Here is a 57,671-nt window from a genome sequence, read left to right on the forward strand (position 1 = left end):
GATGTCGCCGATGCGCTTGCGCAGCGGCTGCGGGTCGATGCCGTGCTCGAGGTTGTACGCGATCTGCTTCTCGCGGCGACGGTCGGTCTCGTCGAGCGCGAGCCGCATGGCCGGGGTGATCTTGTCGGCGTACATGTGCACCTGGCCGGAGACGTTGCGCGCGGCACGGCCGATCGTCTGGATCAGCGACTTGCCCGAGCGCAGGAAGCCCTCCTTGTCGGCGTCGAGGATCGCGACCAGCGAGACCTCGGGCAGGTCGAGGCCCTCCCGCAGCAGGTTGATGCCGACGAGCACGTCGTACTCGCCCAGGCGCAGCTCGCGGAGCAGCTCGACGCGGCGCAGCGTGTCGACCTCGGAGTGCAGGTACCGGACCCGGACGTCCTTCTCCAGGAGGTAGTCGGTGAGGTCCTCCGACATCTTCTTCGTCAGCGTCGTGACCAGGACGCGCTCGTCGCGCTCGACGCGCGTGCGGATCTCGCCCAGCAGGTCGTCGATCTGCCCCTTCGTGGGCTTGACGACGACCTCGGGGTCGACGAGCCCGGTCGGACGGATGATCTGCTCGACCACGCCGTCCGCCATCGACAGCTCGTAGTCCCCGGGCGTCGCTGACAGGTACACGGTCTGCCCGATGCGCTCGACGAACTCCTCCCACCGCAGCGGGCGGTTGTCGATCGCGCTCGGCAGCCGGAACCCGTGGTCGACCAGCGCCCGCTTGCGCGACCGGTCGCCCTCGTACATCGCGCCGATCTGGGGCACGGTCACGTGCGACTCGTCGATGACGAGCAGGAAGTCCTCGGGGAAGTAGTCGATCAGCGTGTGCGGCGCGGACCCCGGCGCGCGTCCGTCGATGTGCCGCGAGTAGTTCTCGATGCCCGAGCACGAGCCGATCTGCCGCATCATCTCGATGTCGTAGGTCGTGCGCATCTGCAGCCGCTGCGCCTCGAGGAGCTTGTTCTGCCGCTCGAGGTCCGCCAGGCGCTCCGCCAGCTCGGCCTCGATCCCGGTGATCGCGCGCTCCATGCGCTCGGGACCGGCCACGTAGTGCGTCGCCGGGAAGACGTGGACCTGCTGCTCGTCCCGCACGATGTCGCCCGTGAGCGGGTGGAGCGTCGCGATCGCCTCGATCTCGTCGCCGAACATCTCGATGCGGATCGCGAGCTCCTCGTAGACCGGGATGATCTCGATCGTGTCGCCGCGCACGCGGAACGTCCCGCGCGTGAACGCCATGTCGTTGCGCGAGTACTGCATCGTCACGAACTGGCGCAGCAGCTGGTCGCGGTCGATCCGGTCGCCGACCGCGAGGGTCACCATGCGGTCGACGTACTCCTGCGGCGTGCCCAGCCCGTAGATGCACGACACCGTCGCGACCACCACGACGTCCCGGCGCGTCAGCAGCGAGCTCGTCGCGGAGTGCCGCAGCCGCTCGACCTCCTCGTTGATCGAGGAGTCCTTCTCGATGTAGGTGTCCGTCTGCGCGATGTACGCCTCGGGCTGGTAGTAGTCGTAGTACGAGACGAAGTACTCGACGGCGTTGTTCGGCAGCAGCTCACGGAACTCCGTGGCGAGCTGCGCGGCGAGGGTCTTGTTGGGCGCCATGACGAGCGTGGGACGCTGCAGCCGCTCGATGAGCCACGCGGTGGTCGCGGACTTGCCGGTGCCGGTCGCGCCGAGCAGCACGACGTCCTTCTCGCCCGCCTGCACGCGCTCGGCGAGCTCGGCGATCGCGGTCGGCTGGTCGCCGCTCGGGGTGTACTCGGACACCACCTCGAACGGCGCGACGGTCCGCTGCAGGTCGGTCACGGGGCGCATGCGACCACCGTACGTCGGGCCACCGACAACGACCCCGCGAGGGCCCGCCCGAGGGGCCCGTCCGTCTCAGGTGCCGCTGAACGACACCGAGGCCGCGGGGTCCGCCTCCTTGAGCAGCTTCGCGTAGCCGTCCATGAACGCGCGGTACGTCGAGAAGCCCGCGACCTTGCGCTTCGAGACCGGCAGGAGCGCGCTCACGCCCGACGAGCGCGTCACGTAGCTCGTGATGAGCGTCCGCACCGTCACGCGGCCCACGGCCCGGTCGACCTCGGCGTCGAAGAACAGCACCGGCTCGGTGCCGTCGCGCGTCATGTCACGGACGGCGAAGGAGACCTTGCTCGACCCGCGCTCCCCCGTCCGCAGCCAGCCGGACGGGTCGTCGACCGCCGCGGCCGCCTTCACCGCCAGATCGAGGACCTGGGTCGCCGACAGCGCCCCCGTCGCGACCGAGACGGACGCCTTCGACTGCAGCGGGCGCGCCTCCCACCCGTTCGTGCCGACCGACTGGAGCGCCATCGTTCCTCCGGCTGCTGTTCCCCTGACGGGCCGCCGCAGCGGCCCCCGGACGCGTCGTCGCGCCCGCTCCGAGTGATCGGCGGTCGAACCGTACTCCTCGCGTGGAGACGCGTTCAATCCACCCGTCCGGGTGACGCCGGTTCGCCGCATCGGCGGACGAACGTCCCGCCGGCACCGCGTCGACGTGTGGCAGACGGGGTCAGGGCGTGTCGGCGGCGCGCTCGGCGTCTTGCTCGGCCGCGACCCGCTCCCACAGCTCGTCGACCTGCCGCCGCAGGTCGACGTCGCCGCCCGTGCCGTCGAGCACGACGTCGGCGACCGCCAGGCGCTCCTCGTCGCGCGCCTGCGCCGCGACACGCGCCTCCGCGTCGGCGCGGGTCATGCCCCGCAGCCGCACGAGCCGCTCGACCCGCAGCACCGCGGGCGCGTGGACGACCACGACGGCGTGGAAGTCGCCGGCCTGGCCCGTCTCGACCAGCAACGGGATGTCGTGCACGACGACGGCGCCCGGGTCGAGCGCGGCGGCGGACGCCTCGCGCTCGGCCGCGAGCCGCCGGACCGCCGGGTGGACGATCGCGTCGAGCCGGGACCGCGCGTCCGGGTCGGAGAACACGACGCGGGCGAGCGCCGGTCGGTCGAGCGTGCCGTCCTCCCGGAGCACCTCCGGGCCGAACGCCTCGACGACGGCGTCGAGACCGGGCGTCCCGGGTTCGACGGCCGCGCGCGCGAGCACGTCGGCGTCGACGACGACCGCCCCGCGCTCGGCGAACCTGCGCGCCGCGACGGACTTGCCGGCCGCGATGCCTCCCGTGAGCCCGATGCGCTGCATCGCCCCATCGTGCCCACCACGGGCGCCGGGCGCGACCCGCCCCGCCGTCGTGCCGCGGGGACGGCGACGGCCGGCCACCCCAGGGGTGGCCGGCCGTCGTGGCGTGCCGGGCGCGGGCGTGGGCCCGCGGTCCGTCAGTTGCCGGTGAGCTTCTCGCGCAGCGCGGCGAGCGCCTCGTCGGACGCAAGGGTGCCGGTGGCCTCCTCCGTCGCGGACGAGTAGGTCGACGGGATCGCCCCGCCGCCACCGCCGGACGTCGACGCACCGGTGTCCGAGTTCTGCGCGTCGAGGTCCGCCTGGGCCGCCGCGGCGACCTGCTTGCGGTGGGCCTCCCAGCGCTCGTGGGCGGCCGCGTACTGGGCCTCCCACGCCTCGCGCTGGGCCTCGAAGCCCTCGAGCCACTCGTTCGTCGTCGGGTCGAAGCCCTCGGGGTACTTGTAGTTGCCCTGCTCGTCGTACTCGGCCGCCATGCCGTACAGCGCGGGGTCGAAGTCCTCCGACTCGGGGTCGAAGCCCTCGTTCGCCTGCTTGAGCGACAGCGAGATGCGGCGACGCTCGAGGTCGATGTCGATGACCTTGACGAAGACGTCGTCGCCGACCTGCACGACCTGCTCGGGGATCTCGACGTGGCGCACGGCCAGCTCCGAGATGTGCACGAGGCCCTCGATGCCGTCCTCGACACGCACGAACGCACCGAACGGGACCAGCTTGGTGACCTTGCCGGGCACGACCTGGCCGATGGCGTGCGTCCGGGCGAACGCCTGCCACGGGTCCTCCTGCGTCGCCTTCAGCGACAGGGAGACCCGCTCGCGGTCGAAGTCGACCTCGAGCACCTCGACCGTGACCTCCTGGCCGACCTCGACGACCTCGGACGGGTGGTCGATGTGCTTCCAGGACAGCTCGGAGACGTGCACGAGCCCGTCCACGCCGCCCAGGTCGACGAACGCGCCGAAGTTGACGATCGAGGACACGACGCCGGGACGGACCTGGCCCTTCTGCAGGGTCTGCAGGAAGGTCGAGCGCACCTCGGACTGCGTCTGCTCGAGCCACGCACGGCGCGACAGGACCACGTTGTTGCGGTTCTTGTCGAGCTCGATGATCTTGGCCTCGATCTCCTTGCCGACGTACGGCTGGAGGTCGCGGACGCGACGCATCTCGACGAGGGAGGCCGGCAGGAAGCCGCGCAGGCCGATGTCGAGGATGAGGCCGCCCTTGACGACCTCGATGACGGTGCCGGTGACGACGCCGTCCTCCTCCTTGATCTTCTCGATCGTGCCCCACGCCCGCTCGTACTGCGCGCGCTTCTTGGACAGGATCAGCCGACCCTCCTTGTCCTCCTTCTGGAGGACCAGGGCCTCGACCTCGTCGCCGACCTTGACGACCTCACCGGGGTCCACGTCGTGCTTGATGGACAGCTCGCGGGAGGGGATGACGCCCTCGGTCTTGTAACCGATGTCGAGCAGGACCTCGTCGCGGTCGACCTTGACGATGGTGCCCTCGACGATGTCGCCATCGTTGAAGTACTTGATGGTGGCGTCGATCGCGGCGAGGAAGTCCTCGGCCGAACCGATGTCGTTCACCGCGACCTGCGGGGCGGCGGGCTTCGCGGGGGTGGAGATGCTCATGTAGGGGTGGGCTCCGATGCGGACAGGATGTAGTGCGGACAGGAGTGGTGTCGTCTCGGCAACAGCGCCGATCGCCCGGGTGTTCCCGGAACCCGCCCCCGACGTCGGCCGAGGGCCGGACCACGAGCAGGGCGAGAACGCGAGAGCGCGCGTATCACCGCCGTCCACCCTATCGGGTGGACGGCGGCACAGGCAAAGAGGCCGTCAGGCGAGCGCCCGCGCGACGGTCAGCAGGTCCTGCGGGACGTGCTTGACCTTCCCGGCGATCTCCTGGATCGGGACCAGCACGACCTCCTCGCCGCGGACCGCCGTCATGACGTTCGTCGTCCCGGCCGTCACCGCGTCGATCGCCGCCACGCCGAAGCGCGACGCGAGGATCCGGTCGGCCGCCGTGGGGATGCCGCCGCGCTGCGTGTGCCCCAGCACCGTCACGCGCGTGTCGAAGCCCGTGCGCTGCTCGATCTCGACCTTGAGCCGCTCGCCGATCGCGCCGGCGACGATCTCGCCGAACTTGCCGACCTGCGTCTCGTAGTGCATTGAGGTGCCCTCGGCCGGCACGGCCCCCTCGGCGACGACGAGGATCGAGAAGCTCGCGTGCGCGCGGTGCCGGTGCTTGAGGAACTTCACGACCTTGTCGATGTCGAACGGGTCCTCGGGCGCCAGCACGAGCTCGGCGCCGCCCGCGATGCCGGACGTCACCGCGATCCAGCCGGCGGTGCGGCCCATGACCTCGACGATCATCACGCGGTTGTGGGACTCGGCCGTGGTGTGGATGCGGTCGATCGCCTCGGTCGCGATGCTGACGGCCGTGTCGAAGCCGATCGACGCGTCGGTGCCCCACACGTCGTTGTCGATGGTCTTCGGGATGCCGACGACCTTGACGCCCGCCTCGGCCACCTTGCTCGCGGCGTGCAGCGTGCCGTCGCCGCCGATGCAGATGAGGGCCTCGATGCGCTCGGCCTCGAGGGTCGCGAGCACCGCGTCGAGCCCGCCGTCGGACGCGTGCGGGTGGAACCGCGCGGTGCCCAGCAGCGTGCCGCCCGTGGGCAGCACGTTGCGGATGTGCTGACGACCCATCGGCATGACGTCGCCGTCGACGACGCCCTTCCAGCCGTTGCGGAAGCCGATGATCGAGTGCCCGTGCTCACCCTCCCCCCGCTTGACGACCGCTCGGATCGCGGCGTTCAGGCCCGGGACGTCGCCGCCTCCGGTCAGCAGACCGACTCGCACGCTGCAGCTCCTCGTTCGCAGGGGTCACCCCCGGGAGGTCGGGGGGATGGGGCGCGCGTCGACGCGGCGCCGGTACCACCCTAGCGAGTGACGCCGGCCACGCCGCGTGCCTTCGGTCCCGGGCGGGCCGCCGACCTGCGCCGACGGCCCGCCCGGCTCGTCAGGCGCTGCGCCCGAGGTCGAGGTCGCGACCGGGGATCGCGTCCAGCAGCGCCCGCGTGTACGCGGTCCGGGGCGCCCCGAAGACGTCGTCGACCGTGCCCTGCTCGACGAGCCGACCGCCCTGCATGACGCACACGTGGTCGGCGATCTGCCGGACCACCGCCAGGTCGTGGCTGATGAACAGGTACGACAGCCCGAGCCGCGCCTGCAGGTCGGCGAGCAGGTGCAGGATCTGCGACTGCACGACGACGTCGAGCGCCGAGACCGCCTCGTCGCACACCACGAGCTCGGGCTCGAGCGCGAGCGCCCGCGCGATCGCGACGCGCTGCCGCTGACCGCCCGAGAGCTCGGCCGGGTAGCGGCGCAGCAGGTCCGCGGGCAGCGCGACCTGGTCCATGAGCTCCCGGACCCGCGCGCGCCGCGCCGCACGGTCGCCGAGGCCGTGCGCGCGCAGCGGCTCCTCGATCGTGCGGTACACCGTGAACAACGGGTCGAGCGACGCGTACGGGTCCTGGAAGATCGGCTGCACGCGCCGCCGGAACGCGACCTCGCCCGCGCGGTCGCGCGACGCGACGTCCACGCCGTCGAACCGGATGGACCCCGACGTCGGCGGCAGCAGGTCGAGCATCATGCGCGCGACCGTGGACTTCCCCGATCCCGACTCCCCCACGACCGCGACCGTCCGCCCGCGCGGGATCACGAAGCTCACGTCGTCGACGGCGGTGAGGTCGGTGCCGCGGCCGAGCAGTCCCCGCCCGCGCAGGCGGAAGACCTTCGTGACGTGGTCGACCTCCACGAGGGGGCGCTCGTCGTCGTCCGCCGGTCCGGCGGCGCCGTCGGGCACGGTCGCGGTCGGTGCGAGCAGGTCCTCGCCCGCCGGCTGCGCGACCGCGACGCCCTGCCGCGCGAGCTCGATGCGCCGGGACGCGAGCGACGGCGCCGCGGCGAGCAGACGGCGCGTGTACTCGTGCCGCGGGTCGGTCAGCAGCGCGCGCGCGGCGCCCTGCTCGACGACCTCGCCGCGGTACATCACGACGACCCGGTCGGCGCGCTCGGCGGCGAGTCCCAGGTCGTGCGTGATGAGCAGCACGGCGACGCCGAGCCGGTCGGTGAGGTCGGTGAGCCCGTCGAGGATCGTGCGCTGCACCGTGACGTCGAGCGCCGACGTGGGCTCGTCGGCGATGAGCAGCTGCGGGCGCGCCGCGAGGCCCATCGCGATGAGCGCGCGCTGGCGCATGCCGCCCGAGAACTCGTGCGGGTACTGCTGCGCGCGCCGCGCCGCGTCGGGCAGCCCGACCTCGGCCAGCAGCTCGACCGTGCGCGCGCGCACGCCGCGCCCGCGGACGACGCCGTTGTCGACGAGCGTCTCGTCGACCTGCGCGCCGACCCGGCGCACGGGGTTGAGGTTGGACATCGGGTCCTGCGGCACCATCGCGAGGCGCGCGCCGCGCAGGCGGTGCATCGCGGCGTCGTCGAACGTGACGAGGTCCTCGCCCTCGAAGAGGATCTGCCCGCCGGTCACCGCGCCGTTGCCGGCGAGCAGCCCGATGACCGCCGCCGCGGTGGTGGACTTGCCGGACCCCGACTCGCCCACCACGGCGACGGTCTCGCCCGCGCGGACGTCGAACGACACGCCCCGCACGGCCGTCGACCGGCCCGCCTCGGTGCGGAACGTGACCTCGAGGTCACGGATGCTGAGCAGCGGCTGCTCGCCGCCGGTGGTGCCGGGTGCGCTCGTCACGCTCACCGCCTCCTCGATCGCGGGTCGAGGGCCTCGCGCAGCGCCTCGCCGAACAACGTGAACCCCAGCGCGGTCACGGAGATGCAGACACCGGGCCACAGCGCGAGACGCGGCGCGATCTCGAGCTCGTTCTGCGCGGCGACGAGCATGCGTCCCCACTCGGCCGTGGTGGGCGAGCCCCCGCCCAGGCCCAGGAACGACAGCGCGGCGGCCTCGATGACCGCCGTCGCGAGCAGCAGCGTCGCCTGCACGATCACGGGCGACACGCTGTTCGGCAGGACGTGGCTCATGGTCACGGTGCGGCGCGACAGCCCCAGCGAGCGCGCGGCGAGCACGTAGTCCTGCCCGCGCTGCGCGAGCATCGAGCCGCGCAGCAGCCGCGCGAAGACCGGCACCTGCACGACGCCGATCGCGACGACCACCGCCGACGGCGTCTGACCCGCCACCGCCGCGATCGACACCGCGAGCAGCAGGCTCGGCACGGCGAGCATGAGGTCGACCAGCCGCATGGCCACCGAGTCGACCCAGCCGCCGAACGCGCCCGCGAGCAGCCCCAGGGCAGCACCGCCCGCGAGGCCGAGCAGCGTCGAGAGCACGCCGATCAGCAGCGACGACCGGGCACCCCAGATCAGCTGGGACAGCACGTCGGCGCCGTACCGGTCGAGCCCCAGCGGGTGCGCGGCCGACGGACCGGGGATGAAGGTCGGGCGCACGTCCGCCCGGCCCGGCAGGGCGCCGGCCGGGTGCTGCGCGAGCACCGGCGCGAGCAGCGCGACCAGAACGAACGCGACGACGATCGCGGCGCCGAGCATCGCCGCGGGATTGCGGACCAGGCGCCGCGCCGCGACCCGCCACAGGGCCTCGCCCGCGCGGCGGTCCTCCGCGAGCGCGTCCCCCGGGTCCACGGGGGGCTGCGGGACCTCGTACACCTCGGGTGCGCTCATCGCGTCCTCATCCTCGGGTCGATCAGGCCGTACGACACGTCCACCGCGAGGTTGACGAGGGCGTAGACCACGGCGATGAGCAGGATGAAGCCCTGCAGCACGGCGTAGTCGAGGTCGAACACCGCGTCGGCGAGGAACTTGCCGACGCCGGGGAACGCGAACACCGTCTCGGTGAGCACCGCACCGGACAGCAGCAGCCCGACCTGCAGCCCGATGGTCGTGGACACCGGCAGCATCGCGTTGTGCAGGATCACGCGCCGGCGCACGTGCGGCCCCGACAGGCCCTTGGCCCGGGCGGTGCGGACGTAGTCGGCGTGCTGGACGTCGATGACGGACGCGCGCGTGATGCGCGCGATGATCGCGAGCGGGATCGACCCGAGCGCGAGCGCGGGCAGCACGAGGTGCACGACGGCGTCCCAGCTCGCGTCCCACTCGCGCGTCATGAGGCCGTCGAGCACGTAGAACCCCGTGGGGTGGGTCGCGATCATCGCGGGGTCCTGCCGGCCCGAGGACGGGAACCAGCCGAGCTGCACCGCGAAGAGCCACTTGAGCAGGAACGCGAGGAAGAACACCGGCACCGTGACGCCCAGCAGGGACAGCACGACGGCGGCGTGGTCGAGCGCGCGGCCCTGGTACCGGGCCGCGAGGTAGCCCAGCGGGATGCCGAGCCCGACGGCGACGACCAGCGCGACGAGCGAGAGCTCGACCGTCGCCGGGAACCGTGCGAGGAACTCGTCGAGCACGGGCCGCCCCGTGCGCGTCGAGACGCCGAAGTTGCCCTGCAGGAGCTGGCCGAGCCACTGCACGTACTGCTGCGGCAGCGGCCGGTCGAAGCCGTAGAGCTGGTTGATCCGCTCGACCGCCTCCGGGGTCGCGCGCTCCCCCAGGAGGGCCGTCGCCGGCCCGCCCGGGAGAGCGCGCACCCACAGGAACAGCAGGACCGACAGCCCGAGCAGGGTCGGGACGAGCAGCGCGAGGCGCCGCAGGATCAGTCGGGTCATCGGGTGGTGCCGCTCCCTCAGTCGCCGAGCGTGACGACGTTGTAGACCTCGTCCTGGACCGGCGAGGCCGGGTAGCCCTTGACGTCGGCCTTGAACGCGAGCGACGGGACCGGGTGCGCGAGCGGGACCCCCGGCAGGAAGTCCATGATCGCGGCGTTGGCCTGCTCGTACGCCGTCGTCTGCTCGTCGATGTCGGCGACGTAGCGCGCGTCGTTGACGGCCTGGAAGAGGGCCGGGTCGTCGAAGCCCCACTCGTTGGACGGGCCCCCGAAGAACACGCCGATGAAGTTGTAGGTGTCGTTGTAGTCGCCGGTCCACCCGAGCAGGTGCAGGCCGTGGTCGGCGCCGCCCTGGATCTTGTCGAGGTACTCGGGGTTCCACGGGTCGGGCACGGCGTTGACCGTGATGCCGACGGCCTCGAGGTCCGCCGAGATCGCGGTGAAGACCTGCTCGGGCGTCGGCATGTACGGCCGCGACACGTTGGTCGGGTAGTTGAAGTCGATCGTGAGATCGGACTTCCCGGCCTCCGCGAGCAGCGCCTTCGCCTTCTCGGGGTCGTACGCGTACTGCGCGACGTCGGGGTTCCAGCCCGCGACCGACGGCGGCACGAAGTTCGTCGCGACCTCCGTGCCCTCGGGCAGCGTCTGCGCGACGAGCGCCTCCTTGTCGATGGCGTACGCGATGGCCTGGCGCACGCGCGGGTCGGCGAGGTCGGGGTTCGCCTGGTTCATGCCGAGGTAGAGGATGTTGAACGGCTCGCGGTTGACGATCTGGAACCCGGCGTCCTCGAGCGCGACGACGTCGGCAGGGCCGACGAGGTCGTAGCCGTCGATGTCGCCGGCCTGCAGGGCCTGCCGCCGCGCGGTCGCGTCGGAGATGATCGGGAAGACGATGCGGCGCACCTGGCCCTGATCGCCCCAGTAGTCGTCGTACGCGGTCAGCACGACCTGCTCGCCCGGGCTCCACGACTCGAACGTGTAGGGGCCGGTGCCCGTCGGGTGGCCGGTCGCGTACGCGGGCAGCACGGGCGCGTCGCCCTCGCCCGTGACGCCGTCGGCGTCGTACTCCTGCAGCGCGGTGGGCGACTGCATCGAGAACGCGGGCAGCGAGAGCGCCGAGACCAGCTCGGGCAGCGGGCTCTTCAGGTGCACGACCGCCGTGCCCGCGTCGGGAGCCTCGCACGACTCGTACTTGCCGGTGCCGTTCAGCGTCGCGACGTCGCTCGTCGCGAAGCCGCCGTTGACCTTCTGCCAGTAGTACGAGAGCGACTCGGACTGCAGCACGCCCGTGAAGCCGTTCCACCGGTCGAAGTTGAAGCACACCGCGTCGGCGTCGAAGTCGGTGCCGTCGTGGAACGTCACGCCCTCCTTGAGCCGGAACGTGTACTCCAGGCCGTCGTCGCTGACCTCCCACGACTCCGCGAGCAGCGGCGCGGGGTCGGCCGTGCCCGGCTCGACGCCGACGAGGCCCTCGAAGATCTGCCGCGCGACGCGGAACGACTCGCCGTCGTTGGCGAGGGCCGGGTCGAGCGACGCGGGGTCGGACGACGCCGCGAAGATGAACGTGTCACGGCCGCCGCCGCTCGCGCCGTCGGTGGTGCCGCCCTGCGCGTCGCGGTCGCTCGCGGCGCACGCGGTCAGGGCGAGCCCTGCCACGACGCCCACGGCGACGATCTGCCACCTGCTCTTCACTGGTGCCACCCTTCGTCAGGACGCAGCGGTGCGCTGCGCCGTGCGGAACCCCCGCGACGGTAGGTGTGCTGTGTCACACCTGTGTTACCGCTGGGTACGCGTTGTGATGCGGACAGACTGGGCGCGTGACCGACGGATCCCAGGACGACGCGCTCGCCGACGCGGGCTATCACGACGTGCCCGCGGAGGCCGGCGGCCGCGCGGCCCGCGGCTGGTGGGACGCGAACGCCGAGGAGTACCTCGACGAGCACGGCGCGTTCCTCGGCCCCGCCGACCTGCTGTGGTGCCCGGAGGGTCTGCGCGAGTCGCAGGCCCGGCTGCTGGGCGACGTGCGCGGGTCGCGCGTGCTCGAGGTCGGCGCGGGCGCCGCCCAGGGCTCGCGCTGGCTGCGCACGGTCGCGGGTGCGGACGCGGTCGCGACCGACGTGTCGGCGGGCATGCTCGCCGCGGCCGCCCGGCTCGACGCCGCGGCCGGCACCCGCACGCCGCTCGTGCAGGCCGACGCGCGTGCGCTGCCGTTCGCCGACGCGTCGTTCGACGTCGTGTTCACGGCGTTCGGCGCCCTCCCGTTCGTGCCCGACGCCGAGCGCGTGCACCGCGAGGTCGCGCGCGTGCTGCGGCCGGGCGGCCGGTGGGTCTTCTCGGTCACCCACCCGCTGCGCTGGGCGTTCCCCGACGACCCGAGCGAGCACGGGCTGACCGCGACGCGCTCGTACTTCGACCGCCGGCCGTACGTCGAGACGGCCGCCGACGGGCGCGTGCTGTACGCCGAGTACCACCGCACGGTCGCCGACCACGTCGCCGACGTCGTGGGCGCCGGGCTCGTGCTCGACGGCCTGGTCGAGCCCGAGTGGCCGGCGGGCCACGAGCGCGTGTGGGGCGGGTGGGGGCCGGTGCGCGGCGCCCGGCTGCCCGGGACGCTGATCGTGCGCGCGCACCGACCCCGCACCTGAGCGGGGCGCTCCCCCGGTCAGTGGGACGTCGCCTTCTCGGCGCCCGCACCCGTGAGGGAGCGGACCTCCATCTCGGCGAACTTCTCGGGGTGCGGCTTCTCCTTCGACAGCAGCGTGCCGACGATCCCGAGCAGGAACGCCAGCGGGATCGACACGATCCCGGGGTTCTCGAGCGGGAACACCGCGAAGTCGACGCCCGTGTCGCGGATCATCGACAGGCTCTCGCCCGTCGCGGGGTCGACCTTGCCCGACACGACCGGCGACAGCGCGATGAGGAGCACGCACGAGACGAGCCCGCCGTACATGCTCCACAGCGCGCCCGCGGTGTTGAACCGCTTCCAGAACAGCGAGTAGATGATCGTCGGCAGGTTGGCCGACGCCGCGACGGCGAACGCGAGCGCGACGAGGAACGCGACGTTCTGCCCGTTGGCGAAGATGCCGCCGACGATCGCGAGCGCGCCGATCGCGACGACCGTGATGCGCGCGACGCGCACCTCGCCGTCGGGCGCGACCTCGCCGCGCTTGATGACCGACGCGTAGATGTCGTGCGCGAACGACGCCGCGGCCGTGATCGTCAGCCCCGCGACGACCGCGAGGATCGTCGCGAACGCGACCGCCGAGATGATCCCGAGCAGGAACACCCCGCCGAGCTCGTAGGCGAGCAGCGGCGCGGCCGAGTTGGCCTTGCCGGGTGCGCCGAGGATCCGCTCGGGCCCGACGATCGCCCCGGCGCCGTAGCCGAGCACGAGCGTGAACAGGTAGAAGATGCCGATCAGCCAGATCGCCCACACTACGGACCGGCGCGCCTCCTTGGCCGACGGCACGGTGTAGAACCGCATGAGCACGTGCGGCAGGCCGGCGGTCCCGAGCACGAGCGCGAGGGCGAGCGACAGGAAGTTCAGCTGCGTGAGCGCCGACGCGCCGTACTGGCGGCCGGGCTCGATGAGGGTCTCGCCGCCCTCGCCCGCGGTGTCGATCGCGCCCTGCAGCAGCGCGGACAGGTCGAACCCGTACCGCGCGAGCACCCAGACGGTCATGACGCCCGCGCCGGCGATCAGCAGGACGGCCTTGATGATCTGCACCCAGGTCGTGCCCTTCATGCCGCCGACCAGGACGTACATGATCATCAGCGCGCCGACCACGGCGATGACCAGCCCCTGCGCGGCGGCGTTGTCGATGCCGAGCAGCAACGCCACGAGGCCCCCGGCCCCGGCCATCTGCGCGAGCAGGTAGAAGAACACGACCGCGAGCGTCGAGATCGCCGCCGCCATCCGCACGGGCCGCTGCCGCAGGCGGAACGACAGCACGTCGGCCATCGTGAAGCGCCCGGTGTTGCGCAGCAGCTCCGCGACGAGCAGCAGCGCCACGAGCCACGCCACGAGGAAGCCGATCGAGTAGAGGAACCCGTCGTACCCGTAGACGGCGATCGCGCCGCAGATGCCGAGGAACGACGCGGCCGACAGGTAGTCGCCCGCGATGGCCGTGCCGTTCTGCGGCCCGGTGAAGGAGCGCCCGGCGGCGTAGTAGTCGGCGGCGCTGCGGTTGTTCCGTGACGCGCGGAAGACGATGACCATCGTCACGAGCACGAACGCGCCGAAGATCGCGATGTTGACGGCCGGCTCGCCGACCTGCTCGGCCGGGGCGGCCGCGGCCAGGACCGGGGCGGTGAGCGCGCTCACGCGACGCTCCCCTCGCCGCGGCGGGTCGCACCGTCGTCCAGCACGGCGCCGGACTCGATGTGCTCGCGCAGCCGCTCGGCGACCGGGTCCTGCTTCTGGTTGGCCCACCGCGCGTACGCCATGGTGATGACGAACGTCGACACGAACTGCCCCAGGCCCAGCAGCAGCCCGACGGTGACGTTCCCCGCGACCCGCGTGCTCATGAGGTCGTGCGCGTAGTTCGCGAGCAGCACGTAGAGGAAGTACCAGACGAGGAACAGCGCCGTCAGCGGGAAGACGAACCGCCGGAAGCGTCGCCGCAGGTCCTGGAACTCCGCCGAGCGCTGCACACGCTGGTAGTCGGTCTCGTGATGACTCTCGGACACGTGCACCTCCGGGGGTCCCGGTCGGCACCGTCGCCGACCGCAGGTCGCCCACTGTGGCCTACATCACCCCCACAATCCAGACTTCGCGGCGCGAAACACCGGGCGTGTCGCGCCGGACGACCACGGAGGTCACGCGATCCGGTGACTCACGGCTCCGGGGCGCGACGACGCGGACGGGCGCGACTAGCCTGCGCGCCCGTCCGGTTCGCGGTCTCCCGACGCCGCGGCGCGCGGCCCGCGGCGGCGCACCGTCGCGGGAGGGGTGCCGCGCCGTCGCGCGCCGGTCAGTGCCCCGCGGCGTGCCAGCTCGCCCCGACACCCACCGAGACGTCGAGCGGCACGTCGAGCGGACCGCCCGGGAGACCGTCGCCCGCGTGGCCCATCTGCTCGCGCACGAGCGCCTCGACCTCGTCCTGCTCGCCGTCGGCGACCTCGAGCACGAGCTCGTCGTGCACCTGCAGCAGCATGCGCGACGTCAGCCCGCGGCGTGTCAGCTCGCGGTCGACGCCGAGCATCGCGACCTTGATGAGGTCGGCCGCGCTGCCCTGGATCGGCGCGTTGAGCGCCATGCGCTCGGCCATCTCGCGGCGCTGCCGGTTGTCGCTCGTGAGGTCCGGCAGGTACCGGCGGCGGCCGAGGATCGTCGCGGTGTAGCCGGTCGCGCGCGCCTGGTCGACGACGCCGGTGAGGTAGTCCCGCACGCCGCCGAACCGCTCGAAGTAGTCCGCCATGAGCGCCGACGCCTCGGACACCTCGATCGACAGCTGCTGCGACAACCCGTACGACGACAGGCCGTACGCGAGGCCGTAGCTCATCGCCTTGATCTTCGACCGCATCGCCGACGTGACCTCGTCGGTCGGCACGCCGAACACGCGCGACCCGACGTAGCTGTGCAGGTCCTCCCCCGAGCGGAAGGCCGCGATGAGGCCCTCGTCGCCCGACAGGTGCGCCATGATGCGCATCTCGATCTGCGAGTAGTCCGCCGTGAGCAGCGTGGCGTACCCCGGGCCCACCACGAACGTGCGGCGGATCTGCCGGCCCGCCTCGGTGCGGATCGGGATGTTCTGCAGGTTGGGGTCCGCCGACGACAGGCGCCCGGTCGCGGCGATCGTCTGCTGGAAGGTCGTGTGGATGCGACCGTCGTCGCCGACGGACCGCAGCAGCCCCTCGACGGTCTGGCGCAGCCGGATCGTGTCGCGGTGCGCGAGCAGGTGCTCGAGGAACGGGTGCCCCGTGCGCGCGAACAGGTCCGTCAACGCGGCCGCGTCGGTCGTGTACCCGGTCTTGATCCGCTTGGTCTTGGGCATGCCCAGCTGGTCGAACAGCACCTCCTGCAGCTGCTTGGGCGATCCCAGGTTCACCTCGCGCCCGATCACCGCGTACGCGTCGGCGGCGGCGGCCTGGACCTGCGCGTCGAACTCGCGCTCGAGCGACGTCAGGTCGTCGCGGTCGATCGCGATGCCCGTGCGCTCCATGCGCGCCAGGACGTCCTGCAGCGGCAGCTCGAGGTCGGTGAGCAGCCCGGCCGCCCCTCGGTCGGCGACCTCGGCGCCGAGCACGTCCACGAGGTCGCGCACCGCGGCCGCCCGCACCGCGGCACGCCGCCCCTCGTCCGCGCCGTCCACCTCGAGGTCGAGCGCACCCTGGCCCGCCGACGAGTCGTCGTCGCCCCCCAGCTCGCGGTGCAGGTAGCCGATCGCGAGGTCCGGCAGGTCGTACGCGCGCCGGTCGGGCTGGCACAGGTACGCCGCGAGCTCGGTGTCGTAGGTGACGCCGTGCAGCGGCAGGCCGCGACCGTCGAGCGCGTGCCACGCCTCCTTGGCCGCGTGCAGCGCCTTGCCGCGCGCGGGGTCCGCGAGCCAGGCCGCGAGCGCCGTCTCGTCCGCGGGGTCGATCGCCGTGAGGTCGTACGCGACGGCCTGCCCGGCGGCGTCCGCGATCGCGACGCCCCACGCGTCGCCGCGCGCGGGCGCGCCGGAACCGCGGACGTCGAGGCCGAGCACGTCGTCGCGACGCGCGTCGAGCCAGGCCGCGAGCCCGCCGACACCGGTCTCGACGAGGTCGAGCGCCGTCGCGGTCGCGACGCGCTCGTCGCGTCCCTCGTCGGGGAGCATCGCGAACAGCCGGTCGCGCAGGGTCCGGAACTCGAGCTCGTCGAGCAGCGCGTGCAGCGCCGCGCGGTCCCACGGCCGGACCGCCAGGTCCTCGGGGCCGACCGGGAGCTCGAGGTCGGTGAGCAGCCGGTTCAGCTCACGGTTGAGCGCGACCTGCTCGACGTGCGCACGCAGCGACTCCCCGGCCTTGCCCGTGATCCGCTCGGCGTTCTCGAGCACTCCCGCCAGGCCGTCGTACTGGCCGATCCACTTGGCGGCCGTCTTGGGCCCGACGCCGGGGACGCCCGGCAGGTTGTCGCTGGTCTCCCCCACGAGCGCGGCGACGTCGGGGTAGCGCTCCGGCGGCACGCCGTACTTGGCCTCCACCGCCTCGGGCGTCATGCGCGCCATCTCGGACACGCCGCGGACCGGGTACAGCACGGTGACCGTCTCGGACACGAGCTGGAACGAGTCGCGGTCGCCCGAGCAGATGGCGACGTGCATGCCCTGCTCGCGCGCCTGCGTCGTGAGCGTCGCGAGGATGTCGTCGGCCTCGAAGCCGGGCTTGTCGAGCACCTGCACGTGCATGGTCGCCAGGAGCTGCTTGATGACGTCGACCTGGCCACGGAACGGCTCGGGCGTCGCGGCGCGGTTGCCCTTGTACGACTCGAGCCGCTCGGTGCGGAACGTCGTGCGGCCCGCGTCGAACGCGACCGCGACGTGCGTCGGGTCCTCGTCGCGCAGCAGGTTCGCGAGCATCGACGTGAATCCGAAGACCGCGTTGGTGGGCTGGCCCGACGACGTCGCGAAGTTCTCCACGGGGAGCGCGTAGAACGCGCGGTACGCCATCGAGTGCCCGTCGATCAGGAGCAGGCGCGGGGTGGTCGTGGTGCTGGTCGCTGGCTGGTCGGCGCTCACGGTGCCAACCTATCTGCCATGTCCGACACGGCCGCGCCCTTCACCATGCCCCCGACCGACGGCACGCTCCTCGCCCGGCTCGGCATCGACGTGCTCGAGGTGCGGCCGGACGGCGCGGTCGGCACCATGCCCGTCGAGGGCAACACGCAGCCGTACGGGCTGCTGCACGGCGGCGCGTCCGCCGCGCTGGCCGAGACGCTCGGGTCGCTCGCGGCGGTCGCGCACGCGGGCCCGGGGCGAGCGGCCGTCGGCGTCGAGCTCAACGCCACGCACCACCGCGCCGCGCGCGGCGGCACCGTGACCGGCAAGGCCCGCGCGCTGCACCTCGGCCGCTCGGTGGCGACCTACGAGGTCGAGGTGGCCGACGAGGACGGCCGACGGCTGTGCACCGCGCGCCTCACCTGCATGCTCATCGACGCACCGGCCTGACGCGGCGCGTCGTCGTCACCGGCCACGCGCTGCCGCGCGCGCCGCCGGCGCTCGATGAGGTCCTCGATGCCCCGCACCGACGACCGCCGCGCCGGCGCGGGGACGTCGAGCGCGAGCCGGCGCAGGAGCGCGGACGTGGCGACGACCCGGTGGCCGCCCGCGGGCGCGAAGCCGAGCCGGGCCAGGAACCGCTGCATGCCACGCGAGCCGGGCAGCGGCGCGGCGTACACGTCGCCGGCGCCCGCGTCCTCGGCGAGCTCGGCCGCCGCCTGCAGCATCGCGTGGCCGAGGCCACGCCGGCGCCACTGGGGCCGCACGTACACCGCGTCGAGGCTGAGCACGACGGCCCGCGACATCAGGCCCGGGCCCATGGTGCGGCACAGCACGAGACCCGCGAGCTCGTCGTCGCACGTCGCGACGAGGACCGTCCCGCCGTCGACCGAGCCGAGGACCGCGAGCTGCTCGCGCAGCTCGTCGCGGTCGTCGGAGCAGAGCTGACGCCCCACGCCGGACTCCGCGCGCGCCTGCAGGCAGAGGTCGACGAGGCCCTCGAGGTCGGACGACGTCGCGGGTCGGACGTGCACACCTGGCCGCACTGCGGGCCTCCCGGGGACGAGGGTGGGTCGCGGCGCCGGTCTCCCCCGGTCGGCGCCAGGTCGATCATGGCCCAGGTCCGGCGTCGTGCCTAGGGGCCCGGCGTGCCCCGTCCCGGTGAACCCCGTCACGTCGGCCGCAGGTCGAGTCGTCGCCGACATTCACGCGAAACAGATGCCACGCAACGCTCGCGCACCGGAAATGAACAGGACACAATTCGTCCCTATCGTCTGCTGACCGGTGGGCGAGGGCCCATCACATCGACGTGCGGCGCCCAGGCGCCCGTGCCCGACCACCAGGACGGAGGTCACCGTGCGAGCAGTCGCGTACCGGGACCGATCCGTCGCCCTGCGACGTGGAGGCGCGGCCGTCGTGCTCGCCCTCCTCACGGCCCTGACGACGCTCGGCGTCGCCGGGTCGGCACAGGCGGCGACCACACCGTGCAGCCCCGACGACGCCACCGCGTGCCTCAACGTCACCGTCACGGTGCCGGGGACGGGGCCCGTCGCGGGGGCCGCCCTGACCGTCGCGGGCGAGGCGGGGACGCTCGAGGCCACGACGGACGCGGCCGGCAAGGCGGCGTTCGCGCTCACGGCGGCGGGCGACTACACCGTGACGGTCGACGAGGGCACGCTGCCGGCCGGCACCGTGCTCAAGGACCCGGCCGCGAACCCCGCGACGGTCACGGTCGCGCTGGGTCGCTCCGCCGGGCGCATCGTGCAGGTCGTGCCGCCCGGCGAGGCCCGCGGCGGCGCGACCGAGAGCCCGACGGGCGGCGCGACCACGTCGCCGTCGCCGGGTGCGAGCGCCGACGCCGACGCCGGTGCGGAGGCCGAGGCGAGCGCCGAGGCGTCCGCCGGCCCGGGCACCAACCGGTACGCCCAGCTGCTCCTCGCGGGCACGGTCTTCGGCGTGCTGCTGGCGCTCGCGTCGCTCGGCGCCAACCTCATCTACGGCACGACCGGGCTGTCGAACTTCGCGCACGGCGAGCTCGTGACCCTCGGCGGCATGACCGCGTTCATGGCGGTCCAGTGGTGGCACCTGCCGCTGTGGCTCGCGATCGTCGTCGCGACCGTGGCGGGCGCGGCGGCCGGGTGGCTGCTGAACACGCTGCTGTTCGCGCCGCTGCGACGCCGCGGCGTCGGGATCACGCAGCAGATGATCGTCACGATCGGCCTGTCGCTCGCGCTGCTGTCGGCGTTCCTGTTCGCGTTCGGCGCGCAGCCCGCGCCGATCGTCTCCGGGATCTCGCAGCGCATGCAGCTGGGGCCCGTGCAGATCTCCGCGCAGTCGCTGGTCTCGGTGGCCGTCGCACTCGTCGTGCTCGCGGCGGTCGCGTTCACGCTCGCCCGCACGCGGCTGGGACGCGCGACGCGCGCCGTCTCGGACAACCCCGCGCTGGCCGCGGCGACCGGCATCAAGGTCGAGTCCGTCATCAGCCGGGTGTGGGTCGCGTCCGCGGCGCTCGCGTCGCTCGGCGGCGTGCTGCTCGCGCTCTACCTCAACACCACCCGCTTCAACTTCGGCTCGACGCTGCTGCTGCTGATGTTCGCCGCGATCACACTCGGCGGCCTCGGCTCGCCGCTCGGCGCGGTCCTCGGGGCGCTCGTCATCGGGCTGGTCGTCGAGCTCTCGACCCTCGTGCTGCCCAACGACATGCGGTACGCGAGCGCGCTGGTCATCCTCATCCTCGTCCTGCTGCTGCGGCCGCAGGGCATCCTCGGGCGCGCCGAGCGCATCGGCTAGCGGGAGGTCGTCGCTCATGGACTTCGGACAGCTCTTCACCAACGTCCTCAACGAGATGCTGGGCCCGACCGCGATCGCGTACGCGCTCGCCGCGATCGGCCTGAACATCCACTTCGGGCTCACCGGCCTGATCAACATGGGCCAGGCCGGCTTCATGCTGCTGGGCGCGTACGGGTTCGCCGTCGCGACCGTGCAGGGCGCGCCGCTGTGGCTCGCGTTCGTCGTCGCGATCGCGCTGTCGGTGGTGTTCGCGCTGCTGCTCGGCCTCCCGACCCTCAAGCTGCGGGGCGACTACCTCGCGATCGTCACGATCGCCGCCGCCGAGATCGTCCGCATGATCGGGCGGTCGACCGCGCTGACCGACGTCACGGGCGGCTCCGAGGGGCTCACGGGCAACGCGTTCAAGCACACGTTCCAGGACGCGTCGCCGTTCCCCGACGAGCGGTGGACCCTCGGGCCACTCACGCTCGCGACCAACACGTCCAACTCGTGGTGGCTGCGCATCGTGGGCTGGACCCTCGTGCTGCTCGCGTGCCTGCTGGTGTGGCGCCTGATCCGCAGCCCGTGGGGACGGGTCCTCAAGGGCATCCGCGAGGACGAGGACGCCGTGCGGGCGCTCGGCAAGAACGTCTACGGCTACAAGCTGCAGGCGCTCGTGCTCGGCGGCGTGTTCGGTGCGCTGGGCGGCATCGTGTTCGTCCTCGCGAGCTCCGTGCAGGCCGACTCCCTGGGCCGGCCCGTCACGTTCAACACCTGGACGATCCTGCTGCTGGGGGGCGCCGCGACGGTCCTGGGCCCGGTGCTCGGCTCGCTGCTGTTCTGGGGCGCGCTGGTCTTCGTCCGCGGGTTCCTGCGCGGGATCGTCCCGGCGGACGCGCTGTCCGTCCAGCAGATCGAGCAGATCGGCTGGGTGCTGGTCGGCCTGACCCTCATGGCGCTCATCGTGTTCCGCCCCCAGGGGATCCTGGGCGACAAGAAGGAGCTGGCGATCAATGCCCGCTAAGGACGTCGTGGAGCAGGCCCGGCGCGACCTCGCGCACGTCCCCCGCGTCCCGGGGGTCCGCAAGCCCGACGCCGTGCTCGTCGCGGACGGCGTGCGGCGCAGCTTCGGCGGCGTCAACGCCGTCGACGTCGAGCACCTCGAGGTGCAGAAGAACGTCATCACGGCGCTCATCGGCCCCAACGGTGCGGGCAAGACCACGTTCTTCAACCTCATGACGGGGTTCGACAAGCCCGACACGGGCACGTGGGTGTTCGACGGCACGCCGCTGGCGGGTGTCGCGGCGTCGCGCGTCGCGAAGGCCGGCATGGTCCGCACGTTCCAGCTCACGAAGGCGCTCGCGCGCATGACGGTGCTCGACAACATGCGGCTCGGCGCGCGCGACCAGCCAGGCGAAGGGCTGTTCGCGGCGCTCGTGAAGCCGCTGTGGGCCGCGCGCGAGCGCGAGATCACCGACAAGGCGATGTCGCTGCTCGAGCGGTTCAAGCTCGACGCCAAGAAGGACGACTTCGCCGGCTCGCTGTCGGGCGGGCAGCGCAAGCTCCTCGAGATGGCGCGCGCGCTGATGTCCGACCCCGCGCTCGTCATGCTCGACGAGCCGATGGCGGGCGTGAACCCCGCGCTCACGCAGTCCCTGCTCGGGCACATCACCGACCTGCGCGACTCCGGCACGTCGGTGCTGTTCGTCGAGCACGACATGCACATGGTGCGGCACATCTCCGACTGGGTCGTCGTCATGGCGCAGGGGCAGGTGGTCGCGGAGGGCCCGCCGTCGGAGGTGATGGCCGACCAGGCCGTGATCGACGCCTACCTCGGTGCGCACCACGACACCGACCTGGGCGACGACGCGCTGCTCGACGAGGGCGGCGTGATCGACGCCGAGGCGCAGGCCGAGGCCGACGCCGAGCTCGAGGACGCCGAGAAGGCGGAGGGGACCGCACCGTGACCGAGACCACCGCACCCGCGCTGCACCGCGGCGCGCCCGCCGGCGAGCCGCTGCTGCACGCCGACGAGCTCGTCGCCGGCTACCTGCCGGGCGTCAACATCCTCAACGGCTGCTCGCTCGTGCTCCACCCCGGCGAGCTCGTCGGGATCATCGGCCCCAACGGAGCCGGCAAGTCCACGCTGCTCAAGGCGCTGTTCGGGCTGGTGGGCATCCGCAGCGGCTCGTTGACGCTGCAGGGCGAGGAGATCAGCAACCTGCGCGCCGACGCGCTCGTGCGCCGCGGCGTCGGGTTCGTGCCGCAGACGAACAACGTGTTCCCGAGCCTGACCATCGAGGAGAACCTCCAGATGGGCGTCTACCAGACGCCCGCGAAGTTCTCCGAGCGGCTCGAGGTCGTGCTCGACCTCTTCCCCGAGCTGACCAAGCGGCGCAAGCAGCGTGCCGGGGCGCTGTCCGGCGGGGAGCGGCAGATGGTCGCGATGGCGCGCGCGCTCATGCCCGAGCCGTCGGTCCTGCTGCTCGACGAGCCGTCGGCCGGGCTGTCGCCCGTGCGTCAGGACGAGGCGTTCCTGCGCACGCGCCGCATCAACAAGGCGGGCGTGTCGGTCGTCATCGTCGAGCAGAACGCGCGCCGCGCGCTGCAGATCTGCGACCGCGCGTACGTGCTCGACCAGGGGCGCAACGCCTACTCGGGGCCCGGCCGCGAGCTGATGAACGACCCCAAGGTCATCCAGCTGTACCTGGGGACGCTCGCGGCCGACGTCGACGCCGCGCGCGCCGCCGAGGGCGACGCGTCCGCGCCGACCGACTGACCGACCGACACCCGGCCCGCTGGACGAGGCCCCGACCGCCGCCCGGTGGTCGGGGCCTCGTCGTGCCGCGACGCACCCCGGGCCCGGGTCCCGGCGAGGCGTGTCGCCGGGCCGGCGGCCCTGCGCACCGAGCCCGGACGCGGGACGGCGCCACGAGGCGCCCGACTCGTTCCGGCGGCCCGTGGCGCGGCGGGCGCCCGACTCTGCCCGCAGCCCCGTGACGCGCCGAGACATCCCGGACCACCCGCGGACGCACGGCACGCGTCGGCCCCCGGAGCGTGCGCTCCGGGGGCCGACGCGTGCCGTGCGGGGTCCTTCGGCTCAGCCCTGCGGGACCTCGCCCTCCTCGGAGCGGCTGAAGGTGTACGTGTTCTCGGGACCGAACTGGTAGATCCCGATGAAGGCCGACGACGGGTCGTTGGCCTCGTTGAACGGACCGACGCCCGACGCCGACTGGTACGCGATGTCCTCGCCGTCCTCGAGGAGCTTCGAGCACTCCTCCCAGCCGGTGCACTCGGTGCCGCCGTCCGCACCCGAGACGGCCGCCATGTTGGCCTGGATCGTCTCGCCGTCGGACGCACCGCCCTTGAGGGCCGCGAGCGCCACGAGCATGGTCGCGTCGTACGACTCGGGGCCGTACGAGTAGTCCTTGAGACCGGGGTCGACCTCGAGCATGCGGCCCTGGAACTCCTCCGACGGGTACGCGCCCGGCAGGGTGCCCTGCGCGTTCTCGAGCGTGCCGGCCGGGAACCCGGTGTCACCCTCGGTGCCGAAGTTCTGCAGGTTGCCGTCGACGAAGTACGTCTTGCTCATGTCCCAGCCCTGCGCGGCGAGCTCACGCACGATCGCGGGCGTCTGGTCCGTGAACGCGAGGATCGCGATCGCGTCCGGTCCCGCGGCGATCGCGTCCGCGACGATCGTCGCGAAGTTGGTCTCGGCCGGGTCGAACTCCTGGCCCGACGTGCCGTACACGACCGTGCCGCCGGCCTCGCCCACGACCCCCTCGACGACGTCGCGCAGCGACGTGCCGTACGAGTCGTTGAACACGAGGATCCCGACGTTCGAGGCGCCGTCCCCGACGATGAGGTTGCCGAGCACGTCGCCCTGCACGGTGTCCGGCGGCGCGGTCCGGAAGTAGAAGTCCGAGTACCCGGACAGGTCGGTCGCCGTGTTCGCGGGTGACACCTGCACGATGCCCGCGCCCGTGATGTCGTCGACGATGTTCTTGGTGACCGACGACGACGCGGCCCCGATGATGGCGGAGACGCCCGCCGAGATGAGCTCCTGCGCCGAGGCGGTGGCCACCGAGGCGTTCTGCGCGTCGGACGAGTCGGTGTGCGTCACCTTCACGTCGGAGCCGAACAGGCCGCCCGCGTCGTTGATCTCCTTGACGGCCAGGTCGACGCCCGCGATCTCGGGCGGGCCGAGCTGGGCGAGCGAACCGGTGACCGGGAGGATGGTGCCGATGTGCAGCGCCTCGCCGCCGTCACCACCGCCCGACGACGTCGCGTCGCCGCCGGACCCTGCCTCGTCGTCGCCCCCGGCACAAGCGGTGAGCGCCAGTGCGACCACTCCTGCGACTGCGAGCGCACGTCCTGCACGTGTCGAACGAATCATGCGTGTGGTACCCCTCTGTGAGCACTGCACCTGCCGGGGTCCGGCGCGGACCACGACGATGTGGCGCGAACGTACTCATGGTTTGTGTCCGACATGTGAATCGCAATGTCTCACAGATGTCGTTGCACATTCGTGACCCGCGAAATGCACCGAGCCCGGTCGACGCGAGGCGTCGACCGGGCTCGGGAAGCGGCGGAGGGGCGTCAGGAGGCGGCGCCGCCGACCTGCTCGATGACGGCGTCCGCGACCTCACGCATGGTGAGGCGACGGTCCATCGACGTCTTCTGGATCCAGCGGAACGACTCGGGCTCGGTGAGGCCCATCTTCGTCATGAGCAGGCCCTTGGCGCGGTCCACGCGCTTGCGGGTCTCGAACCGCTCGGCGAGGTCCGCGACCTCGGACTCGAGCGCGGTGATCTGCGCGTAGCGGGAGATCGCGATCTCGACCGCGGGCAGCAGGTCCGCCGGGCTGAACGGCTTGACGACGTACGCCATCGCGCCGGCGTCGCGCGCGCGCTCGACCAGCTCGGTCTGCGAGAACGCCGTGAGCAGCACGACGGGCGCGAGGTGCGCCTTGCCGATGCGCTCGGCCGCCGAGATGCCGTCGAGGACGGGCATCTTGACGTCCATCACGACGACGTCCGGCTTGAGCTCGGTCGCGAGCTCGACGGCGCGCTCGCCGTCGCCCGCCTCGCCGACGACCTCGAACCCGGCCTCGGTGAGGGTCTCGACGACGTCCATGCGGATGAGCGCCTCGTCCTCGGCGACGACCGCGCGGCGCGCGGGCCGACCGGACGACGGCGCGGCGGCGCGGGGCGCCGGCTCGGCGGCGGGCAGGTCCAGACCCTGCGTCGCGTCCTGCGTGGGCTCGGTGCTGTCGTCCGTGGTCACGTGCACAGCGTAGTGCGCATCGGCCCGTGGACGCGCGGTCCGCCACGTGGTCACCGTCACGCGCCGGTGCGCGGCCGCGCCGTCGAGCACGCACAGGCACCGCACGCCGGACCGCCGCGGCGGCGGACGGCGCTAGGCTGGCACGCGGCCCCGATAGCCCAACCGGCAGAGGCGTTCGGCTCAAACCCGATCCAGTGTGGGTTCGAATCCCACTCGGGGCACACCACGCGTCCCGCGCGTCCCCGCACGTCGGCGGCTCAGCCGCCCGTGCGCCGCAGCCGCAGCACGGCCGTCGCCGTGAGCGCGACGGGGCGTGCGGGATCCGCGGCCAGCCGCTCGAGCAGCGCGCCGGCACCGTCCCCCGGCACCTCCGCGAGCGCCCCCGCGATCCGCTGCCGCGCGGGCGGGTCCGCGAGCGCCGCCGCGTCCGCGACCCGGCGGGTGATCTCGGCGCGCACGCCCGAGTCCTCGGCCAGGACGCCGAGCGCCTCCGCGGCCTCGACGTCGTCCCGACCCTCGACGACGAGCCCGACGAGGGGCGCGACCGCACGCCGGTCGCCGCGTCGTCCGCCCGCCAGCAGGGCTCGCGCGCGCACCTCGGGGTCCGGGTCGACGTACGCGTCGGCGAGCGCCGCGACCGCGTCGGGGTCGTCGACGTCGGCGAGCGCGACGACCGCACGGCGCCGCCGCACCGCGTCGTCGTCCGCGAGCGCGGCGACGAGCACCGGGACGGCCGCCGCTGCGGCGCGCACCACCGCCCACCGCAGCGCGCCCGCCGCGTTGGGGTCGTCCTCGGCGAGGAGCGCCGCCGCGAGCGCGGCACCGTCCCGGGGGTCGGCCGCGACGGTCGTGAGCGCGACCCGCTGCCGGGCCGCCGGCGTGCGGCCCGGCCCGAGCGCGCGCAGCAGGCCGACCGTGCGCAGCACGTCGGGCCACGCGGTCGGCGCACCCGCGCGCACCTGGGCCAGCCGGTCCAGGAGCTCGTCCTCGCGCGCGCGGCGCTCGCGCGCGGCCGCGACGAGCCCGTCGACGACGACGGCCGGGTCGAAGCCGGGGTCGTCGAGCGCGCGCGCCACCTCGCTCAGGCTCAGGCCCAGCGAGCGCAGACCCTCGACGTGCAGGAGACGACGCAGGTCGGCGTCCCCGTACTCGCGGTAGCCGGCCCGCGAGCGGCCGGTGGGCGGCACGAGGCCGATGCGGTCGTAGTGCCGCAGCATGCGTGCGCTGACCCCGGACCGTGCCGCGACCTCACCGATCAGCACCGGCGGCTCCCCCACCCGTGGGCGACGCGGCGAGCGCGACGACACGCCGGGCCTCGTCGACAGCGGCGTCGAACCCCTCGTCGGGATCGGCGACGAGCCGCTGCGTCGCGACGGCGTGCTCGCGGGCGTCACCACGTCGCTCCGCGAGCGCCTGCTCCAACGCGTCCGTCGCGGCGTCGCCGAGGGCCACGAGCGCGCGACTCAGGCTCAGCCGCACGTCGCGGCTCCCCCGCCCGAGCTGCGACACGAGCGCGGTCGCCAGGGCCCTCCGTCCGTCGTCGGGCGCCAACGCCGCCGCGGCGCGCCAGGCCGCACGAGCGACCCCGTCGTCCGGGTCCCGCAGCAGCGCGGTGACCGCGGGCCACGCACGCGGGTCGCCGATCTTCGACAGCGTGTGCAGCGCCTGGCTGCGCGCCTGCGGCACCGTCGACGTCAGCTCGCGGACGAGCGGCTCGACCGTGAGGTCCGCACCGTGACGCACCAGGGCCCACGTGAGCATCTCGCGCACCTGGAAGTCCGGCTCGACCGCGCACCGCGCGACGAGCGCCGGCACCTGCCCGGGCGCGGGGCGGGTCCCCGCCGCGAGCGCCGCCCGCAGCCGCGTCGACGCCGCGGCAGCCCCCAGCCCGGGGACGACGTCCTGCTCGGCGCGCGGGCGCGCGTCCTGCTCGTGGTTCACCTCGACCACCTCCGACGACCATCGAAGAGCCTGTCACGGTGACAAGGTCAAGGGGCCCCGGCGTGCGGCCCGGCGGGCTGGACGGTCAGCCGAAGGTGACCTCCGCGGCGGTCGCGGTGCCCGCGGTGCGCCCCGGTGCCGACTGGAACCCCCAGTACAGGTTCGTGTGCGCCACCACGGCGGCGGGCGGCGGGGCTCCCCACGGGGTCAGGTCCTCCGTGGTGTGGGCGTCGCTCACGAGCGTCACGTCGTAGCCGCGCGTGAACGCCCCGTGCAGGGTCGAGCGCACGCACGCGTCCGTCTGCGCGCCCGTCACGACGAGGCGTCCGACGCCGCGTGCGGCGAGCACGTCCTCGAGGTCGGTGGCCTCGAACGCGTCGCCGTAGCGCTTGTGCACGACCGGCTCGCCGTCCGCGACGTCGAGGTCCGGCACCACGCGCCACGCGTCGGAGCCGAGCTCGAGCTCGTCGCTCGAGTGCTGGACCCACACGACGGGCACGTCCTCGTCGCGCGCCCGGTCGACCAGCGACGCGATCCGGGCGACGACGCCGTCGCGGTCGTGCGCCCCGGTGACCACGCCCACCTGGACGTCGATCACGAGCAGCGCGGTGGCGGGGCGGTTCTCGAGCGTCGTCATGACGGCCTCCGGGGGTACGGGCGGGCGGCGGAGCAGGACGTGGAGCCGATCGAGAGCCGCGTGGCACCGGCACCGGGCACGCGGTCGGTCGACACCGCCACGGTACGACCGCCCGCCGACACCGGCACCCGTCGCCTCGCACGGCCCGGGCGGACGGCTGCGTCAGGGCTCCGCCCGGCGGGGTCGGCGACGCGTCAGCGGCTCGTCCCGGCGAGGTCCGCGGCCGTGAGCGTGACACTCGCGCTGCACGCGAACCCACCGGCGTCGGCGTCGACCCGGCTCCGGACGTCGAGGCCGCCCGCACCGCCCGCGGCCCGTTCGACGTCGACGGCCGTCTGCTCGCCGGCGGCCAGCGAGCCGGCCGCCGCGGCGTGCCAGACCCGCCCCTCGTCGGCACCGTCGAGCGCGGTGACGTCCGCCGCGACCTCGACCTCGCCGTGACCCGGCGCGCCGGGCAGCGCGGACCACACCACCCGGACCGTGCCCGGGGCGGCGGGGAGCTCCCGACGAATCCACAGCCGCATCTCCCACGACGTGCTCCGCTCGACCTCGACGCGCGCGTGCAGACCCCGCGGCGCACCGTCCTCGAGCACGCAGGGCGCCTGCGCGACCGTCACGGTGGACGCGCCGCCGCTCTGCACGAACAAGGCGAGCAGCCCCACGACGCCCAGGGCCGCCGCGACCGACTGGGCCACGCGCGTCGGACGCGGCGCGACGGCCGCCCAGGCGGGCGGCCACGACGCGTCGACGACGACCGTGCGGGCCAGCGAGTCGGCGAACGTGCGCCGCTGCGGGTGCCACACGGGCCTGAGGTAGCCGATCAGCAGGACCGCGTCGAGCAGGTGCAGCAGCTGCCGCCACACCGTGCGCAGCGCGCCGACGGGACGCCCGGTCGCGTCGTCGACCACGACCATGCCGACGGCCCGCTTGCCGATCGTGGCACCCGTCCACGCCTGCAGGCCGAACTGGACGAGCAGCACCACGGCCACGGTCCACGACGCGGCGCCCCCGAGCTCCACCGGGACCGCGTCCGTGGCGCCCTGCCACGGCGGAAGACCGGGCCACACGGCCGGGACGCCCGCGCCCGGCGCGACGAGCCACACGCACAGCCCCAGCAGTCCCGAGTCCATCGCGACCGCCAGCACGCGCACGAGCCACGACGCGTAGCGCCGCGCGACGACGTCGTCGTGGGGCGGGCGCAGGACCGCGGTGGCCGTCATCCGGACATCGTGGCAGACGCGGCACCGCACCCGCACGGCCTCGGCCCCGTCGTCCGCCCGACCCGCAGGGCGAGGACGACGACGGCCGCCGCCCCGTGCGGGGCGGCGGCCGTCAGGACGTACGACGACTCAGGCGATGCGCGTGCGCGCCGCCTCCTCGTCACCGATCTTGTGGACCACGACCGTGTTGGTCGAGCCGACGACGCCCACGGGCGTGCCCGCGACGACGACGACGTAGTCGCCCACCTCGGCGAGGCCGTTGGCGCGCAGCGTCTGGTCCACCTGGCTGACCATCGAGTCGGTGCTCTCGACCGACGGCACCTGGTAGGTCTGCACGCCCCACGACAGCGACAGCCGGTTGCGCACGGACTCCTCGGGCGTGAACGCGAGCAGCGGGATCGACGAGCGCAGGCGCGACATGCGGCGCGCCGAGTCGCCCGACTGCGTGAACGTCACGAGGTACTTCACGCCGATGCGCTCGCCGATCTCGGCGGCCGCACGCGTGATCGCCCCACCGCGGGTCGACGGCACCGAGCCGAGCGGCGCGATGCGCTCGCGGCCCAGCTCCTCGGTGCTCTCGATGATCCGCGCCATGGTGCGCACGGCCTCGATCGGGAAGTCGCCGACGCTGGTCTCGCCCGAGAGCATGACCGCGTCCGCGCCGTCGAGCACCGCGTTGGCGCAGTCCGACGCCTCGGCGCGCGTCGGGCGCGGGCTCGTGATCATCGACTCGAGGACCTGCGTCGCGACGATGACCGGCTTGGCGTTGCGGCGCGCGAGCTCGACCGCGCGCTTCTGGACGAGCGGCACCTGCTCGAGGGGCAGCTCGACGCCCAGGTCGCCGCGGGCGACCATGATGCCGTCGAAGGCCTGGACGATCTCGGAGAGGTTCTCGACGGCCTGCGGCTTCTCGATCTTGGCGACGACCGGGACGATCCGGCCCTCCTCCTCCATGATCCGGCGCACGTCGTCGTAGTCGGCCGCGGTGCGGACGAACGACAGCGCGATGAGGTCGGCGCCGACGTTGAGGGCCCAGCGCAGGTCCTCCTCGTCCTTGTCGCTCATCGCGGGGACGGACACCGCGACGCCGGGCAGGTTGAGGCCCTTGTTGTTCGACACGGGGCCGGGGACCTCGACGCGCGTGACGACGTCGTTGCCCTCGACGGCGGTGACCCGCACGAGGACCTTGCCGTCGTCGATGAGGATCGGGTCGCCGGGCTTGACGTCCCCGGGCAGGCCCTTGAACGTCGTCGAGACGCGCTCCTTGGTGCCCTCGACGTCGTCGGTCGTGATGGTGAACACGTCACCGACCGCGAGGTCGTGCTTGCCCTCGACGAACCGCCCGAGGCGGATCTTGGGGCCCTGGAGGTCGACGAGGACGGCCACCGAGCGGCCCGAGGCCTTCGCCGCGGCGCGCACGTTGTCGTACACGCGCTTGTGCACCTCGGTGTCGCCGTGGCTGCGGTTCAGGCGCGCGACGTCCATCCCGGCGTCGACGAGGGCCTGGACCTGCTCGGGGGACTCGGTCGCCGGACCGATGGTGCAGACGATCTTGGCTCTACGCATGTCTCGAGACTATGCCTTCCTGGATTTTCGGCCGCGGGCCGGACGTCCCGGTCGGCGGACCCGGCCTGCGGGTACGCCCTTCCGGGGAGGGTGGGTCGGGGGGACGGGTCTTCAGGGTCGCAGCGCGACGGTGCTGGCCGCCACCGGGGCGGGCAGCTCGGACGTGCCGGACAGGTACGCGTCGACCGCGGCGGCGGCGGCGCGCCCCTCGGCGATCGCCCACACCACGAGCGACTGGCCGCGGCCCGCGTCGCCGGCGACGAACACGCCGGGGACGTTGGTCGCGAACTCGTCGTCGCGCGCCACGGCTCCGCGCGGAGTCACGTCGACGCCGAGCTGGCCCGTGAGCCCGTCGGTCTCGGGGCCGGTGAAGCCCATCGCGACGAGCACGAGGTCGGCGGGCACGTCGCGCTCGGTGCCCGGCGTGGGCTCGCGACGACCGTCCGGCAGGTACTCGGTGGTCGCCAGTCGCAGCGCGCGCACACGGCCGGCGTCGTCGCCCTCGCCCGGGAGGAATGCGACGGTCGACGCGAGGTACGCGCGCTCACCGCCCTCCTCGTGCGACGACGACACCTCGAACAGCACCGGGTCGGTCGGCCACGGCTGGTCCGCGGGCCGCTCGGTGGGCGGCTGCTTGCCGATCGCGAGCGTCGTGACCGACGCGGCGCCCTGGCGCAGCGCGGTGCCCAGGCAGTCCGAGCCGGTGTCGCCGCCGCCGATGATGACGACGTGCTTGCCCGCGGCCGTGATCTGGTCCGGCACGTCCTTGCCGGCCGCGACCGCGTTGGCCTGGTGCAGGTAGTCCATCGCGACGTGCACGCCGTCGAGGTCCGCACCGGGCACGCGCAGGCGCCGCGGCACGGTCGCGCCCGTGGCGACGACGATCGCGTCGTAGCGGGCCTGCAGCTGCGCCCACGTGACGTCGCGGCCCACCGCGACGCCCGGGCGGAACCGCGTGCCCTCGGCACGCATCTGCTCGAGACGACGGTCGATGTGGACCTTCTCGAGCTTGAAGTCCGGCACGCCGTAGCGCAGCAGGCCGCCGATCTCGTCGTCGCGCTCGTACACCGCGACCGTGTGACCGGCGCGCGTGAGCTGCTGCGCGGCCGCGAGCCCCGCGGGGCCCGAGCCGACGACGGCGACGGTGTGACCCGTGAGCCGCTGCGGCACCTGCGGCGTGACGAGCCCGCGCGCGAACGCCTCGTCGATGATCGAGACCTCGACGTTCTTGATCGTCACCGGCGGCTGGTTGATGCCCAGCACGCAGCTCGACTCGCACGGCGCCGGGCAGATGCGCCCGGTGAACTCCGGGAAGTTGTTGGTCGCGTGCAGGCGGTCGATCGCGTCCGCCCACTGCCCGCGCCACACGAGGTCGTTCCACTCGGGGATGAGGTTGCCCAGCGGGCAGCCGTTGTGGCAGAACGGCACGCCGCAGTCCATGCAGCGGCCCGCCTGCTCCTTGAGGAACGGCTGGCCCTCCTCGAGGTGGGCGTGCACGTCCTTCCAGTCGCGCAGGCGCACCTCGACGGGGCGGTTCGGCGGGAGCTCACGCTCCCGCACCTTCAGGAAACCGCGGGGGTCAGCCACGGGCCACCTCCAGGATCTGGTCCCACACGCCGGGCGCGCTCGGGTCGAGGCCGTCGGCCTCGGCCTTCGCGAGCGCACGGCGGACGCGGGCGTACTCGGTGGGCAGCAGACGCGTGAACCGGGCGCGCGTCGCGGCCGGGTCCTCGAGCAGCTGGGCGGCGACCGGCGACCCGGTCTCCTGGGCGTGCGTGCGCAGCAGGTGCTCGACGACCGCGAAGTCGTCGTCGTCGAGCGGGCCGAGGCCGAGCTCGCCGGCGCGCGCCGCCTCGACGTTGACAAGGTCGGGGTCGAGGTCGAGCACGTAGGCCGTGCCGCCCGACATGCCGGCGCCGAGGTTGCGACCCGTGCGGCCCAGCACGACGACCGTGCCGCCGGTCATGTACTCGAGCGCGTGGTCGCCGACGCCCTCGACGACGAGCGTGGCACCGGAGTTGCGCACCCCGAACCGCTCGCCGACGAGCCCGCGCAGGAAGATCTCGCCGCTCGTCGCGCCGTAGCCGATGACGTTGCCGGCGATGACGTTGTGCTCGCTCGTGAGGACCGAGCTGTGGTCGGTCCGCACGACGATGCGGCCGCCCGACAGCCCCTTGCCGACGTAGTCGTTCGCGTCGCCGTGCAGCCGCAGCGTGACGCCGCGCGGCAGGAAGGCGCCGAAGGACTGGCCGGCCGAGCCGGTCAGCGTGACGTCGATCGTGTCGTCGGGCAGGCCCTCGCCGCCGTAGCGCTTGGTGACGTGGTGCCCGAGCATCGTGCCGACCGTGCGGTTGACGTTGCGCACCGGCAGGTCGATGCGGACCTTCTCGCCGCGCTCGAGCGCGGGCTCCGCGAGCGCCACGAGCTGGTTGTCCAGCGCGCGGTCGAGGCCGTGGTCCTGCGTCCTGACCTGGTGCAGCGCCGAGCCCGGCTTGGGCTGCGGCACCGCGAGCACGGGCGCGAGGTCCAGGCCCTCGGCCTTCCAGTGGTCGACGGCCTGACGGGTGTCGAGCATCTCGACGTGGCCGACGGCCTCCTGGATCGACCGGAAGCCGAGCGCCGCGAGGTACTCGCGCACCTCCTGCGCGATGAACTCGAAGAACGCGACGACGAACTCCGGCTTGCCCGTGAACCGCGCGCGCAGCTCCGGGTTCTGGGTCGCGACGCCGACGGGGCACGTGTCGAGGTGGCAGACGCGCATCATGATGCAGCCGGACACCACCAGCGGTGCCGTCGCGAACCCGAACTCCTCGGCGCCGAGCAGCGCGCCGATCACGACGTCCCGCCCGGTCTTCAGCTGGCCGTCGACCTGGACGACGACGCGGTCGCGCAGGTCGTTGAGCACGAGGGTCTGCTGGGTCTCGGCGAGCCCGATCTCCCACGGCGTGCCCGCGTGCTTGAGCGACGTCAGCGGGCTCGCGCCCGTGCCGCCGTCGTGGCCCGAGATGAGCACGACGTCGGAGTGCGCCTTGGCGACGCCCGCGGCGACGGTCCCCACGCCGAACTCGCTGACGAGCTTGGTGTGGATGCGCGCCGACGGGTTCGCGTTCTTCGCGTCGTGGATGAGCTGCGCGAGGTCCTCGATCGAGTAGATGTCGTGGTGCGGCGGCGGCGAGATCAGCCCGACGCCGGGCGTCGAGTGACGCGTCCTGGCCACCCACGGGTACACCTTGTGGCCGGGCAGCTGACCGCCCTCGCCGGGCTTGGCGCCCTGCGCGAGCTTGATCTGGATGTCGTCGGCGTTCGTGAGGTACTCGCTCGTGACGCCGAACCGGCCCGAGGCGATCTGCTTGATCGCCGAGCGCCGGCGCGGGTCGTGCAGACGCTCGGGGTCCTCGCCGCCCTCGCCCGTGTTCGACTTGGCGCCGAGCTGGTTCATCGCGATCGCGAGCGTCTCGTGCGCCTCGGCGGAGATCGACCCGTAAGACATCGCACCGGTGCTGAACCGCTTGACGATCTCGCTGACCGGCTCGACCTCGTCGACCGGCACGGGCGGGCGCGAGCCCTCCTTGAAGCGCAGGAGCCCGCGCAGCGTCATCAGGCGCTCGGCCTGCGAGTCGACCCGGTGCGTGTACTCCCGGAAGACGTCCATCTGACGCGTGCGCGTCGAGTGCTGCAGCCGGAACACCGTCTCGGGGTCGAACAGGTGCTCCTCGCCCCCGCGCCGCCACTGGTACTCGCCGCCCACCGCGAGGCGCTGGTGCGCCTGGCGGTTGCCGCTCGCGGGGTACGCGTCGGCGTGCCGCGCGGCGACCTCGGCCGCGATGACGTCCAGGCCGATGCCGCCCAGGCGGCTCGTCGTCCCGGTGAAGTACCGGTCGACGAGCGCGTGCGACAGGCCGATGGCCTCGAAGACCTGCGCGCCGCGGTACGACGCGATGGTCGAGATGCCCATCTTGGACATGACCTTCAGGACGCCCTTGCCGAGCGCCTTGATGAGGTTCGCAACGGCCTTCTCGGGTCCCACGCCGGGCAGGTAACCGCTGCGCGCGAGGTCCTCGACCGTCTCCATCGCGAGGTACGGGTTGACGGCCGCGGCGCCGTAGCCGACGAGCAGCGCGACGTGGTGCACCTCGCGGACGTCACCGGCCTCGACGACCAGCGAGATCTGCGTGCGGGTGTGCCGCCGCAGCGTGTGGTGGTGCACCGCCGAGAGCAGCAGCAGCGACGGGATCGGCGCGAGGTCCGCGTCGGAGTTGCGGTCCGACAGCACGAGGAAGCTCACGCCGTCGGCGACCGCGCGGTCGACCTCCGCGAAGATCTCCTCGAGACGCTTCTCGAGGGCCGCTCCCCCGCCGTCGACCTTGTACAGGCCGCGGATGATCGTCGAGCGGAAGCCCAGCGCGGGCTCCTTCGCGACGTGCACGATCTTCGCGAGCTGGTCGTTGTCGATCACCGGGAACGGCAGCATGACCTTGCGCGCGTGCGCGGGGCCGTCCTCCAGGAGGTTCGGCTCGGGCCCGATGGCCCCGCCGATCGACGTCACGAGCTCCTCGCGGATCGCGTCGAGCGGCGGGTTCGTCACCTGCGCGAACATCTGCGTGAAGTAGTCGAAGAGCAGACGCGGGCGCTTCGAGAGCACCGCGACCGGCGTGTCCGACCCCATCGCGCCGAGGGGCTCGGCACCGGCCGACGCCATGGGCGTCAGGAGGATCTTCAGCTCCTCCTCGGTGTAGCCGAACGCGCGCTGGCGACGTCGCACGGACGCCGACGAGTGCGCGACGTGCTCGCGCTCGGGCAGCTGCTCGAGGCGCACGACGTTCTCCTGCACCCACTGGCCGTACGGCCGCTGGGCCGCGAGCTGGGCCATCACCTCGGTGTCCGCGACGATGCGGCCCTGACCGGTGTCGACGAGGAAGAACAGCCCCGGCTCGAGCCGGCCCTTCGCGACGATCGTCGCGGGGTCGAGGTCCAGCACGCCGGCCTCGGACGCGCACACCACGAGGCCGTCCTCGGTCACCCAGTAGCGCCCGGGCCGCAGGCCGTTGCGGTCCTGCACGGCCCCGATGAGCGTGCCGTCGGTGAACGTCATGGCGGCCGGGCCGTCCCACGGCTCCATGAGCGTCGAGTGGTACTCGAAGAACGCGCGCGTCGCCGGGTCCATCTGCGCGTGGTTCTCCCACGGCTCCGGGATCATCATCATGATCGCGTGCGGCAGCGAGCGGCCCGCGAGGTGCAGGAGCTCGAGCACCTCGTCGAAGCTGCCCGAGTCCGACCCGCCCGGCGTGCACACCGGCAGCAGCGGCTCGAGGTCGCCCAGCAGCTCGGACGCCAGCATGCCCTCGCGCGCGGCCATCCAGTTGCGGTTGCCCTTGACCGTGTTGATCTCCCCGTTGTGGGCGATCATCCGGAACGGCTGCGCGAGCGGCCAGGACGGGAACGTGTTGGTCGAGAAGCGCGAGTGCACGAGCGCGATCTCGGACGCGTACCGCGGGTCCGACAGGTCCGCGAAGAACGGCTCGAGCTGGGCCGTCGTCAGCATGCCCTTGTACGTGATGGTCCGCGCCGACAGCGACGCGAAGTACACGCCGTGCTCGCGCTCGGCGCGCTTGCGCAGCCGGTACGCACGCCGGTCCAGGTCGATGCCCGCGAGCTCACGGGACGGGTCCGCGACGACGAGCTGCCGGAAGACCGGCATCGAGGCGCGCGCCGTGGGCCCGACCAGGTCGGCCGTGACGACGACCTCGCGCCACGCGAGGACCTCGAGCTTCTCCTCCGCGGCGACCGCCTCGACCGCGGCGACCGCCTCGGCCCGCGCGTCGTCGTCCTGCGGCAGGAACGCCATGCCGATCGCGTAGTGCCCGGCGGGCGGCAGCTCGGCGTCGACCACGTCACGCAGGAACGCGTCGGGGATCTGCGTGAGGATGCCGGCGCCGTCGCCGCTGTCCTCCTCGGCACCGACCGCGCCGCGGTGGTCCAGGTTGAGCAGCGCGGTCAGACCGGCGTCGACGATGTCGCGACCGGGCGTGCCGCGCAGCGTCGCGACCCAGGCGAAGCCGCACGCGTCGTGCTCGGCCGCCGGGTCGTACAGCGCGTGCCGGGAGGGCGCCACGGGGGCGCCAGGGCTCACGGGCGACGTCGACATCAGCGCACCGTCCTCACAGTCCCCGGGGGCGGGGCATCGCACGAACAAGGGGGTACCGGGACGTCGTCGGCCCGTGCAGTGAGGCGACGATACCGCCCGCAGCGCGGGTCGGTTCCCCACCTCTCACGAGACGGGGCCCGGCCGCCCCGTGTCACCGGGTGCGCTCGGAGGCGTCCGCCTCGTCGTCCTGCGTCGTGGGGGGTGTCAGCAGGAGGGTCGTCTCGCGTCCGGGATGCCGGCGCCCGACCACCACGAACGCTACCAGCGCGCCGAGGCCCACCAGGATCGAGGTCCAGACGTTGAGCCGCAGACCCAGCACCGTCTCGGCCGGGTCGATGCGCAGCAGCTCGATCCACAGCCGGCCCGCCGTGTACAGCACGACGTAGAGCCAGAACACGCGGCCGTGCCCGAGCCGCCGGCGACGGTCCAGGTAGATCAGCAGACCGGCCGCCGCGAGGTTCCACAGCAGCTCGTACAGGAACGTCGGGTGGAACAGCGTGCCGGACTCGTAGCCCGCGGGCAGGTGCGCGTCGTCGATGCGCAGGCCCCACGGCAGCGTCGTCGGGGCGCCGAACAGCTCCTGGTTGAACCAGTTGCCGAGACGGCCGATGCCCTGCGCGAGCAGCAGGCCCGGCGCGAGCGCGTCGGCGAACGGCGCGAGGCGCACGCCCGCGCGGCGGCAGCCGATCCACGCGCCGACCGCGCCGAGCGCCACGGCGCCCCAGATGCCGAGACCGCCCTCCCAGATGGCGAAAGCCTTCCAGGGGTCGCCTCCCTCGCCGAAGTACTTCGCCGGCGAGCTGATGACGTGGTAGAGCCGGCCGCCGACGATGCCGAACGGCACGGCCCAGTACGTGATGTCGAGGACCGTCTCGGGGTCGCCGCCCCGCTCGCGCCAGCGTCGCTGGGTCACCACGACGGCGACGACGATGCCGAGGAGGATCGCGATCGCGTACGCGCGCAGCGGGAACGGGCCGAGGTGCCACACGCCCCGCGACGGGCTGGGGATCGCCAGGGCGAGCGCCCCGGTCACCGCGGGACCCGCTGCGCCGAGCGCACGCCGTCCGCCAGCCCGGCGGCGGTCGCAGCGAGCGCGTCGAGCCCCGCGCTCTCGTCGGGCGCGTCGAGCAGGGCGCGCACGAGCGCCGAGCCGACGATCACGCCGTCGGCGTACGCGGCCACCTGCGCGGCCTGCTCGGGTCGCGACACGCCGAGCCCGACGCAGACCCGCTCGGCACCGGCGGCACGCGTGTCCGCGACGAGCTGCTCGGCGCGGTCGCCGACCGTCGCGCGCTCCCCCGTGACGCCCATGGTCGACGCCGCGTACACGAAGCCACGGCTCGCGCCGACCGTCGAGGCGAGGCGCTCGGGCGTCGAGCTCGGCGCGACCAGGAACACGCGGTCGAGCGCGTGCTCGTCGGCAGCGGCGAGCCACTGCCCGGCCTCGTCCGGCACGAGGTCCGGCGTGATGAGCCCCGCGCCGCCTGCGGCGGCGAGATCGCGCGCGTACGCGTCCACGCCGTACCGCAGCACGAGGTTCCAGTACGTCATGACCAGCACGGGCGCGCCGGCGTCGGCGATCTCCTCGACCACGCGCAGCGTGTCCCGCACGCGCGTGCCCTGCGCGAGCGCCCGGTCGACCGCACGCTGGATGACGGGGCCGTCCATGACGGGGTCCGAGTACGGCATGCCGAGCTCGACGACGTCGACGCCCGCCTCGACCATCGTCCGTGCCGCACGGGCGGAGCCCGGCACCGACGGGAAGCCGACCGGCAGGTAGCCGACGAGCGCGGCGCGCGGCGACTCCCCCGCGGCCAGGGCCTCGAGCCGCTCGCCGGTGCGCGAGCGGACCTGCGTCGTGCTCACAGCTGCTCTCCCTCGTCCGCCTTGACCACCGGCTCGTCCTCGATGAGCCCGAACCACGCGGCGGCCGTCGCGACGTCCTTGTCCCCGCGCCCCGACAGGTTCACCAGGAGCACGGGCTCGTGCCCGTCGGTCGACCACGTGGCCGCCTCGCGGCCCAGCTGGATCGCACCCGCGAGGGCGTGCGCCGACTCGATGGCCGGGATGATCCCCTCGGTCCGGCACAGCACGCGGAACGCGTCCATCGCCTCGTCGTCCGTCACCGGGCGGTACTGCGCGCGGCCGATGTCGTGCAGCCACGCGTGCTCGGGGCCGACGCTCGGGTAGTCCAGCCCGGCCGACACCGAGTGGCTGGGCAGCGTCTGGCCGTCCTCGTCCTGCAGCAGGTAGCTGCGCGTGCCCTGCAGCACACCGGGCGACCCGCCCGAGAACCGCGCGGCGTGCCGCCCCGAGTCGACGCCCGAGCCGCCGGCCTCGAAGCCGAAGAGCCGCACGTCCGGGTCGTCGAGGAACGCGTTGAAGATCCCCATCGCGTTCGACCCGCCGCCCACGCACGCCGCGACCGCGTCGGGCAGCCGACCGGTCTCGTCGAGCAGCTGGGCGCGCGCCTCGTCGCCGATGACCTTGTGGAAGTCGCGCACCATCTCGGGGAACGGGTGCGGTCCCGTCACGGTGCCGAGCAGGTAGTGCGTCGTGTCGACGTTGGCGACCCAGTCGCGCAGCGCCTCGTTGATCGCGTCCTTGAGCGTGCGCGACCCGATCGCGACCGGCACGACGGTCGCGCCGAGGAGCTGCATGCGCGCGACGTTGAGGGCCTGGCGCTGCGTGTCCTCCTCGCCCATGTAGATCGTGCAGTCGAGGTCGAGCAGGGCGGCGGCCGTGGCGGTCGCGACGCCGTGCTGCCCCGCGCCCGTCTCGGCGATGACGCGCTTCTTGCCCATGCGCTTGACGAGCAGCGCCTGCCCCAGCACGTTGTTGATCTTGTGCGAGCCCGTGTGGTTGAGGTCCTCGCGCTTGAGGAACACGCGCACGCCGTCGCCCACGCGACGTGCGAACCGCGGGACCTCGGTCAGCGGGCTCGGGCGGCCGGTGTACGTGCGGTGCAGCCGCTCGAGCTCGTCGGAGAACGCCGGGTCGGCGAGCGCCTTGTGGTACGCCGTCTCGAGCTCGTCGAGGGCCGCGATGAGCGCCTCGGGGACGAAGCGCCCGCCGAACTCGCCGAAGTACGGGCCCTGGTGCGTCGCGAGCGGACCGCCCCCCAGCAGCACGTCCCGCAGCCGGCGACCCTCCTGCGCGCGCCCGGCGGTCACTGCCGCACCGCCCGCAGCGACGGGTGCGACCCCGCCGCGACGAGGTCCGCGACGGACTGGCGCGGCGCGTCGTCCGTGACGAGCGCCTCGCCCACCAGGACGACGTCCGCGCCGGCGCGCGCGTAGTCCATGACGTCGTGCGGACCCCGCACGCCGGACTCGGCGACCTTGACGAGGTCGGACGGGATCGCGGGCGCGACGCGCGCGAACGTCGTGCGGTCGACCTCGAGCGAGCGCAGGTCACGCGCGTTCACGCCGATGACGCGGGCGCCCGCGTCCACCGCGCGCGCCACCTCCTCGGTGTCGTGCACCTCGACGAGCGCGGTCATCCCGAGCGAGTGCACCCGCTCGACGAGCGACTCCAGCACGGTCTGCTCGAGGGCCGCGACGATCAGCAGCACGAGGTCGGCGCCGTGCGCACGCGCCTCCCACACCTGGTACGGCGAGACCACGAAGTCCTTGCGGAGCACCGGCACGTCCACGCGCGCGCGGACCGCGTCGAGGTCGGCGAGCGAGCCGTTGAACCGGCGCTGCTCGGTGAGCACCGAGATCGCGACGGCCCCGCCCTTCTCGTACTCGGCGGCGAGCGCCGCGGGGTCCGAGATCGAGGCGAGCGCGCCCTTGCTCGGGCTCGAGCGCTTCACCTCGGCGATCACCGTGACCGCGTCGGCGGCCTTGAGCCGCGAGACGCACTGCAGCGCAGACTCGCGCCGGGCCGCCCGCTCCTTGAGCTCGGCCAGGGGTGTCGCCGCCTCGCGTGCGGCCAGGTCCTCGCGCACCCCCGCAACGATGTCGTCCAGCACGGTCATCGACGGATCATCCCCTCTGGCCGGTCGGTGCGGCGCCGGCCCGGTCCTCGGGCCCTCGCCACCGACTCGTCATCGTAGACGGGCCCCCGGGTACCCCCGTCCACCGCCCGAGGTGTGGGACCGGGTGCTCCGCCGGCCGGTCCCGAGCCGGTCGGTCCCGGTCTAGTGGCGCCACGGGCCGTCGAGGAACGGCACGGCGAAGCCGACGAACATCAGCGGGAGCAGCACGGTCAGCACGAACATGACCGCGAGCAGACCGCCCAGGGCGGTGCCGACCCACCCGAGGACCACGCCCGCGGTCGCCATGCCGTCGTTGTTCGCCTCGCCCGCGGCCGCGGCGCGGCGCGCGTTCCCGCCCACGACCACGGCGGGGATGCCGGTGAAGAACAGGCAGCCCAGCACCGAGAGCAGACCCAGGACGAGCGACCACACCGCGAGGTCGTTGCGTGGGTAGAAGGGTGCCGGGCCGTAGCCCGGGGGCGGGTAGCCCGGCGGCGGGTAGCCCGCAGGGGTGCCGCCGACGGGCGGACGGGCGGCCGACGGGTCGCCGGGCGACGCCGCGGGCGCGCCGTGCTGGTCGTCCGGCCCCGCCCAGGTCGGCGCCGGCTGCCCGGCAGCGTGATCCCGCGCGGCCGTCGGGGCGTCCTGCGTCGACGCCCCGACGTCGTGCGACGCGTAGGCCGCCTCACGGCCGTAGACCGGCCCCTCGGGCGTCGACGGCGCGTCGCCGGCGCGCGGCTCGTTCGGCTGCGTCATGGTGCGGCCTCCAGGATCACGGGACGGGTGCGGGACGGCGCCCGGGGATCAGGGCAGGGGCCCGGGCGAGAGGTAGGGAGCCAGGACCGGCACGTTGCGCAGCACGGAGAACGCCACCACCACGACGAGCACGGTCCACGGCAGCCACCGCGGTGCCGTGAGCGGCGGTCCGCCGCGCAGGCGGCGCCAGGTCCACACGACCCACGTGGCGGCGAGCAGCGGCGCCGCGACCGTCCACAACGGGTTCACCGACCAGGCGCCCGCGAGGTCGCCCGTGAGCATGTCGTGCGTGGCGCGCAGGCCCCCGCACCCCGGGCAGTACACGCCGAGGAAGAGCACCGACGGGCAGATCCCGTAGCTGAGCGGCTGGTGCGGCGACCGGACGACCAGCAGCGCGGCACCCGCCGCCGCGGCCGCCCCGACGACGAACGGCAGCACCGCACCCCGCCGCGCGGCGGGGTGCGGTGCCGTGGTCCCGGCGGCGACGCCGGGCGTGAGCCGAGAGGTCACGGCGCCATCTGCTGCTGGCGCTCCACCTCGGACTGGACGTAGTCCATGAAGCCGTCCCAGCCGCCGTACTGGGAGATGCCCATGACGACGCTCACCAGGATGTAGAGGCCGAGGACGATGCCGAGGATGCTGACGATGATGCCGGCGAGCGAGAGGCCGCCGTTGGTCGCCTCGCCACGGGCCGCGGCGCCGCGGCCCTTGACGCCGAGCCACAGACCGATCGCGCCGGGGATGACGCCGACCACGAAGCAGCACAGCAGCACCGACAGGATGCCCAGCACCAGGGACCAGACGCCGAGCGAGTTGCGCGACGTGTTCTGGGGGGCCGCACCGTAGCCGGTCGCCTCCTGGCCGTAGCCGCCGTACGCGGGCGTCTGGCCGTACGCGGGGGCCTGCCCGTAGGCCGGCGGCTGGCCCGGCGCGGCCGGGGGCTGCTGCCCGTAGGTCGGCGGCTGGCCGTAGCCGGGCGCCGCGGGCGTCTCCGGCCCGGTGCCCGCCGGGTACGGCGGGACACCGCCCGAGGCGGGCGGAACGGGCGGCTGACCGCCCGCTCCCGACGGGTCGGGGGTCGACGGGTCACGCGGCTCGTTGGGGGTCGACATGCAGATCTCCCTGCGTCGTTCGGGGCCGACCACCAGGGCCGGCCGGGTGCGGTCCGGGACGGAGCCCCGGAACGGTCAGTGCGCCCCGCGGCGGCGGGCCCGGGCGAGCGTCGCGGCGCCACCCTGGCCGTGCCCCAGCAGCTGCAGGACCTTGCCGAGCACGAGGCCGCCGACGGCGATCGCCATGCCGACCCAGAAGAGCCAGACCAGCGCGAACGCCACGCCCAGCGCGGCGACGAGGGCACCGGCCACGACGACCCAGGTCGTCGTCCACGCGGCCACCGTCCGGCCGTGGTTGGTCGGCGGGGTCGACGGCGGCAGGTGCACCGTCTCCGTCCGCGTCGGGTGCTGGGCCCGGTGGGCCAGGGAGTGGTCGGTCATCGCTAGGTCCTTCGTCCTCGGTTCGGCCCAACCCTATCCGAGTCGGGACCTCCTGACGCGCTGGTCAGGACGGGTCGTCGCCCCGGCTGAGCGCGTCCCAGTCGTCACGCTCGTCGGGCTCGTGCCCGTCGCGCGCGGGCCGCGCCGCGGGCACCTCGTGCCGCGAGGAGCGGCGGGTCCAGTCCCCCGGCGCACGCAGCAGCGCGGCGGCGAGGAGCACGGTCGCCGCGCCCAGCACGAGGGCCACGGCGGGCCACGGGGTCAGGGCCGTGCTCGCCGCCGTCGGGACGCCGGTGGCGTCGGCCAGCGCACCCGTGACCGCACCGGCCGGGTCCCGCAGCACCGCGACGCCCGCACCGGCCACCAGCAGGCCGGCGCCGGCCGCGACGACCGCGACCAGGACCCGTCCCGCGCGCGCGACCAGGCCGAGCGCACCGGCCGCCGCCGCCAGCACGAGCGCGGCGCCCCCGACCTGCGGGGCAGCAGCGGCGCCCGCCACCTGGACGGTCACCGCGCCCTCGAGCGCCGACGCACCGGTCCCCCGCACCCAGGTGGGCAGGGCGACGAGCCCGGCCAGCGCCGCGGCGGCCAGCAGCAGGGCGACCCAGCGGCCGCGCCGGGGCGGTGAGGCGGTCACGGCACGTCGCGCCGCAGGCGCGCCGCGAGCTGGACCGCGCGCACCGCGGCCGCGGCCTTGTTGCGCGACTCCTCGTACTCGAGCGCGGGCACCGAGTCGGCGACGACACCGCCTCCGGCCTGCACGCTCGCCCGCCCGTCGCGCAGCACGGCCGTACGGATCGCGATGGCCATGTCCATGTCGCCCGCGAAGTCGAAGTACCCGACCGTGCCGCCGTAGACCCCGCGCCGGGCGGGCTCGAGCTCGTCGATCAGCTCGATGGCGCGCGGCTTGGGCGCGCCCGAGAGCGTGCCCGCGGGGAACGTGGCCATGAACGTCTGCAGCGCCGTGGCACCGGGGCGCAGCCGCCCGACCACCGTCGAGCAGATGTGCATGATGTGCGAGAACCGGCGCACGGCCATGAAGTCGACGACCTCGACGCTCGTCGGCTCGCACACCTTGACCATGTCGTTCCGGGACAGGTCGACGAGCATGATGTGCTCGGCGCGCTCCTTCGGGTCGGCCAGCACCTCGTCCTGCAGCGCGCGGTCCTCCTCCGGCGTCGCGCCGCGCGGCCGTGACCCCGCGATCGGGAACGTCGTGACGTGGCCGTCGCTGACCTTGACGAGCGTCTCGGGGCTCGACCCGACGACAGCGAAGTCCCGGCCGTCGGCGTCCTGCAGCGCGAGCAGGTACATGTACGGGCTCGGGTTGATGGTCCGCAGCACGCGGTAGACGTCGAGCGGGTCGGCCGGGCAGTCGAGGTCGAGGCGCTGGGAGAGCACGACCTGGAACACCTCGCCGTCGCGGATCGCCTCCTGCCCGCGCACGACGGCCTCCTCGAACTCGGCGCGCGTGCTGCGGAACTCCAGCTCGGGCGCCACGACGTCGGGGTCGACGACCGCGGGGGCGGGCCGTGCGGGACGACGCAGCGCCGCCTGCATGTCGTCGAGCCGACGGACCGCGTCGGCGTAGGCGTCGTCGACGCGCTCGTCCGTCGCGTCGAAGTTGATCGCGTTCGCGACGAGCCAGACCGAGCCCGTGACGTGGTCGACCGCGGCCAGGTCGCTCGCGAGCAGCAGCGCGACCTCGGGGATCCCGAGCTCCTCGGGCGCGCGTGCGGGCAGCGTGGGCTCCCAGTGCCGCACGACGTCCCAGCCGAGCACGCCGACGAGGCCGCCGGTGAGCGGCGGCAGCCCGTCGATGCGGGGCGTGTGCAGCACGTCGAGCGTGCGGCCGAGCACGTCGAGCACGTCCCCCTCGGTCGGCACGCCGACCGGCACGTCGCCCGACCACGCCGCACGGCCGTCGCGCACGGACAGCCGCGCGCGGGACGCGACGCCCACGAACGACCAGCGGCCCCAGGTGCCGTCCGACTCGGCGGACTCGAGCACGAACGTGCCGGGGCGCCCGGCCGCCAGCGTGCGGTAGAGGCCCACCGGGGTCACGTCGTCCGCGAGCAGGCGACGCACCACCGGGACGACGCGCCGGTCGGCGGCCAGCTCCCGGAACGTCCCCGCCGACGGCCAGGTCGCGCCCCAGGGCAGCTCCGTGACGGTTGCACGAGGCGCGGCGGAGGCGGACGGTCCGGTCACGGCTGGGCTCCTGGGGCGGTCGGGGGCATGGCGTCCGAGACGGGCAGCGGACCGCCCGCCTCGAAGCACGTGCGGGTACCGGTGTGGCAGGCCGCGCCCACCTGGTCGACCGTCACGAGCAGCGCGTCGCCGTCGCAGTCGAGCGCGACCGCACGCACGTGCTGCACGTGGCCGGACGTGTCGCCCTTGCGCCAGTACTCCTGGCGCGAGCGGCTCCAGAACGTGACACGACCCGTCGTGAGCGTGCGGTGCAGCGCCTCGTCGTCCATCCAGCCCAGCATGAGCACCTCGCGGGTGTCGTGCTGCTGGACGATCGCGGCGACGAGCCCGGCGTCGTCGCGTCGCAGCCGCGCGGCGACGGCCGGGTCGAGCGCGCTGCGGGCGACGCGCCCGCCCGTCGTGGTCGTGGAGGGGTCGGTCTGCGGCACGCGACGATCCTGCCACGACGACCGGGACGGGACCGCCGCCGTCCACCCCGGCCCGCGGGGCCGGACGGCGGGGCCACGGCCCGGGCACCGCGCTCAGCGGGTCTGGGCGACCCAGGCCGCGTGCATCGACGCGTAGTGACCGCCCCGCGCGACGAGGTCGGTGTGCGTGCCGACCTCCACGACGCGCCCGGCGTGCACGACGACCACGAGGTCCGCGGCCTCGGCCGTCGACAGGCGGTGCGCGATCGTGAGCGTCGTACGGCCGCGGGACAGCTCGCGCAGCGCACGCGCGATGCGGACCTCGGCGACCGGATCGACCGCCGACGTCGCCTCGTCGAGCAGGAGCAGGTCGCCGTCCGCGAGGCTCGCGCGGGCGAGCGCGACGAGCTGGCGCTCGCCCGCCGAGAGCAGCTCGCCGCGCTGCCCGACGGGCGTCGCGAGGCCGCCGGGCAGCTCCGCGACCCACGCGTCGAGGCCGAGCACGTCGACCGCCTCCTGCACGCGCGCCGCGACCCGCGGGTCGGCGTCGGGGTCGGCGTCCTGCCGCAGGCCGTACGCGACGTTCTGCGCGAGGGTCCCGTCGAACAGGAAGCCCTCCTGCGGCACCAGGACGACGCGGCGACGCAGGTCCTGCGACGCGATCTCGCGCAGGTCGACGCCGTCGAGCCGGACCGCACCCGTCGTGGGGTCCATGAAGCGCGCGACGAGCTTCGCGAGCGTCGTCTTGCCCGAGCCCGTGGCACCCACGACCGCGACGGACGTGCCCGCCGCGATGCGCAGGTCGACGTCCTGCAGGACGGGCGGTCCGCCCGGGTAGGCGTAGCCGACGCCCTCGAACGACAGCGTCGCGGGCCCGCGCGGGCTCGGCACGGCGTCCGGCCCGGGGTCGGGCACGTCCACCGGGGTCTCGAGCACGCCGAGCACGCGCCGCCACCCCGCGACCGCGTTCTGCAGCTCGTTGAGGATCTCGGTCGCCATCTGCACGGGACCGGTGAACAGCTGCACGAGGAAGAGGAACGCCAGCACCCGACCGACGGACAGCTCGCCGGCGACGCCGAGCCACGTGCCCGCGACCACCACGACGGCGAGCACGAGGTTCGCCACGAGCACGCCGGACGAGAACACGACGGCGACGAGGTTCTGGGCGCGCACCATGGCCCGTCGTGTCGCCGCCACGGCCGCGTCGATGCGCCGCTGCGTGCGCTCGGCAACCCCGTACGCGCGGATCGTCTCGGCGCCGACCACCGCCTCGGACACCGCGCCCAGCATCGCGCCGTACCGCTCGCGCACCTCGGAGTACCGCCGGTTCACGCCGCGCTGCATGCGCGGCAGCACGAGCACGAGCGGCACGAAGCACGCCCACACGAGCAGCGTGAGCTGCCACGAGTACACGGCCATGAGCACGGTCGCGACGACGATCTGGAGCACCGAGACGAGCAGCATGATGCCGCCCCACTGGACGAACATCGAGATCGTGTCGACGTCGGACGTCACGCGCGAGACGAGCGAGCCGCGCCGCTCGGTGCTCTGCGTGAGCACCGACAGGTCGTGCACGTGGCGGAACGCCCGCGTCCGCAGGGTCAGCAGCCCCGACTCGCTCGAGCGGAAGAGGCGCACGTTGACGAGCGCCGAGCAGGCGGCACCCACCGCGAGCCCCACGGCGGCGAGGCCGACGAGCGTCGCGGCGCGTGCCGCGTCCACGCCGTCGGCGCCGAGCACGGCGGTGTCGACGGTCTGCTGGACGGAGATCGGCACGAGCACGCGCGCGACCGCGGCGACCACCGCGAGGCCGAGCGTCAGCGCGAGCCCGTCGAGCATCTCGGGCGAGACCTGCACGCCGCGTCGGAGCGTCGCGAGCACGCCGAGCGTGCTCGCGGGCGCCATCCGCGCGTCGCGCTCGACCGTGGGCGGAACCCCCGCGCTCACCTGCGTCCTCCCTCGACCGTCACGTCGTCCTCGTCCCACACCTCGGGCGCGTCCTCGTCGGCGCGCTCGCGCTCGCGACGCTCCGACTCCCGCTCGTAGGCGGTCGCGAGCTCGCGGTACCCCGGGTCGCGCACGAGCAGCTCGGCGTGCGTCCCGCGGTCCACGACCCGCCCGGCGTCGAGGTGCACCACCTCGTCCGCGAGCAGCACCGAGGACATGCGGTACGCGACGAGCAGGACGGTCGGTCCGGCGGCACCGTCGGCCGCCTGCAGCCCCGTGAGGATGTCGCGCTCGACGCGCGGGTCCACCGCGGACGTCGCGTCGTCGAGCACGAGGACGCGGGGCCGGCGCACGAGCGCGCGGGCCAGCGCGAGCCGCTGCCGCTGACCGCCGGACAGGTTGGCGCCGCGCTCACCGAGCGGCGAGTCGAGCCCGCCGGGCAGCGCACGCACGACGTCGTCGACGCGCGCGGCGCGCAGCGCGGCCCACACGTCGTCGTCGGTCGGCGCGTGCGGGTCGTCGGGGTCCGCGAGCGTGACGTTGCCGCGCACGGTGTCCTCGAAGACGAAGGTCGACTGGCTCACGAACGCGACCTGCGCCGCGAGGTCGGCGGGGCGGACGTCGCGCACGTCGGCGCCGTCGACCTCCACGACGCCGGACGACGGGTCGGACAGCCGCGGCACGAGACCCACGACGGTGGACTTGCCCGAGCCGGTCGCGCCGACGACCGCGAGCGTGCGGCCGGCCGCGACGTGCAGGTCGACCCCGTGCAGGAGCTCGACCTCGCCGTCGGCCGTGGACACGCGCAGGTGGACGCCGCGCAGCCGCACGTCGGCCCCGCCCGCGCGGGGCGTGAGCGGCGTCGAGCCGTCGAGGGGGATGCCGCCGGCGTCGAGCACGCGCGAGATGCGGTCGTGCCCCACGAGCCCGCGCGGGAGCTCGCCCAGGACCCAGCCGAACGCCCGCACAGGGACGGCCAGCAGCGTCAGCAGGTAGGCCGCGGCGACGACGTCGCCCGTCCCGATCGCACCCGCGGCGACGCGGTGCGTCCCCACGAGCAGCACCAGCAGCGTGCCGAGGTTGGGGAGCAGGTCGATCACCGGGTCGAACACGGCACGCACGACGCCCACGCGCACGTTGGCGTCGCGCAGCTCCTGGGCACGCCGCGTGAAACGGGCGTCCTCGCGGTCCTCGGTGCCGAGCGACTTCACGAGCGTGGCGGCCTCGAAGCTCTCGTGCGCGACGTCCGCCACCTCGGCGCGCAGCTGCTGCGCGCGCGTGATCGCCGGCGTCATGCGGCGCTGGAAGACGAGGTTGGCGACGACCGCGAGCGGCAGCACGACGAGCGCCGCGACGGCCAGCCAGACGTCGGTGCGCAGCAGCGCCACGGTCGCCACCGCGATCATCACCACGACGCCCAGCGCGAACGGCAACGGGTTGAAGACGCCGGTCGCGGCCTCGACGTCGGAGCCGGCGTTCGACAGCAGCTGCCCGGTCGGGTGACGCCGGTGCCACGACATGGGCAGCCGCAGGTACTGCCGCGTCACGGCACGCCGGTGGTCGGCCTGCAGGTCGGCCACGCCCACGCCCGCGAGGATGCGCCGCCCGGCGACCGCGAGGGCGAGCGACAGCGCGACGAGCGCGAGCGCGAGACCGGCCTGCCAGATGCGTCCCTGCGCCTCCTGCGACCCCGCCAGGGCCGGGACGACGACCTGGTCCGTCGTCGCGCCGAGCACGCGGCTCACCGCGACCGTGAGCGCGCCGAACGCCGCCGACGTGGCGATCGCCGCCGTGTACGTGCGCGGGTGCGAGCGCAGACCTCGCCAGAGCAGGGCGACCGATCGACGGGCGACGGAGCCGCGGAGCATCGAGCCCGGAGGGGCGTCGGCGGGCCGAGGGCGCGCGGGCACGGCGGATCACACTCCTGACGGAAAGGGGATGCCGCGATCCTCTCACGGGGGTCCGACACGGCGACGGCCGGTCTCGCGCCACGCGCGCGGGCCCCCGGACGTGGCACGATCCCGTGGCATGACCTGGCACGAGACCGAGCGCGCGTGGCTGTCCGACGCGCTGCGCGCCGCCGACCCGCACGACCCGACGCTGTGCCGCGGCTGGCAGGCACGCCACCTCGCCGCGCACCTCGTGCTGCGCGAGCACCCCGTCGCCGCCGCGGGGGCCGTGCGCGGCGGTCTCGCCGCGGCGACCGAGCGGCTGGCCGACACCGCCGCCGACGCTGACGGCTACGCCTCGCTCGTCGACCGCGTGGCGCACCCGCCGGCGCGCTGGAGCCCGCTCGCGTGGGCGGGGGACGCCGTCAACGTCAGCGAGTACTTCATCCACCACGAGGACCTCCGCCGCGGCGACGGGCCCGTGCCCGCGCGCGACCTGCCGGACGAGCTGGCCGAGGTGCTCTGGGCGCAGCTCGTGCGCATGGCCCCGCTGCGGCTGCGCCGGCTGCCGGTGGGGACCGTGCTGGTCCGCGACGACGGCAGGCGCGCCGCCGTCCGCTCCCCGCGGTCCGGCCACGGGTCGGTGGTCCTGCGCGGCGGCGTCGGCGAGCTGGTCCTCGCGGTGTCGGGCCGCCTCCAGGCCGCGGACGTGCGTCTCGTGGGCGCCGACGACGACGTCGCGGCCGTCCGCGAGCTCCTCACCGGACCGTGAGCGCGGCGCCGGGCGCCGGGCGCCAGTGCCCGGCGGCGGCGGTCAGCGCACCACGACGCCCGCGGCGCGCAGCGCGTCCTTGACCTGCCCGACCGTGAGCGTCCCGAAGTGGAAGACGCTCGCGGCCAGGACGGCGTCGGCGCCCGCCCGCGCGGCCTCGACGAAGTGCTCCACGGTGCCCGCGCCGCCGGACGCGATGAGGGGCACCCGCACGCGCGCCCGCACGTCGGCGATCATCTGCAGGTCGAAGCCCGCGGTCGTGCCGTCGGCGTCCATCGAGTTGAGCAGGATCTCCCCCACCCCGAGCTCGGCGGCGCGGTGCGCCCACTCGACGGCGTCGATCCCCGTGCCACGTCGGCCGCCGTGCGTCGTCACCTCGTAGCCGGACGCCGTGCGCACGTCGCCCGTCGTGCGGCGCGCGTCGACGGACAGGACGAGCACCTGCGACCCGAAGCGGTCGGCGATCTCGGTGATGAGCTCGGGCCGGGCGATCGCGGCCGTGTTCACCCCGACCTTGTCGGCGCCGGACCGCAGGAGCCGGTCGACGTCCTCGGGCGAACGGACGCCGCCCCCGACGGTCAGCGGCACGAACACCTCCTCGGCCGTGCGGCGCACGACGTCGTAGGTCGTGGCCCGGTCGGACGACGACGCCGACACGTCGAGGAACGTCACCTCGTCGGCGCCCTCGGCGTCGTAGCGGCGCGCGAGCTCGACCGGGTCGCCCGCGTCACGCAGGTTCGCGAAGTTCACGCCCTTGACGACCCGACCCGCGTCGACGTCGAGGCACGGGATGACCCGCAGCGCGAGGCTCACGGCGTGGCCTGCGCGGGGGCGCCGGTCGCGAGGATGTCGATGACGAACACGACGGTCTTGCCCGCGAGCTCCTCGGCGTCGGTGACGCCCAGCGGGTAGGACGGTGGCACGACGAGCATCACGCGGCTCCCGGTCGGCTGGTCGACGAGTCCCTCGGCCCACGGCGGCACGTCCGAGAGCAGGAACGACACCGGCAGGCCGCGCTGCCACGTCGAGTCGAACAGGGCGCCGTCGTCCCACGCGAACCCGCCGTACTGGACCGTGATGACGTCGCCGGCGTTGACCTGCGGACCCGTGCCCCGGACCAGCGGCTGCACCACGAGGTCGTCGGGCGGCGGCGTGCCCGTCGCCGTGAGCGTCGGCACGCCGTCGGCCTCCTCGACCACGGGCAGCGAGGCGTCGGGCGTCACCGGCTCGCCCTCGGCCCGCGTGGGCAGGACGTCGAGGACCGTGACGGTCGGGTAGTCGGCGCCCGACCCGCCCGGCGCGACCTGCAGCAGCCGCGCGCCGACCTGCTGGCCCTTGAGCGTCTCGTACAGGTCGGTGCCCAGGTCCTCGACCGTGAGCATGCGCGGCGTGGGGCTCGTCGAGTAGCTCTCCTTCACCAGGCTCGCGTCGGTCGCGTTCTCGAGCCAGAAGTCGATGAGGACGGGCGCGCCCTCCACGAGCTCGGCACCGGTCCCGGGCCACACGACCTCGCGGTGCGTCGCGTCGACCGACAGCGGCGTGAGGTACGTGACGGTCGGGGCCTGGCCCGCGCTCCCGGTGACCGTGACCTTCGGGGCGTCCGTGACGACCGTCCCGCACGCCGCGAGCAGCAGCCCGAGGACCACCAGGACCACCGCCCGGCGTGCACCCGCCAGCACCCGCACGTCCGCGCCTCCCGAGCTCGTCCGACGCCGCGTCACCTGGTCGCGGCTCGTCCGGCGCTCGCCGGACGGGGCCTCACTGTACGGGAGCACGCTGGGCGTCGTGCCTGCTCGTCCGCGGCCCGTGACGGTGGCGGGCACCACCGTCACATGGACTCGATGAGCCGCTCGACGCGCTCGTCGACGTTGCGGAACGGGTCCTTGCACAGGACCGTGCGCTGCGCCTGGTCGTTGAGCTTGAGGTGCACCCAGTCCACCGTGTAGTCGCGACGCGCGTCCTGCGCCGCGCGCACGAAGTCGCCGCGGAGCTTGGCGCGGGTCGTCTGCGGCGGCACGGCCGTGGCCTCGAACACGTCGAGGTCGGTCGTGACGCGCTCGACGAGACCGCGCGCCGCCAGCAGGTTGTACAGCCCCTCGGTGCGCGAGATGTCGTGGTAGGCGAGGTCGAGCCGCTGCACCCGCACGTCCGACAGCTCGAGGTCGTGCTTGGCCCGGTAGCGCTCGATCATGCGGTACTTGATGACCCAGTCGAGCTCGCGCTCGACCAACGACAGGTCGCCCGTGCGCAGGGCCCGCAGCCCGCGCTCCCACAGGTCGAGGACCTGCTTGGTGTCGGGGGTCGGGCCCACCTCCGACGCCACGAAGTCCGAGACGCGCGCGAGGTACTCCTCCTGCAGGTCGATCGCGGTGACCGTGCGGCCGGTCGCGAGCGTCACCGGGTGGGTGCCGGTCATGTCGTGGCTGATCTCGCGGATCGCCCGGATCGGGTTCTCGAGGGTCAGGTCGCGCATCGGCACCCCGGCCTCGATGAGTCGCAGCAGCAGGTCCGTCGACCCGACCTTGAGCATCGTGGTCGTCTCGGACATCGAGGAGTCCCCGACGATCACGTGCAGGCGGCGGTAGTGCTCGGCGTCCGCGTGCGGCTCGTCGCGCGTGTTGATGATGGGCCGCGAGCGCGTGGTGGCGCTCGAGACGGCCTCCCAGATGTGGTCGGCGCGCTGCGACAGGCAGTAGACCGCACCGCGCGGCGTGGTCAGCACCTTGCCCGCGCCGGTGAGCACCTGGCGCGTGATGAGGAACGGCACGAGGACGTCCGAGAGCCGCGCGAAGTCGCCCTGCCGCCGCACCAGGTAGTTCTCGTGGCAGCCGTAGGAGTTGCCCGCCGAGTCGGTGTTGTTCTTGAACAGGTGGATGCGCCCCGGCAGCCCCTCGTGCTCGAGACGCTGCTGCGCGTCCTCGACGAGCCCCTCGAGGATCCGCTCGCCCGCCCGGTCGTGCGTGACGAGCTGGCGCCAGTCGTCGCACTCGGCCGTCGCGTACTCGGGGTGCGAGCCGACGTCGAGGTAGAGCCGCGAGCCGTTGCGCAGGAAGACGTTCGAGGACCTTCCCCACGCCACGACCTTGCGGAACAGGTACCGCGCGACCTCGTCGGCCGACAGCCCGCGACCGTCCTGCGCCGCGCACGTCACCCCGTACTCGGTCTCCAGACCGAAGATGCGCCTGTCCATGCGTGCCTCCCCGTCGGCTCGTCCGCGTGCCCCGCCCGCCTCAGGCGGACGACGGACCCTGTCCAGCGCCCGGCGTCCCCGCACCGTCGAGCACGTCCTCCAGCAGCGCACCCGTGAGCCGGCGGAAGGCACGGCGCGGGCGCGTGCGGTCGAGCACGGCGACCTCGAGCTGCGCCGCCCCCAGCGCGCGCGGCTCGCCGTCGTCGCCCGACGACCCGAGCGCACGCACCGCGACCCCCAGCACCTCCGACAGCGTCATGCCCGGACGCCACGCGCCCTCGAGCACGCCCGCGAGGCGCTCGGCCTGCCCGCCCATGACGACCCAGCCGTGCTCGTCGGTCACCGAGCCGTCGTACGACAGCCGGTAGATCTGGTCGCCCGCGGGCTCACGCCCGACCTCGACGACCACGAGCTCGACCTCGAGCGGCTTCGACTCGGTCGTGAACACTGTGCCGAGCGTCTGCGCGTACGCGTTGGCCAGGCCGCGCGCCGTGACGTCGACACGGTCGTAGGAGTACCCGCGCAGGTCGGCGTACCGGACGCCCGCGACGCGCAGGTTCTCGAACTCGTTGTACTTGCCGACCGCGGCGAACGCGATGCGGTCGTAGATCTCGGAGATCTTGTGCAGCGCGCGCGACGGGTTCTCGGTCGCGAACGCGATGCCGTCGTCGTACTGCAGCACGACGACCGATCGCCCGCGGGCGATGCCCTTGCGGGCGTAGTCCGCGCGGTCCTTCATGAGCTGCTCGGGCGAGACGTAGAACGGCATGCTCATCGGACGTCCTCCTCGTCGGTCGCGCCGCGGCGGGCCCGCTCGACGCCCGCGACGGCGGCCGCGAGCTCGTCGTCCGCGACCCGCAGGTAGCCGGCGGCCGTCACGGTCGCCACGACCGGCCAGATCTGGCGGACGTGGTCGGGACCGCCCGTCGCGGAGTCGTCGTCGGCGGCGTCGACCAGCGCCTCGACCGCGACGCGCACCGCGTCCGCGGCGTCCATCCCCGCCCGCCAGCGCTTCTTCAGCGAGCCCCGCGCGAAGACCGACCCCGACCCGACCGCGTGGTGGTCGTGCTCCTCGTAGCGGCCGCCCGTCACGTCGTACGAGAACAGCCGCCCCACGCGCCGGTCGAGGTCGTAGCCGCCGAACAGCGGCACGACCGCGAGGCCCTGCATCGCGAGGCCGAGGTTGCCGCGGATCATCGTCGCGAGACGGTTGGCCTTGCCGTCGAGCGACAGCAGGCTGCCCTCGATCTTCTCGTAGTGCTCGAGCTCGAGCTGGAAGAGCCGCACCAGCTCGATCGCGAGGCCCGCCGTGCCGGCGATGCCCACCGCGGAGAACTCGTCCGCCGGGAACACCTTCTCGATGTGCCGGCTGGCGATCATCGACCCCATGGTGGCCCGCCGGTCCCCCGCCACCACGACGCCGCCGTCGAACGTCAGCGCGACGATCGTGGTGCCGTGCGGCGCGTGCACCTCACCCGCCGGCAGCGGCCGGTTCCCGGGCAGCAGCTCGGGTGCGTGCCCCGCGAGGAACTCGACGAACGACGACGACCCGGGCGTGGTGAAGGCGTGCGGCAGCCGACCGGACGAGGGCTGCGCGGGGCCGGACCAGGAGTGCACCATCGGCGATCACTGACCGCCCTTCTGCACGAAGCCGCGGACGAACTGCTCGGCGTTCTGCTCGAGGACGTCGTCGATCTCCTCCAGCAGCGCGTCGACCTCCGCGTCGCGGGACTGCGCGCTCGCCGCCGCGGGGGCCGGCGTCCCCGGCTCGTCGACCGGCTCGTCGTCGTGACGGCGCCTGACGTGTTCCTGCCCAGCCATGGTGACCTCCGTCCCTGCGGGAACGTGCCGCGTGCCCGCGTGGCCCACCCTAGGCCCAACCACCCGCGCCCGTACCTCGGGCGGCCGCGTCGTGGACGCCGCGCGGCACCGTCGGGACACCCCGGGGCGCCCGGCTGTGGACAACCTGAGCGTCGCGCGCGCCACCTGGCACGATGCGCGCATGACCCACGCCGACTCGTTGTACGCGCGCACGCTCGCCGCGCTGCAGGACGCCACCGTGTGCCCCGCGTGCACGACGCCGCTGCGCGCGGGGCGCTGCCCGGCGTGCGGCCTCGACGTCTCGGGACCCGACGGGCTCCTGGTGTGGCAGGACAGCCAGGCAGCCGTGCGCGCGCTCGTGGCGCGCGAGCACCGCATCGCGGCCGTGCGGGCCGCGCAGGTCGCGCGGCCCGTCCCTGCCGCACCGGCGGCCGCCCGGCCGGTCGCACCCGCGGCGGTCGCCCCGGGCGCGCCGGCGGTCACCCCGGGCGCGCCGGCGGTCGCGCCCACCGCACCGCCCGCGGCGGCCCCGGCTCCCGCACCGACGCCTGCCGCGCCGGTGCCGCACGTCGCCGCCCCGCACGTCGCCGCCCCCGCCGCCGCTCCCCCGGCGCGTCCGAGGGTCCCGGCGCCGGCCGCGCCCGCGCGCCGCCCCTGGCGCGTGCAGACCGTCCTGCAGGTGGTGGGCGCGTCGCTGCTCGCGGCCGCGAGCATCACGTTCCTCGTCTTCGCGTGGGACGTCATGGGGCTGCGCGGCCGCGCGGCCGTCGTCGCCGTCGGCACGCTCGTGGTCTTCGCGCTCGCGTCGTGGCTGCGTGCACGCGCCCTGCGCCAGGGCGCCGAGGCGGTCGGCGCGGTCGCGGTGGTGCTGCTGCTGCTCGACGCGTGGGCGCTGCGGGCGACCGGTGCCGTCGCCCCGGGCGACGGCACGGCCCAGGCCGCGGTGTCGCTGCTGGTGAGCGCACTGCTCCTCACGGCATGGGGCCGACGGTCGCGCCTGCGCGTCGGGTCCGTCGCGGGCGCGGTCCTGCTGCCGCTGGCGCCGCTCGCCTGGCTCCCGGTGGTCCCCCGCCCGGACGGCGTCGCCGCGCTCCTGCTCGCGGCGTCGGCCACGACGCTCGTGCGGGCGACCGGGCCCTGGGCGTCCGGACGCGCCGAGACGCTGGTCCTGCGCACGCTCGCGGCGCTCACCCTCGGCGTCGCGGTCCCGACGGCGGCCGTCTCGCAGCTCGTCACGCTGCCGTCCGGCGCCTGGCCGTCGGTGGCGCTGCTGCTGGGCGCGGTGCCGCTCCTGGTCGCGCAGGGGCTCACCGACCTCCGTGCCGCGACCGGGGCCGCCCCGCCCCGCCCCGGGACGGTGCTCGCCTGGACCCGTGCCGCCGGGTGCACGCTGACGCTGGCCGGCGCCGGCGCGGTCGCCACGCTCGTCGCGCCGGCCGCCGGGACGTTCGTGGCCACCCAGGCCGGCGCGGCCGCCGCGTGCGCCGTGGCAGCGGCCTTCCTCGTCCGGAAGGGCTCGCCGGACACGCCGGCGGGCGTGGACGCGAACTCCACGGCCCACGGAACGGTGTCGACTTCCGCCACCCCGCGCCGGGACGTCCGGGCTCCCGACGTCGCAGCCCACGTGCGTGCGGCGTCCGGGGCGGCGCTCGTGACCGCCGCGACGCTCGCGACCTGGTCGGTCCTCGCGCTCGTCGCGCAGACGGCGACGCGGCTCGCCTTCGGCGCCGACGCGGGCACGGCGCCGCTCGTCGTGCTCGCCCCGACGCTCGCCGTCGCGGCCGCCGTGGGGCTCGCCGTGCTCACGACGCGCCGCACCGGCACCGGCCCCGAGGGCCGCCGGCTCGCGCGCACGTGCGCCCACGGCGGGACGGCGCTCGTCGTCGCCACCCTGCCCGTCACGACCTCGGGACTCGTGCCGCCCGCGGCGTCCGTCCTCGTGCTCGTGCTCGGTGCGGCGGCGGCGACCGCCGCGCTGCACGTCGGCGAGCGACGCCTGCACCCGACCGCCGCACGCGCCGGCGCCGTGCTGGCCGGGACGCTGGGCGTCCTCGGGGCGCTGCCCGGGCCGGGGTGGGTCGCCGGTGCGCTCGTCGCGCCGACG

Annotated in this window: 49 protein-coding genes and 1 tRNA gene (2 of these 50 running past the window's edge); 9 read left to right on the forward strand and 41 right to left on the reverse strand. The window is 74.1% G+C overall.

Annotation, left to right across the window (positions count from 1 at the left end):
• The 9 genes from uvrB to GY42_RS04920 all read right to left on the reverse strand — a co-directional run.
• On the reverse strand, nt 1-1,809 hold the 5' portion of the coding sequence (uvrB, locus tag GY42_RS04880; protein ID WP_046528479.1) for an excinuclease ABC subunit UvrB. The gene continues 297 nt to the left of window position 1, outside the view; only the first 1,809 of its 2,106 coding nucleotides appear in the window; it begins with the start codon at nt 1,807-1,809; its stop codon lies off the left edge, out of view.
• A gap of 66 nt (nt 1,810-1,875) precedes the next feature.
• Complete coding sequence (locus GY42_RS04885; RefSeq protein WP_046528480.1) at nt 1,876-2,325, reverse strand: hypothetical protein; 450 nt, start codon at nt 2,323-2,325, stop codon at nt 1,876-1,878.
• 199 nt (nt 2,326-2,524) lie between these two features.
• Nucleotides 2,525-3,154, reverse strand: coding sequence for a dephospho-CoA kinase (gene coaE / locus GY42_RS04890; RefSeq protein ID WP_046528481.1), 630 nt, complete (start codon nt 3,152-3,154; stop codon nt 2,525-2,527).
• 134 nt (nt 3,155-3,288) lie between these two features.
• On the reverse strand, nt 3,289-4,779 hold the full coding sequence (rpsA, locus tag GY42_RS04895; protein WP_046528482.1) for a 30S ribosomal protein S1: 1,491 nt from the start codon (nt 4,777-4,779) through the stop codon (nt 3,289-3,291).
• Between the two features lie 204 nt (nt 4,780-4,983).
• A complete protein-coding gene (locus GY42_RS04900; RefSeq protein ID WP_046528483.1) occupies nt 4,984-6,009 on the reverse strand; it encodes a 6-phosphofructokinase in 1,026 nt (341 codons plus the stop codon).
• 160 nt (nt 6,010-6,169) lie between these two features.
• Complete coding sequence (locus GY42_RS04905; RefSeq protein ID WP_082131356.1) at nt 6,170-7,912, reverse strand: dipeptide ABC transporter ATP-binding protein; 1,743 nt, start codon at nt 7,910-7,912, stop codon at nt 6,170-6,172.
• A 2-nt stretch (nt 7,913-7,914) separates the two neighbouring features.
• Nucleotides 7,915-8,856 (reverse strand): ABC transporter permease, encoded by a 942-nt coding sequence (locus GY42_RS04910; protein ID WP_052748209.1) that lies wholly within the window; start codon nt 8,854-8,856, stop codon nt 7,915-7,917.
• On the reverse strand, nt 8,853-9,857 hold the full coding sequence (locus tag GY42_RS04915) for an ABC transporter permease (protein ID WP_046528484.1): 1,005 nt from the start codon (nt 9,855-9,857) through the stop codon (nt 8,853-8,855). Before GY42_RS04915 ends, GY42_RS04910 begins: the two co-directional genes overlap by 4 nt.
• 17 nt (nt 9,858-9,874) lie before the next feature.
• On the reverse strand, nt 9,875-11,548 hold the full coding sequence (locus GY42_RS04920; RefSeq protein ID WP_046528485.1) for an ABC transporter substrate-binding protein: 1,674 nt from the start codon (nt 11,546-11,548) through the stop codon (nt 9,875-9,877).
• A 125-nt stretch (nt 11,549-11,673) separates the two neighbouring features.
• Here GY42_RS04920 and GY42_RS04925 point away from each other — a divergent pair, with 125 nt between their 5' ends.
• A complete protein-coding gene (locus tag GY42_RS04925) occupies nt 11,674-12,501 on the forward strand; it encodes a class I SAM-dependent methyltransferase (RefSeq protein ID WP_046528486.1) in 828 nt (275 codons plus the stop codon).
• Between the two features lie 17 nt (nt 12,502-12,518).
• Here GY42_RS04925 and GY42_RS04930 read toward each other — a convergent pair whose 3' ends face one another.
• The 3 genes from GY42_RS04930 to polA all read right to left on the reverse strand — a co-directional run bounded on the left by GY42_RS04930 (nt 12,519) and on the right by polA (nt 17,556).
• Nucleotides 12,519-14,075 carry a solute symporter family protein gene (locus tag GY42_RS04930; RefSeq protein ID WP_233421060.1) on the reverse strand — a complete coding sequence of 519 codons (1,557 nt, stop codon included), beginning with the start codon at nt 14,073-14,075 and terminating at the stop codon, nt 12,519-12,521.
• 101 nt (nt 14,076-14,176) lie between these two features.
• The gene (locus GY42_RS04935; RefSeq protein ID WP_046530559.1) at nt 14,177-14,545 is read right to left on the reverse strand and encodes a DUF485 domain-containing protein; all 369 of its coding nucleotides are present in this window, start codon (nt 14,543-14,545) and stop codon (nt 14,177-14,179) included.
• 284 nt (nt 14,546-14,829) lie between these two features.
• A complete protein-coding gene (gene polA, locus GY42_RS04940) occupies nt 14,830-17,556 on the reverse strand; it encodes a DNA polymerase I (RefSeq protein ID WP_052748210.1) in 2,727 nt (908 codons plus the stop codon).
• Nucleotides 17,557-17,574: 18 nt separating this feature from the next.
• On the opposite strand from polA, the gene GY42_RS04945 reads away from it, so the two are divergent.
• Nucleotides 17,575-17,985: a PaaI family thioesterase gene (locus GY42_RS04945; RefSeq protein ID WP_046528488.1), complete on the forward strand. Its 411-nt coding sequence runs from the start codon at nt 17,575-17,577 to the stop codon at nt 17,983-17,985.
• Here GY42_RS04945 and GY42_RS04950 read toward each other — a convergent pair.
• Nucleotides 17,901-18,569 carry a GNAT family N-acetyltransferase gene (locus tag GY42_RS04950; RefSeq protein ID WP_236686714.1) on the reverse strand — a complete coding sequence of 223 codons (669 nt, stop codon included), beginning with the start codon at nt 18,567-18,569 and terminating at the stop codon, nt 17,901-17,903. The two genes, GY42_RS04945 and GY42_RS04950, sit on opposite strands and share 85 nt — an antisense overlap.
• Before the next feature lie 382 nt (nt 18,570-18,951).
• On the opposite strand from GY42_RS04950, the gene GY42_RS04955 reads away from it, so the two are divergent.
• The 4 genes from GY42_RS04955 to GY42_RS04970 are packed head-to-tail and all read left to right on the forward strand — an operon-like array spanning nt 18,952 to nt 23,083.
• Nucleotides 18,952-20,325, forward strand: coding sequence for a branched-chain amino acid ABC transporter permease (locus GY42_RS04955; protein WP_236686715.1), 1,374 nt, complete (start codon nt 18,952-18,954; stop codon nt 20,323-20,325).
• A gap of 16 nt (nt 20,326-20,341) precedes the next feature.
• Nucleotides 20,342-21,328, forward strand: coding sequence for a branched-chain amino acid ABC transporter permease (locus GY42_RS04960; protein WP_046528491.1), 987 nt, complete (start codon nt 20,342-20,344; stop codon nt 21,326-21,328).
• Nucleotides 21,318-22,271, forward strand: coding sequence for an ABC transporter ATP-binding protein (locus GY42_RS04965; protein WP_046528492.1), 954 nt, complete (start codon nt 21,318-21,320; stop codon nt 22,269-22,271). The genes GY42_RS04960 and GY42_RS04965 overlap by 11 nt, the downstream gene beginning before the upstream one ends.
• A complete protein-coding gene (locus GY42_RS04970) occupies nt 22,268-23,083 on the forward strand; it encodes an ABC transporter ATP-binding protein (protein WP_046528493.1) in 816 nt (271 codons plus the stop codon). The genes GY42_RS04965 and GY42_RS04970 overlap by 4 nt, the downstream gene beginning before the upstream one ends.
• Before the next feature lie 321 nt (nt 23,084-23,404).
• Here the strand turns inward: GY42_RS04970 and GY42_RS04975 are convergent, their stop codons facing one another.
• Nucleotides 23,405-24,700, reverse strand: a complete 1,296-nt coding sequence (locus GY42_RS04975; protein ID WP_046528494.1) for an ABC transporter substrate-binding protein — start codon at nt 24,698-24,700, stop codon at nt 23,405-23,407.
• A gap of 203 nt (nt 24,701-24,903) precedes the next feature.
• Nucleotides 24,904-25,590 carry an ANTAR domain-containing response regulator gene (locus GY42_RS04980; protein WP_046530561.1) on the reverse strand — a complete coding sequence of 229 codons (687 nt, stop codon included), beginning with the start codon at nt 25,588-25,590 and terminating at the stop codon, nt 24,904-24,906.
• A gap of 147 nt (nt 25,591-25,737) precedes the next feature.
• On the opposite strand from GY42_RS04980, the gene GY42_RS04985 reads away from it, so the two are divergent.
• Nucleotides 25,738-25,811 (forward strand) — tRNA-Leu (locus tag GY42_RS04985).
• A 36-nt stretch (nt 25,812-25,847) separates the two neighbouring features.
• On the opposite strand, the gene GY42_RS04990 is transcribed toward GY42_RS04985, so the two are convergent.
• From GY42_RS04990 to GY42_RS05090, 20 genes are all read right to left on the reverse strand, one after another.
• Nucleotides 25,848-26,852, reverse strand: coding sequence for a MerR family transcriptional regulator (locus tag GY42_RS04990; protein ID WP_046530562.1), 1,005 nt, complete (start codon nt 26,850-26,852; stop codon nt 25,848-25,850).
• A complete protein-coding gene (locus GY42_RS04995; RefSeq protein ID WP_046530563.1) occupies nt 26,839-27,531 on the reverse strand; it encodes a HEAT repeat domain-containing protein in 693 nt (230 codons plus the stop codon). Before GY42_RS04995 ends, GY42_RS04990 begins: the two co-directional genes overlap by 14 nt.
• A gap of 85 nt (nt 27,532-27,616) precedes the next feature.
• The gene (locus GY42_RS05000; protein WP_046528495.1) at nt 27,617-28,168 is read right to left on the reverse strand and encodes an isochorismatase family protein; all 552 of its coding nucleotides are present in this window, start codon (nt 28,166-28,168) and stop codon (nt 27,617-27,619) included.
• Nucleotides 28,169-28,362: 194 nt separating this feature from the next.
• On the reverse strand, nt 28,363-29,388 hold the full coding sequence (locus tag GY42_RS18070) for an RDD family protein (protein WP_052748211.1): 1,026 nt from the start codon (nt 29,386-29,388) through the stop codon (nt 28,363-28,365).
• A gap of 129 nt (nt 29,389-29,517) precedes the next feature.
• The gene (pyk, locus tag GY42_RS05015) at nt 29,518-30,954 is read right to left on the reverse strand and encodes a pyruvate kinase (RefSeq protein WP_046528497.1); all 1,437 of its coding nucleotides are present in this window, start codon (nt 30,952-30,954) and stop codon (nt 29,518-29,520) included.
• A 111-nt stretch (nt 30,955-31,065) separates the two neighbouring features.
• The gene (locus GY42_RS05020; RefSeq protein WP_046528498.1) at nt 31,066-32,541 is read right to left on the reverse strand and encodes a glutamate synthase subunit beta; all 1,476 of its coding nucleotides are present in this window, start codon (nt 32,539-32,541) and stop codon (nt 31,066-31,068) included.
• The gene (gene gltB / locus GY42_RS05025; RefSeq protein WP_046528499.1) at nt 32,534-37,099 is read right to left on the reverse strand and encodes a glutamate synthase large subunit; all 4,566 of its coding nucleotides are present in this window, start codon (nt 37,097-37,099) and stop codon (nt 32,534-32,536) included. Before gltB ends, GY42_RS05020 begins: the two co-directional genes overlap by 8 nt.
• Before the next feature lie 151 nt (nt 37,100-37,250).
• Nucleotides 37,251-38,132: a prolipoprotein diacylglyceryl transferase gene (lgt, locus tag GY42_RS05030; RefSeq protein ID WP_046528500.1), complete on the reverse strand. Its 882-nt coding sequence runs from the start codon at nt 38,130-38,132 to the stop codon at nt 37,251-37,253.
• Nucleotides 38,129-38,965 (reverse strand): tryptophan synthase subunit alpha, encoded by an 837-nt coding sequence (trpA, locus tag GY42_RS05035; protein WP_046528501.1) that lies wholly within the window; start codon nt 38,963-38,965, stop codon nt 38,129-38,131. Before trpA ends, lgt begins: the two co-directional genes overlap by 4 nt.
• Nucleotides 38,962-40,230, reverse strand: coding sequence for a tryptophan synthase subunit beta (gene trpB, locus GY42_RS05040; protein WP_046530565.1), 1,269 nt, complete (start codon nt 40,228-40,230; stop codon nt 38,962-38,964). Before trpB ends, trpA begins: the two co-directional genes overlap by 4 nt.
• Before the next feature lie 38 nt (nt 40,231-40,268).
• The gene (gene trpC, locus GY42_RS05045; protein WP_046528502.1) at nt 40,269-41,081 is read right to left on the reverse strand and encodes an indole-3-glycerol phosphate synthase TrpC; all 813 of its coding nucleotides are present in this window, start codon (nt 41,079-41,081) and stop codon (nt 40,269-40,271) included.
• Between the two features lie 162 nt (nt 41,082-41,243).
• Complete coding sequence (locus GY42_RS18075; protein WP_052748212.1) at nt 41,244-41,837, reverse strand: DUF4190 domain-containing protein; 594 nt, start codon at nt 41,835-41,837, stop codon at nt 41,244-41,246.
• A gap of 48 nt (nt 41,838-41,885) precedes the next feature.
• Nucleotides 41,886-42,347 (reverse strand): DUF2752 domain-containing protein, encoded by a 462-nt coding sequence (locus GY42_RS05055; RefSeq protein ID WP_046528503.1) that lies wholly within the window; start codon nt 42,345-42,347, stop codon nt 41,886-41,888.
• Complete coding sequence (locus tag GY42_RS05060; RefSeq protein ID WP_052748213.1) at nt 42,344-42,949, reverse strand: DUF4190 domain-containing protein; 606 nt, start codon at nt 42,947-42,949, stop codon at nt 42,344-42,346. The genes GY42_RS05055 and GY42_RS05060 overlap by 4 nt, the downstream gene beginning before the upstream one ends.
• Nucleotides 42,950-43,024: 75 nt before the next feature.
• Complete coding sequence (locus tag GY42_RS05065) at nt 43,025-43,330, reverse strand: HGxxPAAW family protein (protein WP_046528504.1); 306 nt, start codon at nt 43,328-43,330, stop codon at nt 43,025-43,027.
• Nucleotides 43,331-43,394: 64 nt separating this feature from the next.
• Nucleotides 43,395-43,967 carry a Trp biosynthesis-associated membrane protein gene (locus GY42_RS05070; RefSeq protein WP_046528505.1) on the reverse strand — a complete coding sequence of 191 codons (573 nt, stop codon included), beginning with the start codon at nt 43,965-43,967 and terminating at the stop codon, nt 43,395-43,397.
• Nucleotides 43,964-45,541, reverse strand: coding sequence for an anthranilate synthase component I (locus GY42_RS05075; protein ID WP_046530567.1), 1,578 nt, complete (start codon nt 45,539-45,541; stop codon nt 43,964-43,966). The genes GY42_RS05070 and GY42_RS05075 overlap by 4 nt, the downstream gene beginning before the upstream one ends.
• Entirely contained in the window at nt 45,538-45,969 is a 432-nt protein-coding gene (gene hisI / locus GY42_RS05080) for a phosphoribosyl-AMP cyclohydrolase (protein ID WP_046528506.1), read from the reverse strand. The genes GY42_RS05075 and hisI overlap by 4 nt, the downstream gene beginning before the upstream one ends.
• Before the next feature lie 93 nt (nt 45,970-46,062).
• Nucleotides 46,063-47,853: an ABC transporter ATP-binding protein gene (locus GY42_RS05085; protein ID WP_046530568.1), complete on the reverse strand. Its 1,791-nt coding sequence runs from the start codon at nt 47,851-47,853 to the stop codon at nt 46,063-46,065.
• Nucleotides 47,854-47,891: 38 nt separating this feature from the next.
• The gene (locus GY42_RS05090) at nt 47,892-49,763 is read right to left on the reverse strand and encodes an ABC transporter ATP-binding protein (protein WP_046528507.1); all 1,872 of its coding nucleotides are present in this window, start codon (nt 49,761-49,763) and stop codon (nt 47,892-47,894) included.
• 160 nt (nt 49,764-49,923) lie between these two features.
• Between GY42_RS05090 and GY42_RS05095 the strand changes: the two genes are divergently transcribed.
• The gene (locus GY42_RS05095) at nt 49,924-50,556 is read left to right on the forward strand and encodes a TIGR03085 family metal-binding protein (RefSeq protein WP_046528508.1); all 633 of its coding nucleotides are present in this window, start codon (nt 49,924-49,926) and stop codon (nt 50,554-50,556) included.
• 42 nt (nt 50,557-50,598) lie between these two features.
• Here the strand turns inward: GY42_RS05095 and hisF are convergent, their stop codons facing one another.
• The 6 genes from hisF to GY42_RS19320 form a co-directional block, all read right to left on the reverse strand.
• The gene (hisF, locus tag GY42_RS05100) at nt 50,599-51,369 is read right to left on the reverse strand and encodes an imidazole glycerol phosphate synthase subunit HisF (protein ID WP_046528509.1); all 771 of its coding nucleotides are present in this window, start codon (nt 51,367-51,369) and stop codon (nt 50,599-50,601) included.
• Nucleotides 51,366-52,211 carry an FKBP-type peptidyl-prolyl cis-trans isomerase gene (locus GY42_RS05105; protein ID WP_236686716.1) on the reverse strand — a complete coding sequence of 282 codons (846 nt, stop codon included), beginning with the start codon at nt 52,209-52,211 and terminating at the stop codon, nt 51,366-51,368. The genes hisF and GY42_RS05105 overlap by 4 nt, the downstream gene beginning before the upstream one ends.
• Before the next feature lie 173 nt (nt 52,212-52,384).
• Nucleotides 52,385-53,746 (reverse strand): Pup--protein ligase, encoded by a 1,362-nt coding sequence (pafA, locus tag GY42_RS05110; protein ID WP_046528510.1) that lies wholly within the window; start codon nt 53,744-53,746, stop codon nt 52,385-52,387.
• A 40-nt stretch (nt 53,747-53,786) separates the two neighbouring features.
• A complete protein-coding gene (gene prcA / locus GY42_RS05115; protein WP_046528511.1) occupies nt 53,787-54,521 on the reverse strand; it encodes a proteasome subunit alpha in 735 nt (244 codons plus the stop codon).
• Nucleotides 54,518-55,366: a proteasome subunit beta gene (prcB, locus tag GY42_RS05120; protein ID WP_046528512.1), complete on the reverse strand. Its 849-nt coding sequence runs from the start codon at nt 55,364-55,366 to the stop codon at nt 54,518-54,520. Before prcB ends, prcA begins: the two co-directional genes overlap by 4 nt.
• A gap of 6 nt (nt 55,367-55,372) precedes the next feature.
• A complete protein-coding gene (locus tag GY42_RS19320) occupies nt 55,373-55,567 on the reverse strand; it encodes a ubiquitin-like protein Pup (protein ID WP_046528513.1) in 195 nt (64 codons plus the stop codon).
• A 181-nt stretch (nt 55,568-55,748) separates the two neighbouring features.
• On the opposite strand from GY42_RS19320, the gene GY42_RS19325 reads away from it, so the two are divergent.
• Nucleotides 55,749-57,671: the beginning of a zinc ribbon domain-containing protein gene (locus GY42_RS19325; RefSeq protein ID WP_160309394.1), read on the forward strand. The gene runs 2,613 nt beyond the window's last position; the window shows 1,923 of its 4,536 coding nt (coding positions 1-1,923); it begins with the start codon at nt 55,749-55,751; its stop codon lies beyond the right edge, outside the window.

It is taken from the genome of Cellulomonas sp. FA1 (assembly GCF_000986825.1).
In the GTDB taxonomy this organism is placed as follows: Bacteria; Actinomycetota; Actinomycetes; order Actinomycetales; family Cellulomonadaceae; genus Cellulomonas; species Cellulomonas iranensis.

Coding starts and splice junctions, on each gene's coding strand:
- GY42_RS04885 (WP_046528480.1), bottom strand. CDS start 2,325: ATGGCGCTCCAGTCGGTCGGCACGAACGGGTGGGAGGCGCGCCCGCTG.
- coaE (WP_046528481.1), bottom strand. CDS start 3,154: ATGCAGCGCATCGGGCTCACGGGAGGCATCGCGGCCGGCAAGTCCGTC.
- rpsA (WP_046528482.1), bottom strand. CDS start 4,779: ATGAGCATCTCCACCCCCGCGAAGCCCGCCGCCCCGCAGGTCGCGGTG.
- GY42_RS04910 (WP_052748209.1), bottom strand. CDS start 8,856: ATGAGCGCACCCGAGGTGTACGAGGTCCCGCAGCCCCCCGTGGACCCG.
- GY42_RS04915 (WP_046528484.1), bottom strand. CDS start 9,857: ATGACCCGACTGATCCTGCGGCGCCTCGCGCTGCTCGTCCCGACCCTG.
- GY42_RS04930 (WP_233421060.1), bottom strand. CDS start 14,075: ATGGTCATCGTCTTCCGCGCGTCACGGAACAACCGCAGCGCCGCCGAC.
- GY42_RS04945 (WP_046528488.1), top strand. CDS start 17,575: ATGTCCGACACGGCCGCGCCCTTCACCATGCCCCCGACCGACGGCACG.
- GY42_RS04960 (WP_046528491.1), top strand. CDS start 20,342: ATGGACTTCGGACAGCTCTTCACCAACGTCCTCAACGAGATGCTGGGC.
- GY42_RS04965 (WP_046528492.1), top strand. CDS start 21,318: ATGCCCGCTAAGGACGTCGTGGAGCAGGCCCGGCGCGACCTCGCGCAC.
- GY42_RS04975 (WP_046528494.1), bottom strand. CDS start 24,700: ATGATTCGTTCGACACGTGCAGGACGTGCGCTCGCAGTCGCAGGAGTG.
- GY42_RS05000 (WP_046528495.1), bottom strand. CDS start 28,168: ATGACGACGCTCGAGAACCGCCCCGCCACCGCGCTGCTCGTGATCGAC.
- GY42_RS18070 (WP_052748211.1), bottom strand. CDS start 29,388: ATGACGGCCACCGCGGTCCTGCGCCCGCCCCACGACGACGTCGTCGCG.
- pyk (WP_046528497.1), bottom strand. CDS start 30,954: ATGCGTAGAGCCAAGATCGTCTGCACCATCGGTCCGGCGACCGAGTCC.
- gltB (WP_046528499.1), bottom strand. CDS start 37,099: ATGTCGACGTCGCCCGTGAGCCCTGGCGCCCCCGTGGCGCCCTCCCGG.
- trpC (WP_046528502.1), bottom strand. CDS start 41,081: ATGACCGTGCTGGACGACATCGTTGCGGGGGTGCGCGAGGACCTGGCC.
- GY42_RS18075 (WP_052748212.1), bottom strand. CDS start 41,837: ATGACGCAGCCGAACGAGCCGCGCGCCGGCGACGCGCCGTCGACGCCC.
- GY42_RS05060 (WP_052748213.1), bottom strand. CDS start 42,949: ATGTCGACCCCCAACGAGCCGCGTGACCCGTCGACCCCCGACCCGTCG.
- GY42_RS05065 (WP_046528504.1), bottom strand. CDS start 43,330: ATGACCGACCACTCCCTGGCCCACCGGGCCCAGCACCCGACGCGGACG.
- GY42_RS05085 (WP_046530568.1), bottom strand. CDS start 47,853: ATGGCGCCCGCGAGCACGCTCGGCGTGCTCGCGACGCTCCGACGCGGC.
- GY42_RS05090 (WP_046528507.1), bottom strand. CDS start 49,763: ATGCTCCGCGGCTCCGTCGCCCGTCGATCGGTCGCCCTGCTCTGGCGA.
- GY42_RS05095 (WP_046528508.1), top strand. CDS start 49,924: ATGACCTGGCACGAGACCGAGCGCGCGTGGCTGTCCGACGCGCTGCGC.
- pafA (WP_046528510.1), bottom strand. CDS start 53,746: ATGGACAGGCGCATCTTCGGTCTGGAGACCGAGTACGGGGTGACGTGC.
- prcA (WP_046528511.1), bottom strand. CDS start 54,521: ATGAGCATGCCGTTCTACGTCTCGCCCGAGCAGCTCATGAAGGACCGC.
- prcB (WP_046528512.1), bottom strand. CDS start 55,366: ATGGTGCACTCCTGGTCCGGCCCCGCGCAGCCCTCGTCCGGTCGGCTG.
- GY42_RS19320 (WP_046528513.1), bottom strand. CDS start 55,567: ATGGCTGGGCAGGAACACGTCAGGCGCCGTCACGACGACGAGCCGGTC.